General features: G+C 75.0%; 48 protein-coding genes and 4 tRNA genes (2 of these 52 cut by a window edge). 20 read left to right on the top strand and 32 right to left on the bottom strand.

The features are described 5' to 3' along the window. Positions 1-734, top strand: the 3' portion of a protein-coding gene (locus ACFU9E_RS24130) for an SDR family oxidoreductase (protein WP_355366981.1). 10 nt of this gene lie to the left of the window's left edge; the window shows 734 of its 744 coding nt (coding positions 11-744); its start codon lies beyond the left edge, outside the window; its stop codon occupies positions 732-734. A gap of 120 nt (positions 735-854) precedes the next feature. On the opposite strand, the gene ACFU9E_RS24135 is transcribed toward ACFU9E_RS24130, so the two are convergent. Then, positions 855-927, bottom strand: a tRNA-Lys gene (locus ACFU9E_RS24135). Between the two features lie 55 nt (positions 928-982). Continuing rightward, positions 983-1,729, bottom strand: a complete 747-nt coding sequence (locus tag ACFU9E_RS24140) for a DNA polymerase beta superfamily protein (protein WP_380681922.1) — start codon at positions 1,727-1,729, stop codon at positions 983-985. 117 nt (positions 1,730-1,846) lie between these two features. Here ACFU9E_RS24140 and ACFU9E_RS24145 point away from each other — a divergent pair, with 117 nt between their 5' ends. From ACFU9E_RS24145 to ACFU9E_RS24155, 3 genes are all read left to right on the top strand, one after another. Then, complete coding sequence (locus tag ACFU9E_RS24145; protein WP_380681923.1) at positions 1,847-2,617, top strand: SDR family oxidoreductase; 771 nt, start codon at positions 1,847-1,849, stop codon at positions 2,615-2,617. Positions 2,618-2,706: 89 nt separating this feature from the next. Beyond that, complete coding sequence (locus tag ACFU9E_RS24150) at positions 2,707-3,414, top strand: tyrosine-protein phosphatase (RefSeq protein WP_380681924.1); 708 nt, start codon at positions 2,707-2,709, stop codon at positions 3,412-3,414. A 26-nt stretch (positions 3,415-3,440) separates the two neighbouring features. Continuing rightward, positions 3,441-4,466, top strand: a complete 1,026-nt coding sequence (locus tag ACFU9E_RS24155) for a phosphorothioated DNA-binding restriction endonuclease (protein WP_380681925.1) — start codon at positions 3,441-3,443, stop codon at positions 4,464-4,466. On the opposite strand, the gene ACFU9E_RS24160 is transcribed toward ACFU9E_RS24155, so the two are convergent. Further along, positions 4,426-4,920: an RICIN domain-containing protein gene (locus ACFU9E_RS24160; protein WP_380681926.1), complete on the bottom strand. Its 495-nt coding sequence runs from the start codon at positions 4,918-4,920 to the stop codon at positions 4,426-4,428. The genes ACFU9E_RS24155 and ACFU9E_RS24160 overlap by 41 nt on opposite strands. 46 nt (positions 4,921-4,966) lie before the next feature. Between ACFU9E_RS24160 and ACFU9E_RS24165 the strand changes: the two genes are divergently transcribed. Both ACFU9E_RS24165 and ACFU9E_RS24170 read left to right on the top strand, forming a co-directional pair. Continuing rightward, positions 4,967-6,166, top strand: a complete 1,200-nt coding sequence (locus ACFU9E_RS24165) for a hypothetical protein (protein ID WP_380681927.1) — start codon at positions 4,967-4,969, stop codon at positions 6,164-6,166. Between the two features lie 112 nt (positions 6,167-6,278). Then, the gene (locus ACFU9E_RS24170; protein ID WP_380681928.1) at positions 6,279-6,617 is read left to right on the top strand and encodes a hypothetical protein; all 339 of its coding nucleotides are present in this window, start codon (positions 6,279-6,281) and stop codon (positions 6,615-6,617) included. 70 nt (positions 6,618-6,687) lie between these two features. Here ACFU9E_RS24170 and ACFU9E_RS24175 read toward each other — a convergent pair whose 3' ends face one another. The 6 genes from ACFU9E_RS24175 to crcB (ACFU9E_RS24200) all read right to left on the bottom strand — a co-directional run bounded on the left by ACFU9E_RS24175 (position 6,688) and on the right by crcB (ACFU9E_RS24200) (position 12,465). Then, entirely contained in the window at positions 6,688-7,509 is an 822-nt protein-coding gene (locus ACFU9E_RS24175; RefSeq protein ID WP_380681929.1) for a TIGR02452 family protein, read from the bottom strand. 180 nt (positions 7,510-7,689) lie between these two features. Further along, positions 7,690-10,005: a DEAD/DEAH box helicase gene (locus ACFU9E_RS24180; RefSeq protein WP_380682259.1), complete on the bottom strand. Its 2,316-nt coding sequence runs from the start codon at positions 10,003-10,005 to the stop codon at positions 7,690-7,692. Between the two features lie 227 nt (positions 10,006-10,232). Beyond that, positions 10,233-11,024: a hypothetical protein gene (locus ACFU9E_RS24185; RefSeq protein ID WP_380682258.1), complete on the bottom strand. Its 792-nt coding sequence runs from the start codon at positions 11,022-11,024 to the stop codon at positions 10,233-10,235. A 165-nt stretch (positions 11,025-11,189) separates the two neighbouring features. Then, positions 11,190-11,564: a fluoride efflux transporter CrcB gene (crcB, locus tag ACFU9E_RS24190; RefSeq protein ID WP_380682257.1), complete on the bottom strand. Its 375-nt coding sequence runs from the start codon at positions 11,562-11,564 to the stop codon at positions 11,190-11,192. Further along, entirely contained in the window at positions 11,561-11,971 is a 411-nt protein-coding gene (locus ACFU9E_RS24195) for a DUF190 domain-containing protein (RefSeq protein WP_380682256.1), read from the bottom strand. The genes crcB (ACFU9E_RS24190) and ACFU9E_RS24195 overlap by 4 nt, the downstream gene beginning before the upstream one ends. Positions 11,972-11,985: 14 nt before the next feature. Next, on the bottom strand, positions 11,986-12,465 hold the full coding sequence (gene crcB / locus ACFU9E_RS24200; RefSeq protein WP_380682255.1) for a fluoride efflux transporter CrcB: 480 nt from the start codon (positions 12,463-12,465) through the stop codon (positions 11,986-11,988). Positions 12,466-12,535: 70 nt separating this feature from the next. On the opposite strand from crcB (ACFU9E_RS24200), the gene ACFU9E_RS24205 reads away from it, so the two are divergent. From ACFU9E_RS24205 to ACFU9E_RS24220, 4 genes are all read left to right on the top strand, one after another. Further along, entirely contained in the window at positions 12,536-12,877 is a 342-nt protein-coding gene (locus ACFU9E_RS24205; RefSeq protein ID WP_355367122.1) for a metallopeptidase family protein, read from the top strand. Positions 12,878-12,979: 102 nt separating this feature from the next. Then, positions 12,980-13,052 (top strand) — tRNA-Glu (locus tag ACFU9E_RS24210). Positions 13,053-13,108: 56 nt separating this feature from the next. Next, positions 13,109-13,182, top strand: a tRNA-Asp gene (locus ACFU9E_RS24215). 27 nt (positions 13,183-13,209) lie between these two features. Beyond that, positions 13,210-13,283: transfer RNA gene (locus ACFU9E_RS24220), tRNA-Phe, on the top strand. A gap of 309 nt (positions 13,284-13,592) precedes the next feature. On the opposite strand, the gene ACFU9E_RS24225 is transcribed toward ACFU9E_RS24220, so the two are convergent. From ACFU9E_RS24225 to ACFU9E_RS24265, 9 genes are all read right to left on the bottom strand, one after another. Next, positions 13,593-14,573 carry an HNH endonuclease signature motif containing protein gene (locus ACFU9E_RS24225; protein WP_380682254.1) on the bottom strand — a complete coding sequence of 327 codons (981 nt, stop codon included), beginning with the start codon at positions 14,571-14,573 and terminating at the stop codon, positions 13,593-13,595. 305 nt (positions 14,574-14,878) lie between these two features. Beyond that, positions 14,879-16,525: an IS1182 family transposase gene (locus ACFU9E_RS24230; protein ID WP_380682253.1), complete on the bottom strand. Its 1,647-nt coding sequence runs from the start codon at positions 16,523-16,525 to the stop codon at positions 14,879-14,881. Between the two features lie 203 nt (positions 16,526-16,728). Further along, positions 16,729-18,942: an MMPL family transporter gene (locus ACFU9E_RS24235; protein ID WP_380682252.1), complete on the bottom strand. Its 2,214-nt coding sequence runs from the start codon at positions 18,940-18,942 to the stop codon at positions 16,729-16,731. A 59-nt stretch (positions 18,943-19,001) separates the two neighbouring features. Beyond that, entirely contained in the window at positions 19,002-20,189 is a 1,188-nt protein-coding gene (locus ACFU9E_RS24240; RefSeq protein WP_380682251.1) for an alpha/beta hydrolase, read from the bottom strand. A gap of 68 nt (positions 20,190-20,257) precedes the next feature. Then, positions 20,258-21,292: an NAD-dependent epimerase/dehydratase family protein gene (locus ACFU9E_RS24245; protein ID WP_380682250.1), complete on the bottom strand. Its 1,035-nt coding sequence runs from the start codon at positions 21,290-21,292 to the stop codon at positions 20,258-20,260. Continuing rightward, the gene (locus tag ACFU9E_RS24250) at positions 21,292-23,649 is read right to left on the bottom strand and encodes an MMPL family transporter (protein WP_380682249.1); all 2,358 of its coding nucleotides are present in this window, start codon (positions 23,647-23,649) and stop codon (positions 21,292-21,294) included. Before ACFU9E_RS24250 ends, ACFU9E_RS24245 begins: the two co-directional genes overlap by 1 nt. Before the next feature lie 8 nt (positions 23,650-23,657). Continuing rightward, a complete protein-coding gene (locus ACFU9E_RS24255) occupies positions 23,658-25,283 on the bottom strand; it encodes an FAD-dependent monooxygenase (protein ID WP_380682248.1) in 1,626 nt (541 codons plus the stop codon). After that, a complete protein-coding gene (locus tag ACFU9E_RS24260; RefSeq protein WP_380682247.1) occupies positions 25,280-26,023 on the bottom strand; it encodes an HAD family hydrolase in 744 nt (247 codons plus the stop codon). Before ACFU9E_RS24260 ends, ACFU9E_RS24255 begins: the two co-directional genes overlap by 4 nt. Continuing rightward, the gene (locus tag ACFU9E_RS24265) at positions 26,014-27,051 is read right to left on the bottom strand and encodes a ScbA/BarX family gamma-butyrolactone biosynthesis protein (protein WP_380682246.1); all 1,038 of its coding nucleotides are present in this window, start codon (positions 27,049-27,051) and stop codon (positions 26,014-26,016) included. The genes ACFU9E_RS24260 and ACFU9E_RS24265 overlap by 10 nt, the downstream gene beginning before the upstream one ends. Positions 27,052-27,438: 387 nt before the next feature. Here ACFU9E_RS24265 and ACFU9E_RS24270 point away from each other — a divergent pair, with 387 nt between their 5' ends. Continuing rightward, positions 27,439-30,630, top strand: a complete 3,192-nt coding sequence (locus tag ACFU9E_RS24270; protein ID WP_380682245.1) for a BTAD domain-containing putative transcriptional regulator — start codon at positions 27,439-27,441, stop codon at positions 30,628-30,630. 51 nt (positions 30,631-30,681) lie between these two features. Here ACFU9E_RS24270 and ACFU9E_RS24275 read toward each other — a convergent pair whose 3' ends face one another. The 4 genes from ACFU9E_RS24275 to ACFU9E_RS24290 all read right to left on the bottom strand — a co-directional run bounded on the left by ACFU9E_RS24275 (position 30,682) and on the right by ACFU9E_RS24290 (position 34,087). Beyond that, on the bottom strand, positions 30,682-31,605 hold the full coding sequence (locus tag ACFU9E_RS24275) for a hypothetical protein (RefSeq protein WP_380684774.1): 924 nt from the start codon (positions 31,603-31,605) through the stop codon (positions 30,682-30,684). Then, positions 31,602-32,123 carry a SigE family RNA polymerase sigma factor gene (locus ACFU9E_RS24280; protein ID WP_380684773.1) on the bottom strand — a complete coding sequence of 174 codons (522 nt, stop codon included), beginning with the start codon at positions 32,121-32,123 and terminating at the stop codon, positions 31,602-31,604. Before ACFU9E_RS24280 ends, ACFU9E_RS24275 begins: the two co-directional genes overlap by 4 nt. Before the next feature lie 136 nt (positions 32,124-32,259). Then, positions 32,260-33,606, bottom strand: coding sequence for an FAD-binding oxidoreductase (locus ACFU9E_RS24285; protein WP_380684772.1), 1,347 nt, complete (start codon positions 33,604-33,606; stop codon positions 32,260-32,262). 97 nt (positions 33,607-33,703) lie between these two features. Beyond that, on the bottom strand, positions 33,704-34,087 hold the full coding sequence (locus ACFU9E_RS24290) for a VOC family protein (RefSeq protein ID WP_355367086.1): 384 nt from the start codon (positions 34,085-34,087) through the stop codon (positions 33,704-33,706). 115 nt (positions 34,088-34,202) lie between these two features. Here ACFU9E_RS24290 and ACFU9E_RS24295 point away from each other — a divergent pair, with 115 nt between their 5' ends. The 7 genes from ACFU9E_RS24295 (at position 34,203) to ACFU9E_RS24325 (ending at position 42,377) form a co-directional block, all read left to right on the top strand. Continuing rightward, the gene (locus ACFU9E_RS24295; protein ID WP_380684771.1) at positions 34,203-34,892 is read left to right on the top strand and encodes a TetR/AcrR family transcriptional regulator; all 690 of its coding nucleotides are present in this window, start codon (positions 34,203-34,205) and stop codon (positions 34,890-34,892) included. Positions 34,893-34,949: 57 nt separating this feature from the next. After that, positions 34,950-35,384 carry a GNAT family N-acetyltransferase gene (locus ACFU9E_RS24300; RefSeq protein ID WP_380684770.1) on the top strand — a complete coding sequence of 145 codons (435 nt, stop codon included), beginning with the start codon at positions 34,950-34,952 and terminating at the stop codon, positions 35,382-35,384. A 93-nt stretch (positions 35,385-35,477) separates the two neighbouring features. Then, a complete protein-coding gene (locus ACFU9E_RS24305; protein WP_380684769.1) occupies positions 35,478-36,032 on the top strand; it encodes an SRPBCC family protein in 555 nt (184 codons plus the stop codon). A 90-nt stretch (positions 36,033-36,122) separates the two neighbouring features. Then, a complete protein-coding gene (locus ACFU9E_RS24310; protein ID WP_380684768.1) occupies positions 36,123-37,703 on the top strand; it encodes a class I adenylate-forming enzyme family protein in 1,581 nt (526 codons plus the stop codon). Next, positions 37,700-38,935 (top strand): FAD-dependent monooxygenase, encoded by a 1,236-nt coding sequence (locus ACFU9E_RS24315; protein WP_380684767.1) that lies wholly within the window; start codon positions 37,700-37,702, stop codon positions 38,933-38,935. Before ACFU9E_RS24310 ends, ACFU9E_RS24315 begins: the two co-directional genes overlap by 4 nt. Further along, positions 38,932-40,965, top strand: coding sequence for an FAD/NAD(P)-binding protein (locus ACFU9E_RS24320; protein WP_380684766.1), 2,034 nt, complete (start codon positions 38,932-38,934; stop codon positions 40,963-40,965). Before ACFU9E_RS24315 ends, ACFU9E_RS24320 begins: the two co-directional genes overlap by 4 nt. Then, positions 40,962-42,377, top strand: coding sequence for a lyase family protein (locus ACFU9E_RS24325; protein WP_380684765.1), 1,416 nt, complete (start codon positions 40,962-40,964; stop codon positions 42,375-42,377). Before ACFU9E_RS24320 ends, ACFU9E_RS24325 begins: the two co-directional genes overlap by 4 nt. Before the next feature lie 58 nt (positions 42,378-42,435). Here the strand turns inward: ACFU9E_RS24325 and ACFU9E_RS24330 are convergent, their stop codons facing one another. The 8 genes from ACFU9E_RS24330 to ACFU9E_RS24365 all read right to left on the bottom strand — a co-directional run bounded on the left by ACFU9E_RS24330 (position 42,436) and on the right by ACFU9E_RS24365 (position 51,012). Continuing rightward, complete coding sequence (locus tag ACFU9E_RS24330; protein ID WP_380685089.1) at positions 42,436-43,830, bottom strand: aldehyde dehydrogenase family protein; 1,395 nt, start codon at positions 43,828-43,830, stop codon at positions 42,436-42,438. Then, entirely contained in the window at positions 43,830-44,966 is a 1,137-nt protein-coding gene (locus tag ACFU9E_RS24335; RefSeq protein ID WP_380685090.1) for a phenazine antibiotic biosynthesis protein, read from the bottom strand. Before ACFU9E_RS24335 ends, ACFU9E_RS24330 begins: the two co-directional genes overlap by 1 nt. Further along, entirely contained in the window at positions 44,963-45,370 is a 408-nt protein-coding gene (locus ACFU9E_RS24340; protein ID WP_355362129.1) for a DUF4440 domain-containing protein, read from the bottom strand. The genes ACFU9E_RS24335 and ACFU9E_RS24340 overlap by 4 nt, the downstream gene beginning before the upstream one ends. A gap of 8 nt (positions 45,371-45,378) precedes the next feature. Beyond that, on the bottom strand, positions 45,379-46,182 hold the full coding sequence (locus tag ACFU9E_RS24345; protein ID WP_380685091.1) for an arylamine N-acetyltransferase: 804 nt from the start codon (positions 46,180-46,182) through the stop codon (positions 45,379-45,381). 107 nt (positions 46,183-46,289) lie between these two features. Further along, positions 46,290-48,269 (bottom strand): anthranilate synthase family protein, encoded by a 1,980-nt coding sequence (locus ACFU9E_RS24350; RefSeq protein ID WP_380685092.1) that lies wholly within the window; start codon positions 48,267-48,269, stop codon positions 46,290-46,292. Then, positions 48,262-49,035: a 2,3-dihydro-2,3-dihydroxybenzoate dehydrogenase gene (locus tag ACFU9E_RS24355; protein ID WP_380685093.1), complete on the bottom strand. Its 774-nt coding sequence runs from the start codon at positions 49,033-49,035 to the stop codon at positions 48,262-48,264. The genes ACFU9E_RS24350 and ACFU9E_RS24355 overlap by 8 nt, the downstream gene beginning before the upstream one ends. A gap of 148 nt (positions 49,036-49,183) precedes the next feature. Then, on the bottom strand, positions 49,184-50,359 hold the full coding sequence (locus tag ACFU9E_RS24360; protein ID WP_380685094.1) for a 3-deoxy-7-phosphoheptulonate synthase: 1,176 nt from the start codon (positions 50,357-50,359) through the stop codon (positions 49,184-49,186). A 38-nt stretch (positions 50,360-50,397) separates the two neighbouring features. Further along, positions 50,398-51,012 (bottom strand): NAD(P)H-dependent oxidoreductase, encoded by a 615-nt coding sequence (locus ACFU9E_RS24365; protein ID WP_355362139.1) that lies wholly within the window; start codon positions 51,010-51,012, stop codon positions 50,398-50,400. A gap of 250 nt (positions 51,013-51,262) precedes the next feature. Between ACFU9E_RS24365 and ACFU9E_RS24370 the strand changes: the two genes are divergently transcribed. Then, positions 51,263-52,420, top strand: a complete 1,158-nt coding sequence (locus ACFU9E_RS24370; protein WP_380685095.1) for a transaldolase family protein — start codon at positions 51,263-51,265, stop codon at positions 52,418-52,420. Between the two features lie 156 nt (positions 52,421-52,576). Continuing rightward, entirely contained in the window at positions 52,577-54,760 is a 2,184-nt protein-coding gene (locus ACFU9E_RS24375) for a helix-turn-helix domain-containing protein (protein ID WP_380715338.1), read from the top strand. Between the two features lie 14 nt (positions 54,761-54,774). Here the strand turns inward: ACFU9E_RS24375 and ACFU9E_RS24380 are convergent, their stop codons facing one another. Next, positions 54,775-55,974: an IS701 family transposase gene (locus ACFU9E_RS24380; protein WP_380686563.1), complete on the bottom strand. Its 1,200-nt coding sequence runs from the start codon at positions 55,972-55,974 to the stop codon at positions 54,775-54,777. 225 nt (positions 55,975-56,199) lie between these two features. After that, positions 56,200-56,899, bottom strand: the 3' portion of a protein-coding gene (locus ACFU9E_RS24385; protein WP_380686561.1) for an NAD(P)H-binding protein. The gene runs 149 nt beyond the window's last position; 700 of the gene's 849 nt are visible here — the last part of the coding sequence; its start codon lies off the right edge, out of view; it ends in the stop codon at positions 56,200-56,202.

The following is a 56,899-nucleotide window of genomic DNA, read 5'->3' on the forward strand; positions in this document are numbered from 1 at the left end:
CCAAGAAGCTCGCCGGCAAGACCGCCCTCGTCACCGCCTCCTCGCGCGGCATCGGCCGGGCGACCGCCCTGCGCCTGGCCGCCGACGGCGCCCAGGTCGCGGTCAACTACCACAGCGACGCCGAGTCCGCCCAGGCCGTCGTCACCGCGATCGAGTCGGCCGGCGGCCGGGCCATCGCGATCCAGGGCGACATCGGCGTCCCGGCCGACGTCGAGCGGGTCTTCAAGGAGACCGTCGCGGCCTTCGGCTCGCTGGACATCCTGGTCAACAACGCCGGCATCGGCGCCATCGGCGCGCTCGCCGAGGTCGGCTCGGACCTCCTCGACCGGGTCATCGACGTCAACTTCAAGGGCACGTTCTACGCGATCCAGCAGGCCGCCCGGCTGCTGAACGACGGCGGCCGGATCATCAACATCTCCACCGGCTACACCAAGCAGCCGTTCCCCGGCTTCGGCGTCTACTCCGCCACCAAGGCCGCCGTCGAGGCGCTCGGCCTGGCCGCGTCGAAGGAGCTCGGCGCCCGCCAGATCACCGTCAACTCGGTGCTGCCGGGCCTGGTCAACACCGACCAGACCGCCCCGATCCGCGACCAGTTCCCGGCCGTCGCCGGCATGACCCCGCTGGGCCGGGTCGGCGAGCCCGAGGACATCGCCGACGTCATCGCCTTCCTCGCCTCCGAGGACGCCCGCTGGATCACCGGCCAGGTCATCGCCGCCGCCGGCGGCCTCGCCTGACCGCTCCCCGCAGCACCGGCACGCACCGCGGCCCGGTCCCCCGGAACTTCCGGGAGACGGGCCGGTCGCATGCCTGGGGCGAGGGCAGGGGAACGCCGATCGTTCCGGCCTACGCCCGAGTGGGCCGCCAGGGGCTCGAACCCTGAACCTACGGATTAAAAGTCCGCAGCTCTGCCAATTGAGCTAGCGGCCCGTGGCCCGGCCGGGGTGGTGGCGGGCCGCCGTGATCCTACCCGGTGGGGTCGGGCTCACGCGTGGCTGTCCGGTGGGTGGTTCGTGCGGTGGGCGGTCGGTGGGCGGTCGGTCCAGTGGGCGGTGCGGACACGGCGGAGCCAGGCCTCGGCGGGGCGGTCGTCGGGGCGGTCGGGCAGGACGCCGGGGCGGTCGAGGCGCTCGGTGGCGGCGGCGAGCAGGCCCTCGGCGCGGGCCGGGTCGTCGGCGATGCGCTCGCCGAGGTCGCGGACGCGTTCGGGGTCGGGCAGCCGGACCAGGTTGTGGCCGGCCCCGTGCAGATGGACGGCTTGTTCGAGCAGGCGGACCAGGTGGCGGGCGTGCTTGGCGGCGCGGGCGCGGGTGGCCGGATCGGTGGTGTCCCGGGTCCGCAGCTTGCGCAATTGCTGGGTGGCGTAGCCGAGGTAGGCGGTGCGCACGGCCCCGGCGCTCAGGAAGGAGCGGCGGATCGCGATCAGCTCCTCGCCGAGCGGGGTGCGCACCTCGTAGAGGTCGTCGGGCAGCCAGACCAGTTCGGAGGCGGTGGGGTTGCAGCGCAGGGCCAGCCGGCACCACTTGGCGGCCTCGTGCAGGGTGCGGTCCGGGGCGGTGGTGACCTGGGACTCGACCGGGGGCCGCAGGCCGTGGAAGTCCTCGGTCGGGGCGGCGAACAGGCCGAGCCGGTCGAGGTCGGAGCCGGCGTGCGCCAGGCCGTAGGCGGTGGAGCCGACGATGCCGGAGAGCAGCACGGTGCCGGGGGTCGGCGCGGTCGGCGGGGTGGACATGGCGGGACTCCTCTCGTCGGCCGGTCCGGAGGAACGAGTCTGCCGGGCGGGGCCGCGCCGGGCGAGCGATTTCCCGGGGCCCGGGCCGGGGCGCGGCGGGCGGGTAGGGTGCGGAGCATGTCGACAACGAACGGTTCCGCGCAGCCCGACGTCGTTCTGATCACCGGTGCCGGGCGCGGCATCGGCGCCGCCACCGCGCTGCTGGCCGGGCGGCGCGGCTACCGGGTGTGCGTCAACTACCGGGCGGACGAGGCCGCCGCCGCCTCCGTGGTGGACGCGATCCGGGCCGACGGCGGCACCGCGCTCGCCGTCCGGGCGGACGTCACCCGCAGCGCCGAGGTGGCCCGGCTGTTCGACACCGTCGACGCCGAGCTCGGCCCGCTCACCGCCCTGGTGAACAACGCCGGCACGCTGGAGCGGCAGAGCCGGCTGGAGGACATCGACGAGGAGCGGCTGAACCGGATCTGGGCCGCCAACATCACCGGCCCGTTCCTGTGCGCCGCGCAGGCCGTCCGCCGGATGTCCACCCGGCACGGCGGGCGCGGCGGCGCCATCGTCAACGTCTCGTCCGCGGCCTCCCGGCTCGGCTCGCCCAACGAGTACGTGGACTACGCGGCGGCGAAGGGGGCCGTCGACTCGATGACCCGCGGGCTGGCCCTGGAGGTCGCGGCCGAGGGCATCCGGGTCAACGCCGTGCGTCCGGGCCTGATCCACACCGACATCCACGCCCTGGGCGGCGAGCCCGGCCGGGTCGACCGGGTCGCACCCGCTCTGCCGATGCGCCGCGGCGGTCGGCCCGAGGAGGTCGCGGAGGCGATCCTCTTCCTGCTGTCGCCGGCCTCCTCGTACTCCACGGGCGCGTTCCTGGACGTCTCCGGCGGCCGCTGAGCAACACGGGGAACAGGACCTCCGGCGAAGATCGAAAGGACCGGCCTCTTCCTTCCCCTGGCCCGGTCCGCGACCGTACGGTGGTGGCCATGACCGACGACGTGCAGTCCGCCTTCATCGACATCCCCGGCGTGCGCAACTTCCGTGACGCCGGGGGCGTCGGTGCGCTCCGCCGGGGCGTGCTGTTCCGCTCCGGCTCCTTCCACACCCTCACCCCCGAGGGCGCCCTGCGGCTCAAGGCCCTCGGCCTGCGCACCGTCATAGACCTGCGCAGCTGGCACGAGCTGGACGCCTTCCCGGACCTGCGGCACGACCTCGACCACGAGGCGCTGCACCTGCCGACCCTGCCCGCCAAGCCGGAGGAGGCCGCTCGCCCCTGGCCGGAGGACCAGGTCGAGCTCTACCCCTTCATGGCCTCCACCGCCGGCCCGTCGCTGGTCGCCGCGATCCGCCGGCTCGGCGCCCCCGGCACCCTGTCGGCCGTCGTCCACTGCGCCGTCGGCAAGGACCGCACCGGCCTGACCATCGCCGTCGTCCAGTCCCTGCTGGGCGCTTCCGAGGCCGACATCACCGCCGACTACCTGCTCTCCAACACCGGCCTGGGCCTGCTGGACGGCCCCGCCCCGTACCTCGACGAGACCGGCGCCGAGCGGCTCTCCCGCCCGGTCTCGGCGGAGCTGCTCGCCTCCTCCTTCGCCTGGATCCACGACGAGCACGGCTCCCTCCCCGCCTACCTGCACGCCCACGGCGCCACCGAGGCCGACCTCGACGCCCTCCGCACCAACCTGTCGGCGTAGCGCGGGAGCCGGGCGCGGGTGAAGCGATGAAGCGGGGGGAACTGCTCACCGCCCTGGGGCGGCTCCGGCAGGCGAACACCGGCGGGGTCCGGGCCCCGCACAAGCCACTGCTGCTGCTCTGGCTGCTCGGCCGGCACGCCCGGCTGGGCAGCAGCCTGGTCGGCTACGCGGAGGCCGAGGAGCCGGTCAGCCGGCTGATCAACGACTTCGGGCCGGCCGTCGGCCGCGCGACGGCCGTGCAGCGGGCGGCGATGCCGTTCGTCCACCTGGAGCGGAGCCTCTGGTCGCTCTGCGACGCGGCCGGGCGCGAACTCGACGCCAAGGACGTCCGGGAGAGCGGCGCGGCACTGCGCGGGGCAGGCGCGGTGGGGCGGCTGCGGCCCGAGGTCGAGCGGCTGCTCACCGAGGACCCGTCGGCCGGGCCGATCGCCGTCCGGCTGCTGCTCGACCGGCACTTCACGCCCACCCTGGAGGCGGCGATCTGCGAGCAGGCGGACGTCGGGCTGCCGGACCTGGACATCGCCGACCTCGGCGTCACCGGCCTCGGCGTCACCGGCCTCGGCGTCGGCGATCCGGGCGTCGGCGATCCGGACGCCGGTGCGGCCCCCGACCCGGTGTTCCGGCTGGTCCGACGGCGGGTGCGGGCCGCCGGGTTCGCCGCCGACGTGCTGCGGGCGTTCGACCACGCCTGCGCGTTCTGCGGGTACGACGGCCGGCTCGGCCGCCACCCGGTCGGCGTCGAGGCCGCGCACATCCGGTGGCACAGCCAGGGCGGCCCGGACGTCCTGGCCAACGCCTTCGCGCTCTGCTCGCTGCACCACGCGCTGTTCGACTTCGGCGTGCTCGGGGTGACCGAGGACCGCACCGTACGGATCTCCCCGCACTTCCGGACCGACTCGCCCGCCGGCGAGGCGGTCCGGGCGCTGCACGACCGACCGGTGCCGCACCCGCACGGCCGACCGGCCGCACCGCGCGCCCACGACTTCCTGCGCTGGCACGACCGCTCGGTCTTCAAGCACGACGGGTACCGGCTGGACCGACCGGTCGACTGAGCCAGGGCCGCCGTTCCAGGCGCCACCACTGGGTCGGGGAGTCGACGTCCTCCCACTGGTGGACGGGGGTGGTGGGGTCGTCGGTCGGGGCGGTGAGGGGCTTGCCGCTGATGAAGCTGGTGAGGGTGCAGGTGCCGGGGTCGTCGACGTGGTGCTCGACCAGCCACTCCTGGGCGCCGAAGGCGTTGGCGGACCACTGCTGGACCGGGACGCCGTCGTCGGTCGCGGCGCCGGTGACGTCCAGCCGCTTGCCGCCGGCGACGTTCTCGACGTGGAACAGCGCGCCGCCCGGGTGGACGGCGGTCAGCCGCCAGAGCTGGGCGTCCGAGCCGTCCTCGGCGGCGAGCAGCACCTTCACGCCGCTGCGCCGGCTGCCGCCGGGGACCTCCAGCAGCAGGCCGGTGGCGACGTTCCGGATCCGGTAGAGGCCGTCGGTGATCTCGTGCTCGGTCACCGGGCGAGTCTCTCACCCGGCACTGACAGCCCCTATGCTGCGGCGAATGGTGTTCGACCCTCACTCCTCGCAGGACGGCCGCCCCGGCGGGCCGTCGGACAGTCAGCAGTCCGCACTCGACCGGGCGGTGGGCGCTCTGGAGGCGGCCGTGGCCGGTCCGGCGGACGGCCCCGACGGGGGTGAGCGCTTCGATGCGGCGCTGCGCCGGCTGGGCGGGCTGCTCGGGCCGGCCGGGGAGGCGGAGTCGGCGGCGGTCGGGCCCCGGCTGGCGGCACTGCTCACGGACACCCCGGCGTTCCCCCGCGCGCACCTGGCGATGATGGTCGGCGCCTGCGTGGAGCGCGGCGCCGACCCGGTGGCCTGCGCCGACCGGGTGCTCGCCGGGCTGCGCGAGGCGCTGACCGGGGCGCTGCTGCTGATCGACCGGTGGGCCGACAGCGACGACAGCGACGAGGAGGACCTGCCGGACCCCGACCGGGACGACCCGGGCCGGGCCCACGCCCGGCTCCTCGGGGAAGGGCGGACGGACGCGCGCACGGACGGGCACGGACACGGGCACGGGCACGGGCGGGTGGCCGGGTGGCACGCCCACCGGGCCGTGGCCGGCTGGTGGACCCTCGATCTGTGGCAGCGGGCCGCGTTCGCGCTCTGCACGCACGCCGCCGTGCGCCGGGCGGCCCGGGCCGACGGCGTGACCGACGTGCTCGCCGAGCTGATCGACCGCTACCGCGAGCGGTCCGAGCGGCACGACCTCAAGGGCCTGCGGTACCTGGCCGCCGCCCTGGACGACGAACCGCTGCTGGTGCTGCACCGCCCGAGCGGCACCGGCTACCTGCTGCGGATGGACGGTCTGACCGACAACTTCCAGTTGCACACGCTGCTCGCCGAGGCGCTGATCGGCGGCGGTCACCTGCCCGGCACCCGCCCCGACCCGGAGGTGGTCGCGCTCAGCCGCACCCGGTGGCTGGACGGGCGCCGGTTCATCGCGACGGGCGCGTTCAACCTGGTGGCGCCGGACGGCGGTTGGATCTGGAACGAGGGCATGCCGGAGGACATCCCGGTGGTGGACGGCGTGCGGACCCTCGTCCTGGACCCGCAGCCGTACGAACGGAGCTGGGCGGCCGGGCGGTTCGTCGAGCAGGTGCCCGGCGACCTGCGGCTGGAACGGGTCCTGGCGCCGGAGGAGGCCGCGGCCCGGCTGGCGGCCGTCGCGCCCGCGCTGCCCTTCGAGCGGGCGGTGCGGTAGGGCCGGGGGCCGGGGCGGGCCGGGGAAGGCGGCGGGTTATCGTCGGAAGCCCGGGGAATCCCGAGAACCCGCCGCGGATCCGCACCGGATCCGCCGAGGAGTGGAGTCGACGATGGCGAGGATCCCGAACGCGCTCGCGAGCACCGCACCGGCCGCGCTGACCGCGGCGAGCGGTCTGGTCGGCGGCTACGGCGTCGCCCGGTGGACCGGGAAGCGACAGCTCGGCGGTGCGGTGCTGGCCGTGGCCGGCGCGGGTGCCGCCGCCCAGTGGTACCGGCGCTCGGGAGCACCCGCCGCGGCGGCGCTGACCGGGCTGTACGTGGCGGCCTTCGGCGGCTCGCACCCGCTGGCGAAGAAGATGGGCGCCTGGCCGTCCGTCTTCGCCGTCACCGGAGTGGTGACCTCCGCCTCGGTGCTCACCTCGGCCCTGGTGACCCGAAAGCACGGGTGACCCGAAAGAACAGGTGACCTGCGGGCACCGGTGACCCGAAGGGCCCGGTGCCCCGCGATCACCCGGGACGTCAACCGCCGAACCGCTGCTCGAAGGCGGCCCGGTTCGGCGAGACCGGCGTCCGGTCCCAGACCGCGAAGACCACCCGGTCGAAGGCCGCGCCGTAGCGGGCCAGCGCGTACTCGAAGGCCTCCGCGACCTCGGCCGGGTCGTTGCGGAACACCCCGCAGCCCCACGCCCCGAGCACCAGCGCGCGCACCTCGTGCCGGGCCGCCGCCGCGAGCACCCGCTCGGCCCGCTCGGCGAGCACGCCCCGCACGTTCACGCCCCCCGGGGTCCGCAGCGCCAGTTGGCCCGCGTTCGGCGCCGGCGAGGTCAGGAACGTGACGCCGTACGGCCGCGCCAGCAGCCCGCCGTCCTCGCCCCGGACCACCGGCACGTCGGGCGAGACGATCACCCGATGGCTGTACCGGAGGTCGGTCGAGGCCCGGTGCGCCTCGTAGTAGTCCGGCGCCTCCAGCAGGCAGGTGTACAGCAGGGCGCTGCGGCAGAGGTCCTCCTCCTGGGCGCGGGCACCGCGCAGGTAGCCACCGCCGGGGTTCCGCGCGGAGGCGAAGTTGAGCACCCCGACCGGGCCCGCGCCCGCCGCGACCAGCCGGTGGGCCGCCTGGACGCTGCCCTCGGCCGTCACCTCGACGGCGCCCGCCGCCATCGGACCGGGGCCGCCCGCCGCGACCAGGGCGTCCAGCCCGGCCGGGCCGTACGACACCGTGCCGGCCCGCGCCGCCGCCAACTGCTCCGTCAACTCGACGAGTTCGCCCCCGGTCGCACGGTAGCTCCCCCGTTCGGCGATGCCCTCGTTCACCACCGCCACCTGCGTTCTGCTGCTCATGGCGCCGACGGTAGGCCACGGCGGGCACACCGCGCCACTGGTTATTCTCGGCCACAGAACAACCGGCCGGGCGGGCCGGCGAACGGCGGCGCGCGAACGGCGACGGGCCCGCCCCACCGAAGTGGAGCGGGCCCGTCGCGGGTGCGTCAGGGGCTACCCGACGTGAGGTGCTGCGCGGTGTCAGTTCTTCCAGCGCGGCTTGCGGTCGTCGCGGTTGAAGCCGGAGTTGAAGCCACCGGAGCGGCCACCGCGGTCGTCGCGCTCACCACGGTTGAAGCCACCGGACTGCGGACGGCCGCCGGAGCGGTGGTCGTCGCGGCGGGCGAACGGACGGTTGTTGCTGCCGCCGCGCTCGTCGCGGTCGCGGTTGAACGAGCGGTCACGGTCACCGAAGGAACGGGCCGGACGGTCGCCGAAGGAGCGGCCACCGCGGTCGTCGCGGTCACGGTTGAACGAGCGGTCACGGTCACCGAAGGAACGGCCACCGCGGTCGTCGCGGTCACCACGGTTGAAGCCACGGTCACGGTCGCCGAAGGAACGGCCACCGCGGTCGTCGCGGTCACCACGGTTGAAGCCACGGTCGCGGTCACCGAACGAGCGGGCCGGACGGTCGTCGCGGTCACGGTTGAACGAGCGGTCACGGTCACCGAACGAGCGGGCCGGACGGTCGTCGCGGTCACGGTTGAACGAGCGGTCACGGTCACCGAACGAGCGGCCACCACGGTCGCGGTCGCCGAAGGAGCGGCCACCACGCTCGTCACGGTCACGGCCGAAGGAACGGCCACCGCGGTCGTCACGGTCACGGTTGAACGCCGGACGCTCGGTGCGCGCCTCGCGGTACGACGGCGTGCGCTCCTCGGTCACCGCGGCGGCCGGCTCGGCGGCGGCCGGGGCGGCGGTCTCGTCGGCGGCGGTCGCACCCTCGGTCTCGGCCTCGGCGGCCGGGGCCTCGTCCTCGATGCCCAGCTCGGCCCGCTCGCGCGCGGCCCGCGCCGACAGGCGGTCGGCCTCGTCGCGCAGCTCGGCGGCGCGGCGCTGCGCGCGCTCCAGCTGGCGGGTCATGTCGGCGACCTCGCGCTCGGCGGCACCGGCGATGTTGGCCGCGCTCTCCGCCTGGACCTCGACCAGCGAGCGGGCACCGGTGATCCGGGCCACCTCGACGTCGAAGGCGTGGTCGAGGATGTGGCGGCTGGCGTCGACGCCCGCGTCCTCCATCAGGCGGAAGACGCCGCGGCGCTGGTGCGGCAGCACCAGGGTGACGACGGTGCCGGAGCGGCCGGCACGGGCGGTGCGGCCGGAGCGGTGCAGGTAGTCCTTGTGGTCGCCGGCCGGGTCGACGTTGAGCACCAGGTCGATGCCGTCGACGTGGATGCCGCGCGCGGCGACGTCGGTGGCGACGACGACGTTGACGTAGCCGTCCTTGAAGTCGCCGAGCACCCGGGTGCGGGCGCCCTGGGTCATGCCGCCGTGCAGCGCGTCGGCCTTCACGCCGGCCTCGACCAGCTGCTCGGCGACGCGGTCGGCGCCCATCTGGGTGCGGACGAAGATGATCGTGCGGCCCTTGCGGGCGGCGATCGCGTTGGTGATCGGCGCCTTGTCCTTGGGCTTCACCACGAGGATGTGGTGGGTCATGGTGGTGACGGCGCCGGCCGACGGGTCGACCTCATGGGTGACCGGGCTGTTCAGGTAGCGCTTCACCAGGGTGTCGATCTCGTTCTCCAGGGTGGCGGAGAACAGCAGGCGCTGGCCGCCGGCCGGCACCTTGTCGAGGATCTCGGTGACCTCGGGCAGGAAGCCCATGTCGGCCATCTGGTCGGCCTCGTCGAGGACGGCGACCTGGACGTCGTCGAGCTTGGCCGAGCCGCGGTTGATCAGGTCGCGCAGGCGGCCCGGGGTGGCGACCAGGACGTCGACGCCGCGCTCCAGCGCGTAGATCTGGTTCGACATCGAGGTACCGCCGCAGACGACCTTGAGGCGCAGGCCGAGCACCGAGCCGAACGGCTCCAGGGCGTCGGCGACCTGCATGGCCAGCTCGCGGGTCGGGACGAGGATCAGGCCGCGCGGGTGCTTGGCGCGGGTGCGCTCGCCGTCGGCGAGGCGAGTCAGCAGCGGCAGGCCGAAGCTGAGGGTCTTGCCGGAGCCGGTGCGGCCACGGCCCAGCACGTCCTTGCCGGCCAGGGCGTCCGGAATGGTCGCGGCCTGGATCGGGAACGGGGTGGTGACGCCGCGCTTGGCGAGGGCGCGGACGACCTCGTCCGGCAGGCCCAGGTCGCCGAAGGTGATGGTCGGCTCGGCGTCGGCGGCCTCGTCGGCCTCCTCGGCCTCGACAGCCTCGTCGGCTGCGGTGTCGGCAGCGTCGGTGTCGGTGTCGGTGTCCTCGACGGCGTCGACGGCGGCGATCAGCTCGGCGTCGGCCTCGGCGGGGGCGGTGGTGGTGGCATCGGCGGCGGACTCGCTCGCGGGCATGGCGAAGCGGGCGTCGTCAATGAGAGACATGCAAAACCTTCCGGAAGTGGCACGCGCCAAAGTCCGGGGTTCTGTTTCACAACCGCCTCTATGCGGTCAGCCACGGATCGCCGGAACGCGCCAAGGGCGCCAGATGGGAGTAGGGCGCCAGTCAAATGGATCAAACGAACGATCTACCACCATAGAGGAGCCTGGGGATCTGAGGCAAATGCGCTGGCCAGGCTGCGGATCGGGGGTAGTCCGAAGACACCCCCTCGCTAGTGGCCGCCCGGCGCACCCGAACTGGTGGGCGCGGTGACGCTCGGGGCGGAGGTCGGTTCCGGGGCCGTGGTGGCGGTCGGGGCGGGGGGCGTGGTGTGGCCGGGCTCCGGGGAGGACGAGTGCCCGGTCGGGCTGGCCGCCGGGGCGGGCGCCGTCGAGCCGCCGGAGCCGCCGGTTCCGCCGCCCGCGGTGCTCCCGGCCCCGCCGGAGGGGTGACCGCTGCCGCCCGCGCCGCCGCTGCCCGCCGCACCCCCGGCCGCTCCGCCCGTGCTGGTACCGCCGGCGCCCGGACGGGGCGCGGGGCTGGCGCTCGCGCCCCCCGTGGTGCCGGTCGCGCCGGGCGCGGCCTCACCGGGGGCCGCCGCTGGCACCGGCTCCACGCCGGCGGGCGCGCCCATCGCACCGCCCCCGCCGTTGCCGCCGCCCGCACCCGCCGCACCGACCGCACCGCCGGCCGACTCACCGGGCGCCGCGTTCATCCCCCCGGTCGGCGCGCTCTGGGCCTGCGCGCCCACCGCACGCTCCGACCGCCCCACCGCACCCCCCGGGTGTCCGCCGCCGCTCGGCGAGGCCGACGGGGTCGCCCCCGGCCTGGTCGGCGTTCCGACCTGGCCGACCGGCACCACACCGCGCTTCTCCTCCGCACCCGGCCCGACCGACATGCAGCCGGTCAGCCCCAGCCCGGCCACCGCCAGCACCGCCGCGCCGCGCACCACGGCGCTCCGGACCACCGCCGTTTCCCGCTCCGTCACCGCACGCACCACCCGCACCGCACGCATCGCCGCCACCGAGTCCCTCTCCTGCACCCGCCCCGCCCGGACCGCCCACCCACCGCGCACGGCCACCCTTGCGGGTGTCCAACGCGTCTGCCGGGCGCCCGGACACGGGTGGGCCCCCGGAAGCACCCGGACGGGCCCGGAGCGCCGCGCCCGGCCCCACGGCCCTGCGTGTGCTCAGCCCCAGAGCGCCGAGGCCAGCCCCGCCCCCGCGTACGCCGCCGCCAGACCCGCCGCGATGCTGCCCGCCACATTGGCCAGCGCGTACCGCCCGGCCCCGCTCCCGGTCAGCCGCAGCGTCTCGTACGAGAAGGTCGAGTACGTGGTCAGCGCCCCGCACAGCCCGGTCCCGAGCAGCAGCTGGACGTGCGAGGACGCGGCGCCGACCGCCACCGCCCCGGTCACCAGCCCGAGGATCAGACAGCCGGACACGTTCACCACGAAGGTCCCCCACGGGAACACCGAGTCGTGCCGGGACTGCACCGCCCGGTCGGTCAGGTACCGCAGCGGCGCGCCGACCATCGCGCCCGCCACCACCAGCAGCCAGTTCACGCCCCGGCCTCCCCCGGCCCCGGTCCCGGTCCCGGCCCCGTCGCCGGCCCGCCGGTCCGCCCGGCGTACCGGAGCACCTCGCACCGTTCCAGGGTCGCCAGCCCCTCCACCTCCAGCTCCGCCAGCTCGGGCAGGAACGCCCGCACCCGCTCCTCGGTGTCCACGATCACCACCGCCACCGGCAGGTCCTCGCTCAGCGACAGCAGCCGCGCGGTGTGCACCATCGAGGACGCGCCGAACCCCTCGACCCCCCGGAACACACTCGCCCCGGCCAGCCCGGCGGCCCGCGCCCGGTGCACGATCTCGCTGTACAGCGGGCGGTGGTGACACCGTTCGTTCTCGCCGACCAGCACCGTCAGCCGCAGCGCCGGCCCGCCCAGCCGGGGGGACTCCGTCGCACCCGTCACACCCGTCTCCCCGCTCACGCCCGCCTCCCGGCCCCGCGCAGCAGCAGACGGCGCGTCACCGCGGCCGCCGCCCAGACCGCCGCCATCGCCGCCACCAGGGTCAGCCCCAGGTACGCCAGGGCCGGTCCCGGCCGCCCCTCCTCCAGCAGCCGGCGGGTGTCCACCGCGTACGTCGAGAAGGTGGTGAACCCGCCGAGCACGCCGGTGCCGAAGAACGGCCGCAGCAGCGGATGGGCCGGCCGGCCCTCGGTGACCACCACCAGGAAGACCCCGATCACGGCGCACCCCACCACGTTCACCAGCAGCGTCGTCCACGGGAACGCCGAGGGCCCGGTCGTCCACAGCAGCCCCGCGCCGTACCGGGCGCTCGCGCCCAGCGCCCCGCCGACGGCCACCACGGCCACCGCCGGCCCCTGCCCGCGCAGCACCGGCGGCCGCCGCCGCACCGCACCGGCCGCCGCACCGTCCGCCACCACATCCTCCGAGGTCGCCACAGCCCCATGAAACACCGGCTCCGACCGCCTGGCACACCGTCATCGCAGACCCGACAATGAACCGGTGGAGATGACCCGGGAAGAGTTCGAGGTACTGGTCGCCGACGCGCTGGACCGCATCCCGCCGCAACTCGCCGCGATGATGGACAACGTCGCCGTCTTCGTCGAGGACGAGCCCGACCCCGCCGACCCGGAGCTGCTCGGCCTCTACGAGGGAACCCCGCTCACCGAGCGCGGCGAGTGGTACGCGGGCGTCCTGCCGGACCGGATCATCGTCTACCGCGGCCCGACCCTGCGACTGTGCGACGACCGCGAGCGGGTCGTCGAGGAGGTCCGCACCACCGTCATCCACGAGGTCGCCCACCACTTCGGCTTCGACGACCACGAGCTCGACGAGCTGGGCTGGTCCTGACCCCCGCCGCCCGCCCGGCCGAAACCCGTTTTGGCGTTCGGCCCGACATCCCATATGCTTCTCGACGTCCCCGAACGCTGGAAACAGCCGGACAGGCCGCAAGCCCTCATCGTCTAGTGGCCCAGGACGCCGCCCTTTCAAGGCGGTAGCACGGGTTCGAATCCCGTTGGGGGCACGCAGTACCGTAGTAAAGTGTTGTGCCGCAAGACCTGAAGTGGTTCGCCACTCCTAGGTCCCGTGGAGCAGTTGGTTAGCTCGCCACCCTGTCAAGGTGGAGGTCGCGGGTTCAAGTCCCGTCGGGATCGCTCGTCTCGCAAGAGACGGTGCAGTACGGCCAGGTAGCTCAGTTGGTACGAGCGTCCGCCTGAAAAGCGGAAGGTCGCCGGTTCGACCCCGGCCCTGGCCACAACCGCCTGAAAAGGCAGAACGGCCCCGGAGAGATCAATCTCCGGGGCCGTTTGCATGCCCTGGTACGCCTACCCGTACGCCAACGGCTCAGGCAAGCCGACCAATAAGCGGGTACGGGCTACGCCAGGAGGTCGGCCAGTCCGATCAGCGCCCTGACCTGCCAGAACACTGGCCCCGTCTCCTTCAACCGCTCGCTGGCCGCACCGGCCCCTGAGCCTCCAGCCCCCAGTCGGCCCGCAGGGCCTCCGGGACGACCGGTGGGCCGACGAGATCACTTCTCGCCAGCCACGGTCGCTGCGCACTGGCCTCAGGAACGGGAGAGCCTCAGCATGGCCACGTGGTAGGCCCAGGCATGGGTGGCAACCTTCCGCTCGACACCGAAATGCCGCCCAGTCGCACGGTCCAGCACGTGGTGATACTCCTCCAGGAAGGCCCAGGACACCTTGGCGAAGTCCTCGTCAGACCACCTGTAGAGGTGACGGAGCTCGAACTCCACAGCGGCCAGGAAAGCCGTCTCTCCGCGATCGACGGGCTCGACCCGGCCACCGCCAGCCTTCACCCAGCGCTTCACCTCCTCGGGCGCCCGCTGCCACTTGCTACCCGAATCGCGTAGCTCGGCGTAGTCGACCCACGCCCAAAAAGCCTCAGCGTCGGCGATGTCCGGAGCCTGGCGGTGGTGCTCTACGCAGAGCAGGGCGAAGTTCCGGACATCCATCGAGCCGCCCAGGGCAGCGGGAACCACGTGCGCCCGCTCGACCGGTGAGCCCCAACAGATCAGGCACTCCTCGGCGATCCCGAGGTACTTCATGATCGACTGTTTGGACGGGTAGGTCCTACGATTGCTCTCCTCGGTTTCCCGGGTGCGCAGGGGCAGGGAGTCGATGTCGTACCAGAACGACTTCTCTTCCCCTTCCGGGTAGCCCACGAGCAGTTGCTCCGGGACCATGTCGTTCTGCCTACGCGGGTTCTTCGCCACGTACAACGGGGTGCGGAGTTCGGTCAGGTAGGGGAGCACCTTTTCGGGCAGGAAGTCCTTAAGCATCTCCCAGGCGTCGTGGTCGTAGCCGCCTTCGTTGTTCCGATGGCCCTGCACATCGAAGTACATCAGCCGGGGCGCCCCTGGCTTGGCCTGCTGCGCCTTGTAAAGGACCTCGAATATGCGCGGAGCGCAACGCTCAAAGTTCTCGTACACGGCCATGTCGTGGTACAGCGCCACGGGTTTGACCTTGGGCGAGACCTTCCGCCTGACCTTCTGTTCGGCCTTCCTGCGAACCTTGCTCTTCGGCAACGCCGTACTCCCTCCCCACCGATGCACACAGGCTCGCACGGACCACCGACACCAGCGCCGGCTCCTCCGGTGGTGGCCAAAGGGATCGCCGCTGTTCCCGGGGTGAGCAGTTGCCACCGCAGGAGACCGTCGAGGCGGTCGCCGGACGGTCCGGGACGTCCCCGGGTGCGCAAGCTCGACAATCACGGTGACGGCGCTGAGGGCGATACCGGCAACAAGCCAGACCCTGGCCCCGGCCACAACAGCCCGAAAGACAAAAGGCCCCGGCCGGTGATCCGATGCTGTTGGTGAATTCGGGGTCCTGATCACTTCGCCCCGTCGAGCTGTTGCTCGACGGGGCGAAGTGCTGCGAGGTGGCTGGTGCGGGTGCGGGCCCGGCGTGTGCGGGCGAGGTTGATCGCGGCGCCGGTGAGCTGGTGTTGGAGGCTGGTCTTCGCGAGGCCCCGGTAGCGGGATCTGCGCAGGCCGCAGCGCTGGACGCCCTGTGAAATGGTGCCTTCGATCCCGGCGCGGATCTTGTAACGGTCCTTCCAGGCGTCGGTCCGCTGCTCGGCGCGGGCAGCGTGGACGGCTTCGTACTCGTCCCGGTGCCGCAGGTTGAGTTCACGTCGTTCGGCCTTGGGCGAGTCGACGCATTCCCTCAGGTGAGGGCAGGGGCGGCAGTCGCCGGGGCTGAAGCGGACCCGGATCACCGGCAGGCCCTGCTGCGAGTGCCGGTGATGCCACTGGGTGCTGGTGATCCCGTTCGGGCAGGTGACCTGCCGCCGGTCCCAGTCGATGGTGAACGCGTCCTGCCCGAAGGGCCCGCCGGCCGAAGCGGCGGTGCTGGCGGCCACCGGTCCTTGCAGGTCGACGCCGTGCTCGGTGCGGGCGGTCACGATCTGGGCGGCGGTGGGGTATCCGGCATCGACCCAGTGCTCACCGGGCAGGCAGCCACGGGCGGCGAGACCGGTGTGGATCGTCGTGGCCATCACGTTGTCGGGGACGGTGGCCTCGGTGGTGACCGTGTTCGTCACCAGGTTCGGCGTGTCGGGCTCGCAGGTCTCGGTGACATGGACCTTGTAGCCGTCCCGGACGACGTCGCGTTTCACACCACCACGCGCCTCGATGTCATAGGGGGTGACCAGGCGCATCGCGCCCGGCGGCCGGTCTTTTGGGTCCCGGCGCCTCACCTCGTCCCCGACCAGGTGGAAGTGCTGGACCCAGATCTGCCGCAGCACCTGGACCTGCGGCACATCCCGTAGTCCCGCGGGCGCGTCGGGGGAGGTCACGGCCTCGAACAAGCGCACTCCGTCAGCGCCGATCCGCCGCCCGACCTCCTCCCGTCTGGCGCGGCTCTTGGGGAAGCGGGACTCCTCGACCCGGGTCGCGTAGTGCCGGAACCAGTCCGGATCGGCGACGTCCGCCAACCAGCCCGGGGCGGCCTCGGCGAGCGCGTTCAACGCGGACCGCAGCGTCTCGGCCACCATCTCCAGCCAGCCGAGCTCACGGGCCGCGGACAACACATGGGTGGAGTCGGTCCGGGCCCGGCCCGCCGCCTTCAACAGGCCCTCGCCCCGGGCCGCGTCCAGGATGTCGTCCAGCACCCGCCGCCCCGCGTCCGCCTCGACGAGCCGGTCCCGGAACTCCGACAGCACCGAGAAGTCGAAACCCCGATCGCCGAGTTCCAACCCGAGCGCGTACTTGAAGTCGATCCTCGCCCTCACCGCCTCCGCGGCCTGCCGATCGGTCAGCCCCTCGACGAACTGCAGCACCAGGACCAGCGCCAGTCGGCCCGGCGACCACGCCGGCCTGCCCCGCACCGGGAACAGGTCGGCGAAACGCTCATCCGTGAACAGCACTCCCAGCTCGTCCCGGATCCGGATCGCCAGACTGCCCTTCGGGAACGCCGCCCGCGCCACCCGCACCGTCTCCATCGGGACCTCACCCGGCCCGTCCGCACGCATCGACACCACACACCCCCACAACAACGAAATGTCGGTCTCCGAGACAAGTCTCGGAGACCGACATCACTCACCGCAGCCGATCAGACACAATTCACCAACAGCATCAGATTCTCTCCGGGGCCTTTCGCGTTCTGGGCTCCGCCCGTTCCGGGTCTGGTGGGTGTCCCGGGGCGGCGGGGGCCGCCCCGGGACCGGGGGGGGTGAGTGGGTCAGTCGGTGAGGCCGAAGCGGGCGTGGAGGCGGCGGAGGGGGGCGGGGGCCCACCAGTTGGCGGGGCCGGCCAGGCGCATCACGGCGGGCAGCAGGATCGCCCGGACGAGTACGGCGTCGACCAGGACGGCGAGGGCGAGGCCGACGCCGAGTTCCTTGAGGAAGACGACCGACCCGGTGGCGTAGACCGCGAAGGTCAGGGCCAGGATGCCCGCGGCGGCCGTGATCAGCGGGGCGCTGCGCTGGATGCCGGTGGCGACGGCGGTCTCGGTGTCCACGCCGCGGTCGTGCTCCTCCTTGATCCTGGAGACGATGAAGACCTCGTAGTCCATCGACAGCCCGTAGGCGATGCAGAACATCAGGATCGGGATGCTGGGCTCCATCGACCCGGCCGAGGTGAAGTCGAGCAGGCCGGCCAGGTGGCCGTCCTGGAAGCCCCAGACCAGGGCGCCGAACATCACGGTGAGGCTGAGCAGGTTGGAGACGGTGGCCTTGGCCGGGATCAGCAGGCTGCCGGTCATCAGGAAGAGCAGGATGAAGGTCGGCACCAGGATCAGTCCCGCCACCAGGGGCAGCGCGCCGAGCAGGCGGGAGCGGAAGTCGGTCATGTCGGCCGGGAAGCCGCCGACCTGCACCTGGTAGGGCGCGGCCTCGTCCCTGACCTTGCCGACCAGCCCGGGCATGTCCCCGGCCAGCGCGGCCTCCTCGGGGATCACGGTGAGCCAGACGCCGGAGCCGGTGGCGAAGCGCGCGGAGTCGGCGGTCGGCGGGGTGCGCAGCTTTCCGCCGGCGTAGGAGCCGGTGAAGGTGTCCACCTGGAAGACGCCGGGCAGGGCGGAGAGCTTCGCCGCGTAGGCCCCGGTCTGTCCGGCGGTGCCCTTCGGGTCGGCGACGCCGGTGGCGACGACCTGGAGGGCGTCGGTCTCGCGGGCCGGGAAGGCGTCGCGGACCTGCTGCTGGACGACCCGGCTGGTGGCGTCGGCCGGCAGCACCCGTTCGTCGGGCAGGCCGAACTTCACGCCGAGGAACGGCGCCCCGACGAGCAGCAGCAGGGCGACCACGGCGGTGCCCCAGACCAGCGGGCGGGCCATCACCCGGCGGGTGAGCCGGTACCAGCGGCCGTCCTCGACCGGGCGGGCGGCTCCGGCGGCGCCCGGCCGCAGCACCCGGTGCCCGACGGCGGCGAGCGCGGCGGGCAGCAGGACGACGGCGCCGACGATCGCGGTGAGCACCACGAAGACGCCCGCGTACGCGAAGGACCGCAGGAAGGGGAACGGGAAGGCGAACAGGGCGAGCAGCGAGATGGCCACGGTGATGCCGCTGAAGATCACCGTGCGGCCGGCCCGCTCGACGGCGCGGACCACGGCGGTGTGCTTGTCGTGGCCGGCCGCGGACTCCTCGCGGAAGCGGGAGATCATGAACAGGCTGTAGTCGATGCCCAGCCCCAGGCCCATCACCAGGGCCAGGTTGGCGGCGAAGGTGGAGACCTCGGTGAAGGCGGTGACCCCGCGCAGCAGCGTCAGCGTGCCGAGCACCGAGAAGAGGCCGACGCCGATGGTCAGCCCGGCGGCCGACCAGCGGCGGTAGACGGCGAGCAGGAGCAGCAGGACGATCGGCAGCACGATCGCCTCGGCGCCGAGGAAGTCCTTGCGGGCCTGGGCGCCCACCTGCCGGAAGACCTCGTCCTGGCCGCCGACCTCGACCTTGATGTCGGCGGTCTCGCGGGTGAACTTCGGCGAGAGGTCGGCGAGCCGCTCCCGGGACTCGGTGGCGGTGCCGTCCAGCCAGGCGGTGACCAGGGCCTTGCCGCGGTCGGTGGCGGCCAGCGCGGGGCTGTTGCCCTGCGCCCAGTAGGAGCCGGTGGTCCGGACGCCGGCCGAGGCGCCGAGCTCCTCGGCCAGCGCCCGGCCGGCGGCGGCGACGGCGGGGTCGTCGACGGTGCCGTGCTTGGCGGTGACCAGCAGGATCATGTTGGGGCTGCCGTGGCCGAACTCACGGTGCAGCAGCTGCTCCGCCCGGTTCGACTGCGAGCCGGGCGCCTCGAAGCGCGACAGCGAGAGCGCCTTCTGCGCGCCGGCGCCCAGCGCGGCGGCGATGACCAGCACGACGGTGCCGGCGATCAGCACCGCGCGCCGCCGGTCGACCAGCAGTCGGCCCAGCCTCCGCAGCAGCGGCACCCGCTGGTCGACCCCGGGTTCGAGGGTGAGCGTCATGACAACTGGTCTCCAGACATGAGGTGGGGGGACGGTGCCGCCCCCGGCCGGCGTTCGGTTCAGCGCAACTGGTGCTTGGTCAGCCAGTCGGCGAGGGAGGCGTGGACCTGGGGGGCGTTGCGCGCCATGCCCATGTAGTGGCCGGCCCCGGGGATCTCGATCAGCTGGGTGTCGGTGGTGCCGGTGAACAGCGCGCGGTGCTCGGCGCCGCCCTGGACGCGGGCGTCCTTCTCCCCGTAGAGGAAGAGCACCGGCACCTTGATGTCCTTGAGGTGCCGCAGGTCGACCAGGACCGAGCCGAGCTGGGAGGCCATGTCGCCGCAGGGGTGGCGGTTCTGGTGCGGGGCGGAGAGGGCGACCACGCCGGGCTCGGTGTCGTGGAAGTTGCCGGCCTTGAACTCCTCGCTGCCGAGGTCGTAGTAGGCGTAGCCGCCGGGGCCGCCCGCGCCGTCCGCGGCCGAGCCGCCGCGCAGGCAGGTCTGCAGGGAGGAGAAGAAGCGCGCGTTGGCCTGCGGGGTGAGGCCGAGGTCGGTCCAGTCCATCAGGACCAGGCCGTCGACGTCCTGGAAGGAGTAGGCCTCGATCTGGGAGACCTGGCCGCCGTTGGACTGGCCGGCCAGGACGACCTTGTCGAACGGGACGGCGGCGCGGCCCTCCTGCTCGGTCCGGTAGCCGCCGGCCCGCAGCTGCTCCACGATCTGGTGGGCGATGTCCGCCTGGCCGCCGATGCAGCTGCCGAAGCCGTCGGGCTTGTCGCTGCCGCCGTAGCCGATCCGGTCGATGGTGAGCGAGGCGTGGCCCTTCTTGGCCAGTTCCTCGGTGTGGTGGTAGCCGGGGGCGTCGAGGCGCCAGTACCACTCGCCGGCCGCGATGCCGTGCTCGTAGAGGGTGACGGCGCGCGGGCCCGCACCGCCGTCGAGGACCGCCTTGGGCGCGGTGAGATGACCGGTGACCTGGTAGGTCCTGCCGTCCACCGGGCAGGCGGCCAGGGTGCGGTTGACGTTCTGGACGGTGAAGCGGACCGGGACGTCGACGATGGACTCGGCGGCCAGCCGGGCCTTGGTGTCGGCGGCGGCCTGTTCGGCGCCGGAGGCCGGGGCGGGGGCGGCCGCTCCGGTGGCGGCGGCGGTCGGGGCGCCGGGCTTCGGGGAGTCGTCGGCGCGGACCGCGACGGCGGCCACCGCGGGCGTCAGGGCGATCAGTGCGGCCGCGACGGTCAGCAGGGCGGTCTTCCTGGAACGGGGCACGGTCGCGGCCCTTTCGTCGAACGGGGTGGGAGCGGGGTCCGGGGACGGGGACGGGGGCGTGGGAGGGGTCATGACGGCAGCCGCCCCTGCTCGCGGTACCAGCGCGCCTCGTCGGACAGGGTCTGCGCCAGCGGGCGGAAGGTGACGCCGAGTTCACGCTCCGCGCGGGCGGAGGAGAGCCGGGTGCGGGTGCCGTCGAGCAGCACCCGGACACCTTCGCGGGTGGCCACCGGCGGTCGGCCGCGCAGCCTGGCGCCGTACTCCAGCGCGGTCGCGAAGCCGAGCGCCGCGGCGGCCGGGATCTGCCGGGGCGCGGTGGCGCCGGTGGCGGCGGCGATGCCGGTGACCAGGTCGTGCAGGCCGTACCAGGAGCCGGCGACGATGTAGCGGCGCAGCCCGGCGCCGTGGGTCAGCGCGCGGACGCAGGCGGCGGCGACGTCGCGGGCGTCCACCACGTGGTTGCCGGCCCGGGGGACGGCGCGCAGGTCCCCGCGGGCGACGGCGAGGAAGAGCCGGCCCGCCGAGGTGGGTCCGGCGTCGCCCGGTCCCCACATCCAGCCGGGCAGCACCAGCGGGACGGTGATCCCCTCGCGGGCGCAGAACTCGGCGACGGCCTGTTCGGCGCGGACCTTGCTGGCCCGGTAGCCGTTGCGCCGCCAGTCGGCGGGCGGCGGGGTGTCCTCGTCGGCGGGGAACCCGGTGGTGCCCCGGCCGATGGTGTTGATCGAGCTGGTGTGCACCACCCGGGGCACCCCGGCGTCGACCGCCTCGCGGAGCAGGGTGGTCACCGCGTCGACGTTCACGGCGTGCAGCCGGCCCAGGTCGGGCTGCGGCTGGTAGTACTCCCGGAAGTAGGCGGCGGTGTGGACGACGCCGCTCGCGCCGGGCAGGGCCGGCCGGTAGCCGGCCGGGTCGGTGATGTCGCCGGCCAGGACGGTGAGCCGTTCGTCGGCGGGCAGCAGCCGCCCGGCCTTCTCCCGGTCGCGGACCAGGGCGGTCACCTCGTGGCCCGCGGCCAGCAGCTCGCGGACCACGGCGGTGCCGAGCAGTCCGGTGGCGCCGGTGACCACGACGCGGCCCGGCGGGGTGCGCTGGTCGGTCATCAGGACTCCTTCGCGGCGAGGACGGGCCCCGGGCCGGGGTCGGGATCGGGGTCGGGGTCGGGCCGGCCGTCGGGACCGGAACCGGCGTCCGGGCGGTCCGCACCGTCCGGGCCGCCCGCCGGGGCGAGCGGCTCCTCGCGCAGCCCGAAGCGCTCCTGGAACCGCTTGAGCGGCGCCGGGGCCCACCAGGTGGCGTGGCCGCCGAGGGCCATCACGGCGGGGACGAGCAGGCAGCGCACCACGGTCGCGTCGACCAGCACGGCGAGCGCGACGCCGAGGCCGAGCATCTTGGTGTTGGTGATCCGGGAGGTCCCGATCGCCACCAGCACCACCGAGAGGATCAGCGCGGCGGCGGTGATCAGCCCGCCGGTGTGCCGGATGCCGTCGGCGACGGCCTTGCGCGGGTCGCGCCCGCGGCCGTACTCCTCCTTGACCCGGGAGAGCAGGAAGACCCCGTAGTCCATGGAGAGGCCGAAGGCGACGCAGAACATCAGCACCGGCAGGGTGGTCTCGACGGCGCCGGTCGGGGTGAAGCCGAGCAGGCCGGACAGGTGGCCGTCCTGGAACACCCAGACGACGACGCCGAACATCGCGGTCAGGCTGAGCGCGTTCAGCAGCACCGCCTGGAGCGGGATCAGCAGGCTGCCGGTGAGCAGGAAGACCAGCAGCAGGGTGGCGCCGACGATCAGCGCGCCGGCCGGCAGCAGGCGCACCGCGATGGCGTGCTTGCTGTCGACCAGGGTGGCCGCCTGGCCGCCGACCACCGGCCGCAGGGCGGGGAAGCCGGCGCCGGCCCGGCGGATCTCGCCGACCAGGTCCTGGTTCGCCTGGGAGACGTCGCCCCCGCCGGCGGCGGGCACCACCGAGAGGTGGCCGAGGCCGTCGGCGGACCGGACGCTGTCGGCCGGACCGGACTCGCCGGAGGGGGCGCCGGAGCGGTAGTCGCCGAGCGGGGTGGAGACCTCGGTGACGCCGGGCAGCGCGGAGAGCCCGGCGGCGAACCGGCCGAGCTCCTCGCGGTCCGGGCTGCCGGCGCCGGTGTTGCCGGTGGCCCCGCTGTGCACCACCACGTCGATGACGCCGGTGGCGCTGGCGGTGAAGCCGTCCCGGATGGTCTGCTGGACCACCCGCGCCTCGGAGCCGGTGGGCAGCTGGCGGTCGTCGGCGGCGGCGAACTGGACGCGCAGGAAGGGCAGTCCGGCGACCAGCAGCAGGGCGGTGATGCCGAGCGCGAACAGCGGGGCGCGCCGCATCACCAGGGTGGCGGTGCGGTGCCAGCCCGCGCCGGGCTCCCGGCCGGGGCGCGCCGCGCCGCCGGGCAGCCGGATCTTGAGCGCGTCGATCCGGCCGCCGAGCAGGGTGAGCAGGGCGGGCAGCAGGACCAGCGCGGCGGCGGCGGCGATCAGCACCACCGAGATGCCGGCGTAGGCGAAGGAGCGCAGGAAGTAGAGCGGGAAGACGAGCATCGCGGAGAGCGAGACGGCGACGGTCAGCGCCGAGAACAGCACCGCGCGGCCGGCCGTGTCCAGCGTCGTGGCGACGGCCTCGCGGACCTCCAGCCCTCGTTCGCGTTCCTCGCGGAAGCGCCGCACGATGAGCAGCGCGTAGTCGATGGCGAGGCCCAGGCCCAGCGCGGTGGTGAGGTTCTGGGCGAACACCGAGACCTCGGTGAAGCCGGTGATCACCCGCAGCGCCGCGTTGGTGCCGAGGATCGCGCAGATCCCGACGGCGAGCGGCAGCAGGGCGGCGATCAGGCCGCGGAAGACCAGCACCAGGATCAGCAGGGTGATCGGCAGCGCGATCAGCTCGGCCCGGACCAGGTCGTCGGCGATGGTGGACTGCATCTCCTCGCGGACCGCGACGGTGCCGCCGAGCCGGACGTCCAGCTGTTCCAGGCCGGCCGGGCTGCCCCGGTAGCGCGGGGCCAGCCGGTCGAAGACGTCCTTGGCGTGGTTCTCGTCGCCCTCGATGCGGGCGACGATCAGTGCCGTGCCGCGGTCGGCGGAACGCAGGCCCTCGACGCCGGTCTGCCAGTACGAGGTGACCCCGACGACGTCCGGTTCGAAGGCGAGCCGCTCGCCGAGGCGGGCACCGGCCCGGGCCGCCTCGGGGTCGTCCACCGAGCCGCCGGCCTTCGCCGAGACCTCCAGGACGAGGTTGGGCGAGCTGGCCGGGAAGGAGTGCTCCAGCAGCACGGCGGCGCGCGCCGATTCGGAGCCCGGGTCGGAGGTGCCGCCGTTGTGCAGGCGGTCGGTGACGCCGGTGCCCACGACCAGCGCGTTGACCAGGAAGACCACCACGAAGAGGAGGGCGGACCAGGGCCGGGCGGTGACCGCCCGGCCGAGTCGCTTGAGCATCGGGAACCTCACGGAGCGGGGGTGGCGGAGCGCTGCCCGGTCGGCAGCGCGGAGAGCAGCTCGCCCACCCGGCCGGGCCGGTCCAGGGTCACGACCCGGGCCACCACCCCGTCCGGGCGCAGGTGGCAGGCCAGGGCCGCCGCCCCGGCCTGCCCGCCCGGCAGCCGGCCGGCCGCGAGGTCGTGGCCGGACGGCCCCGCCGGTACGGGCACGGGCCCGTCCGGCGGCAGCAGCAGCAGGACGTCGGCGAGATCGCGCACGCCGCGCCGGGTCAGCTCGGTGGCGGCCTCCTCGGCCGCCGTCGCGGCCTCCTGCCCGGACCCGGCGACCAGCACGGTGTGCCGTCCGGTCGCGAGGTAGCCGTGCAGGGAGGTGGCAGCGGTCCCGCCCACCGGGCGGAGCGGGGCGTCACCGAGCCGTCGGCCGGGGGTCGGACCGCCCGGCGCGGGCGTGCGCCCGACGGCCGGACTGGCCGTCAGATCGAGGTCGAGCTGGGCGAGTTCCGGAACGATGCGGCGCTCCAGGGCGCCGCTGCGGGAGAGCACGCCGAGCAGCAGGTCGCGCAGGGCGCGGGCCGGGCGCGGCTTGAGCAGCCAGAGCCTGGTCTGCCGTTCGGAGTTGCGCACCGCCCGGGCGGAGGTGGGACGGCGCTCCGGGTCGTAGCTGTCGAGCAGCGCCGGGTCGCCGCCGCGCAGCACGGCCGCCAGCTTCCAGCCGAGGTCGAACCCGTCCTGGACACCGGTGTTGAGGCCCTGGCCGCCGGCCGGGCTGTGGGCGTGCGCGGCGTCCCCGGCGAGGAACACCGGGCCCTGCCGGAACGTGGCGGCCACCTTGGTGTGCACCCGGAAGCGGCTGGTCCACCAGGTCTCCTCGACGGTCCAGCGGCCGCGGCCGCGGGCGTCCAGGAGCTGCTGGAGCTCGGCGTCGTCCGGCGGTCCGGTCCGGCTGCCCGGGGGCAGGTCGAAGAAGATCCGGTGGCCGCCCTCGGGCAGGGCGACCAGGACGAGCACGCCGTCCGGGCTCAGGTGGTACTGCGCCTCGGCGGGCGGCAGGTCGCCGGCGATCCGGCCGTCGCCGAGCACGAACTCCCGGTCGTAGCTGCTGCCCTCGTAGGGGATCCCGAGCGCCTCGCGGACGGTGCTGCGGACGCCGTCGGCTCCGATCAGCCAGGGGACGGCCACGGTCTCGACCGCGCCGCCGGCCGACTCCAGCCGGACCACCGCCCGATCGCCGGCCACCTCGACCGAGGTGGCCCGGGTGGCCCACTCGACCCGGCCGCCGAGGCCGAGCAGCCGCTCGTAGAGCAGTTCCTCGGTGACCGGTTGGGGCACGCAGAGCGGCCCGGGGAAGCGGGTGCCGGTCAGCGTGCCGAAGGAGACGCCGGCCAGCCGGCGACCGTTCGACCAGTACGAGGCGCCGGTGAGCGGCAGGGCCCGCTCGGCGACGGCGTCGGCCACGCCCAGGCGGTGCAGCGCCTCCAGGGCGCCGCTCCACATCACCAGGGCCTTGGGCTCGGCGGCGAAGCACTCCCGGCGGTCCACCAGGCGCACCGGCACCCCGTGCTGGAGCAGGGCGCAGGCCGCGGTCAGGCCGGTGGGGCCGGCCCCGACCACGAGGACCTGCGGCGCCGTCATCGGAGCGCCCCGTCGGCCGGGCGGCCGAGGTCCTCCGCCAGGGGGTGCCCGAGCCGGCTGGAGACCTCGCGCAGGGCCTGGGCGGTCAGCCGCTCGGAGACGTCGCGCACGGTCTGCGCGGTGTTCTCGAACAGCACCGTGTGGAAGCCCAGCCGCTGGGCGGCGTCGAGGTTCTCGGCCGTGTCGTCGATGAACAGACAGCGCCGGGCCTGGGTGTCGAGCCGCTCCAGCAGCCGCAGGTACAGCTCCGGGTCCGGCTTGCGGACGCGCTCGGCCGAGGAGTCGACGACCACGTCGAACAGCTCCTCCACCGGGAGGGTGGCCCGCCAGCGGGGGCTCCACTCCACCACGTTGTTGGTGAGCAGCGCGATCCGGTAGCCGCCGGACTTCAACTGCCGGGCGAAGTCCACGAGCTGGGCATTGGCCCGGCGGCCCTGGAACCACAGCTCACCGAACGGCCGGCCGCCCAGGGCGGCGGCGGAGCCGGGCGGCAGCTCGGCCAGCAGGCGCTCGGTGAACTCCTGCTCGGTGATCGCCGCGACCTCCAGCTCCGCCATCGGGCTGACGCCGTGGCGTGCGGTGGCGGCCGCGAAGGCGGTGCCGATGGCCTGCAGGTCCAGGCCGGTGCGCACCCCGAACTCGGTGAAGGTCTCGGCGAGCGGGTTGGTCAGCACGCCGCCGTAGTCGAGGACCACGGTGTCGATGCCGTCGGCCGACGGGACGAGGTGGTTCAGCTCCACTGGGTCACCTCGATGGCGAGGGTGGCGACGGTGTTGCCCTCCTGGGAGACGGTGATCCGGACCGGGACGGTCACGGCGCCGAGCGCGCCGTCGAAGCTGGCGTCGCCGACCTCGGCGACCGCCTTGGTCACCAGGTCCAGCTCGGCGAAGTCGGTGAAGTCGGCCTTCGCCGCGGTGACCACCAGGCTCTCGGCGGGCAGGCCGTGCAGCTTGGCGACGGCCGCCACGGACAGCTGGCGGGCGGCCTCCAGCTGGAGGTTGCCGGGCACGTGGTCCAGCTTGTGGTCGAACAGGTGGGGGTGGTCGGTGTCCACCACCAGCAGCGCCGAGGCGGTGCCGGACTCGCTGACGGCGGGCTCGGTGAGCACGATGTTGGACGCGTCCCGCCGGCCGACCAGGGAGGGCGCGGAGCGCAGCAGCTGCGGGTGGCGCGGCGAACGCCCTTCCAGCTTCTTGCGGTTGCCGGCCCGCAGCATCTGGAAGGCCCGGTTGGTGACGAAGGTCAGCGCGCCGGAGCCGACGATGGCCTGCACGCCGTCCAGCCAGAAGACGCCGGTGAAGTCGAAGCCGAGCACCCGGCCGGCCGGGTTGCGCTTGGGACGGACGGTGGTGGAGAGCACGGCGTGCGCCGGGCGCGGCCCGATCCGTAGGGCCTCCAGGCCGGAGATGGTGAGGTTCAGCGAGCTGAAGATGAAGGCGCGGTCCAGCGGCACGTCCAGGTACCGGTGCGCGACCAGGACGCCGGACTGGCGCAGGACCTCGACCAGCAGCAGGAAGTCGTAGCTCCCGCCGCGCTCGCCGACGACGTGGGCGCGCGGCAGCTGGGCGGCGACCTCGAAGGTGTGCTCGTCGCGTTCCGGGTCCGGATCGCCGACCCGGGCCGAGTCGGTGACGAACACCTCGGCGATGGCGGCGCGGTGCACCAGGTCGCGCGGCACGGTGGAGGCGAAGCTCAACTCGGTGGTGGGCGCGTGGTTCCGGGACTCCTCGGAGTCCGGCAGTCTCAGCAGCTCGGGTGTGGCGTTCATGCAGATCCCCCCGTTGGCAACATCGGTTTCCCGGATAAACGGCTCGACAGGACGGTCCGACCGCGGGACGGCCTCGGTGCGACGGACCGGTCCTCTCACCGGCTACGGCCGGGGTCCTCGCGGCTCCCGGCCTGCGGCAACTGTCCGGGGCCGCGCTGACCGTCCGCTGAAGGCGCCGGGAAGGGCCCGGGAAGCGGCGGGAAGCGGCGGGAGGGGACGCGGGAGGGGGATCCGCCGGGAGGGCGGCGGCACACCGGCGTCGGTCATGTCCCTGCCCAGGAGCGGCGGAGCCTACACAAACGATGCGGTAACGATCCGGGGCCCCTCCGCCGGCCGGTGGTAACGTCCGCGTGGGGGCGAGACGTCACAACTGCTTTGGGGGGAGCGTTGGCTGACGACGTGTGGTTCGAGGTTCTCGGACCGGTACGGGTCAGACGGGGACAATTCGCGGCGGACCTCGGACCGCCCCGGCAGCGGGCGGTGCTCGCGGTCCTGCTGCTCAACAGCGGGCGTCCGGTGCACACCGAGCGGATCGTCCAGCTGGTCTGGGGCGCCGACGCTCCCGGGCGCAGCGTCAACCTGGTGCAGAAGTACGTCTCCGGCCTGCGCCGGGCGCTCGCCGGACTGGCCACCCTGGCCTGGACGGATGCCGGCTACGTGCTGGCCGCGCCCGGCACGGTGGACGTCGAGCGGTTCGAGGAACTGCTCGTCGACGGGCGGGCGCGCCGGACGAACGGCGACGCGGCCGGCGGCGCGGAGGCGTTCACCGAGGCGGTGGCGCTCTGGCGCGGGCCGCTCGCCCAGGGCGTGGACGGGCCGGGCATCGAGCCGCTGCGGCTGCGGCTGGCCGAGGCCAGGCTCGGCGCGCTGGAGGACCTCTTCGACCTGGAGCTGGAGCTGGGCCGGCTGGCCGGCCGGATCCCGGAACTGCGCCGGCTGGCGGCCGAGCACCCGCTGCGCGAGCGGTTCCACGCCCAGCTGGTGCTGGCGCTGGCCCAGTCCGGGCGGCAGGCGGAGTCGCTGGAGGTGTACGAGCGGGTCCGCCGCCTGCTCGCCGACGAGCACGGCCTCGATCCGGGGCCGCACCTGCGCGCCGCCCAGGAGCGGGTCCTGCGGCTGACCCCGGCCGATCCGCCCGCGCCCGCCGAGGTCCGGGACCGGCCGTCGGTGCCGGTGCCGACGGCCGGAGCGGTGGGACCGGCGGGACCGGCCGCCCCGCCGGCGCCCCGGGCGATCGCGCCCGACGTTCCCCGGCCGGCCCAACTGCCGCCCGGCCCGAGGGGGTTCACCGGGCGCCGGGAGCACATCGACCGGCTCGCCGAGCTGCTGCGGCCCGCCGACGGCACGCTGTCGCTGGTCTGCCTGGAGGGCACCGCCGGGGTCGGCAAGACCGCGCTCGCCCTGCACGTCGCCCACCGGGCCGCGCCGCTGTTCGCCGACGGCCAGCTCTTCGCCGACCTGCACGGCCACGGCCGGGCCGCGCCGGCCGGCCCCGCCGAGGTCCTGGGCGGCTTCCTGCGGGCCCTCGGGGTGCCCGCCGAGCGGGTGCCGCAGGGCGTCAACGAGCGGATCGGCCTCTACCGCTCGCTGCTGGCCGGCCGCAGCGTGCTGGTGGTGCTGGACAACGCCCGGGACGCCGACCAGGTCCGGCCGCTACTGCCCGGGGGCGGCGGCAGCACGGTGCTGGTCACCAGCCGCCGCCGGCTGGTGAGCCTGACCGTCCGGGAGGGCGCCCACCGGCTCGTCGTCCCGGTGCTGCCGGCCGCCGAGGCGCACCGTCTGGTGAACGCGCTGCTGCAGCCCGGGCAGGGTGACGACACGGCCGCCGTGGACGAGATCGTCCGGCTCTGCGCCGGCCTGCCGCTGGCGCTGCGGATCGTCGCCGCCAACGCGGCCTACCGCTCCGACGTGCCGCTCGGCCGGATCGCCCGGGAGCTCACCGTCGACCGGGTGGCCGCGCTCTCCGCGCCGGACGAGGCGCAGACCGCGCTGGCCGGCTCGCTCGGCCTCTCCTACGACCTGCTGCGCACCAACGTCCGCACCTTCTTCTGCCTGCTCGGGCTCGTCCCCGGGCCGGACTTCACCGTGGACGCCGCCGCCACGATGGCCGGTTCGCCACCGGCCACGGCCGAGCGGCAGCTGCGCGAGCTGGAGGTCGCCAACCTGCTGGAGCGGGTGGAGGACCGCTACCGGTTCCCGCACGAGCTGTTGCAGCTCTTCGCCCACGAGCGCGCCCACCAGCGGCTGACGGCCGGTGAACGGACCACCGCGCTGGGCCGGTTGTTCGGCTGGTACGTGGCGACCGCCGCCGCGGCGGGCAGCGGCGGCCCGGCCCCGCGCCGCAGCGTCGACCAGGCGGGCGTGGTCACCCCCGAGACGGGGCGCGCCGCCCGGGACGGCGGGGACCTGTGCGCGGAGTTCGCCAACCTGACCGCCGCCGTCCGGTACGCCGCCGAGCACGGGCCGCTCCCGGTCGCCTGGCAGCTCGCCGACGCGCTGCGGCCGTTCTGCAAGCAGCACGCCCGGCTCGCCCAGTGGTCCGGGCTGGCCGAGTCCGGCCTGGCCGCGGCCCGGCAGGCCGGGGACCGCGGGGCCGAGGCGGTCATGCTGATCAACCTCAGCGACGCCAACCACAACTCCGGCCGGATCACGGCCGGTGAGGACTACGCCCGGCAGGCCCTGGCGCTCGCCGGCGAACTGGGCCGGCCGCAGATCGCGGCGGCCGCGCTCGACCAGCTCGGCCGCGCCGCCTGGATCCGCGGCACCCTGGCCGAGGCCCGGACGCTGCTCACCGAGGCCGTCGAACTGCACACCCGCAACGGCGACCCGCTCGGCCTCGCCGTCTCGCTCGCCGCGCTCGCCCGCACCGAGTTCGACTCGGGCAACCGGCCCGACGCCTACCGCCACTACACCCGCTGCCTGCGGCTGGCCCGCACCATCGGCTCGGACGCCCTGGAGACCATGGCGCTGGCCGAACTCGGCATGGCCCACGCCGCGCTGGGCCGGCCCGGGAACGCCGTCCAGTCGCTGCGGGCGGCGCTCTCGCTCGGCCGCACCGGCAGCCACCGCCGGGCCGAGGCGCTGGTGCTGGCCGTCCTCAGCCGGCTGCATGCCGAGGCCGGGCGCACCGAGGAGGCGCACACCGCGGCCCGCGAGGCCCTGCACGCGGCCGAGTCGCACGGCGACAGCTGGACGGAGGCCGAGTGCCTCAACGCCACCGGCGCCGCCGCGCTGGCCACGGACTGTCCGGCCACCGCCGCCGCCCGGTACGGCGCCGCGCTCGCCCTGGCCGGCCGGCTCGGCTACCGGCGGGCCGAGCTGCACGCGCTGGTCGGGCTCGCCGAGGCCGCCCTCCAGCAGGGCGAGGCCGAGCGGGCCGCCGAACTCGCCGACCGGGCGCACGCCTCGGCCTCGGCGCTCGGCTACCGGCCGCTGGCGCTCACCGCCCAGGGCGTCCGGCGCCGGCTGCCGGCCGCACCGGACCGCGCCGCACCGGACCGCGCCGAGCCCGACGACGCGGAGCCGAACGACGCCGAGCCGGACAGCGCCGCGCGGCCGAGCCCGCTCGGCGCGCACTGACGGCCGCGCCGGAGCCGCGCGCCCGGGGTGGCACGCGGCTCCGGCGGTCGGTCAGCTGTCCAGCCAGTTCTTCTCGGTGGCGATCAGCTTGCCGTCGGCGGCGAAGAGCCGCAGCTCGGCCGGGATGCCGCGCTTGGCGACGGCGATCCAGCGGGCCTCGGAGTCGCCGAGGCCGAGGATGGCCGGCTCGGCGGTGACGCCGTCGGTCCACCGCACCTCGGCGCGGGCGACGCCCGGACGGATCAGCCCGGCCTGGGCCTTCGGGACGTGGAACAGCGGGTCGGCCTCGCCGTTCTTGGCCTGGCGGCCCAGCCAGACCTTGCCGGAGGAGTCCGGATCGCCGTAGAGGAGACCCACCGGGGAGCCCGGCGGTGCGACGAGGGCCTCCGCGGGGGTCGCCAGGCGCTTGCCGTCCAGGACGTAGTAGAAGACCACGTGGTCGGCGTCCGGGGTGCCGTACTCGTTGACGTACGCCTCGGTCGGCGCGGGCCACGGGTAGCCGGCGGCGGCGTCCTCCTCCCAGATCCGCCGGGCCTGCTCGTGGATCCGCTCCTTGCCCGGCGCCGGCCACAGGGCCGCCCAGACGCTCCACGGCCTGCCCTCCTCGGTGCCCGCGAGCACCTGGATCCGGGTCGGGACGAGCGGGTCCCGGGAGCCCTGCGCCCCGGCCGGGGCGGCGCCCGGGAGGACGGCCGCGACGTCGGCGGACGAGACCGCCACCGTCGCGCTGCCGGCCGCCGGACCGCCCACCCCGCCGCTCACCGCGGCGACACCGCCCGCCGTCGCGAGCAGGGCCAGCGCCAGCACGCCGCCCAGCGACGCCCGCCGCCGGACCGCCCGCCGCCGGCCGCCGGCCAGCACCGCCGCGTACGGCGCCGGACCCGCCTCCACCGTTCCCGCCAGCCCGGACAGCGCCCGGGCCACCTCCTCGTCGCCCTCGGCCGCCGTGTCCACGGGCGTCCCGTCGCGGTTCATGCCGCACCTCCGATGCTCGTCATGGTGATGAGTGAGGAGAGCTCGCGCAGCTTGGCGATGCCCTTCGACGCCTGGCTCTTGACCGTGCCCACCGAGCAGCCCATGGCGGCGGCGGCCTGGGACTCGCTGAGGTCCTCCCAGTACCGCAGCACCACCGCCTGGCGCTGCCCGGGCGGCAGCGTGCCGAGCGCGGCCAGCAGCGCGGCCCGGTCGTCCAGCCGCTCGAAGCCGTCCGGGCCGGTCCGCTCCGGCACGGCGGTGACCAGCTGTTCCGGCACCCGGCGCCGGAAGCGGCGGGCGTGCTCGTTCACCACGATCCGGCGCACGTAGGCGTACGGCTCGTCGGCCCGGGTGACCCTCCCCCAGGCGGCGTAGGTCCGTTCCAGTGCGGTCTGGACGACGTCCTCCGCCAGGTAGCGGTCCCCGGTCAGCAGGAACGCGGTGCGCAGCAGACGCGGCCAGGCACCGGTCACGAACGCGTTGAACTCCGCGTCCCGCTCGGCCTTCTTGGCTCTCATGAGTACCTCCTCACCCGACCAGAGCCCGGACCGGCCCCGAACCGTTGCCGGGCACGCCGACGGCCGGCCCCGGAGGACCGGCCGAACGGGCAGAACACCAGGTCAGGAGGACAGCGTGGCAGAGATCGGGAGGGGATCAGGAGGCGGGCGGGATGTTGAAGTTGAGCCGGAACAGGTTCCCCGGGTCGTACACCGCCTTGAGCTCGGTGAGCCGCCGGTGGACCGGCTCGGGGTAGGCGGTGCGCACGGTGGCCGGGTCGGCGTCGTCCATCCCGAAGAAGTTGGCCAGCGCCCCGCCGGTGGACCACGGCCGCAGGCTCCCGTGCAGGGCGGCGTGCGCGGCGCGCAGCTCCTCCAGGGCGAACGGGCCGATCACTCCGGTGGAGAAGGCGAGGTACTCGGCGTCCCGGCCGCCGACCGCGTTCGGCACGGCCGGCTCGCGCGAGTACGCGCCGCCCTGCAGCCGGATCTCGACGATCAGCGGGCTGCCGGCGTCCGGCCCGGCGAGGTCCAGCACCGCGTCCGCGGTGGCGGCGGTGAACGCGCGCAGCGTGCTGTTGCGGTCGCTCGCGGGGTGCGCGAACGGCGGCTCGTGGTGGATCGTGCCGGCCTCGGTGAAGGGCAGCTCGCGCACGGTGTCCAGCAGCGGGGTGCCGAACGCCCGCAGCGGCCGCACCCACTCCTCTCCCTGCCCGGCCGGGCCGCTCCAGGCGACCCGCAGCACGGCGGCGTACCGGCCGCGGAGCGGCTCGGGGACGGCCTCCAGGTCGGGGTAGCGGATCAGCTGGGCGGAGGTGGCCAGCTGCTCGGGGACGGTCCGGCTCCAGGCGGCCCAGCCGTGCAGCGCGGCGGCCGCGGACTCGGCCGGGAAGTAGAGGCCGCCGCCGTACAGGCCGGTGCACGGGACGAGGCCGATCTCCATCTCGGTGACGATCCCGAAGTTGTCCTTGCCGCCGAGCAGCGCCCAGAACAGCTCGGGCTCGGCGGCCGGTGTGGCGGTGCGGTGCCGGCCGTCGGCGGTGACCACCTCAAGGCGGCGCACGTGGTCCGCGGCGAAGCCGTGGTGGCGGCCGAGCAGTCCGATGCCGCCGCCGAGGGTGTAACCGACCGCGCCGACGTCCGGGTTGGAGCCGCTGAGCGGGGCGAGGCCGTGCGGAGCGGCGGCGGCTATCACCTCGCGCCAGCGGACGCCGGCCGCGACGGTGGCGGTGCGCGCGGCCGGGTCGACGGTGACGCCGTCCAGCCCGGCGGTGTCGATCACCAGCTCGCCGTCGGTGGGCACCGAGATGCCGTGGCCGGTGGCCCGGACGGCGACCGCGAGGCCGTTCGCGGCGGCGTACCGGACGGCGGTGGACACGTCCTGCGGGTCGGCGGCGACCACCACCAGGCCCGGGCGGTGGTCCAGCGCGAGGTTGTAGCCGGTCCGGTGGGCGTCGTACTCGGCGTCGCCGGGCCGGTACACCGGCCCCTTGGTCTCGATCATGCGGGGAGGCTAACCCGCCCGGGGGCGGAGCAATCCCGTCCGCATCCGATCTCTGTCAGGTTTCCGGCCAAGGGAGTTGACGAACCGTCGGACCGGTTCACCGGCTGTCGCCGGAGGCCCGGGTCATGATCTCCAGGTTGTGGCCGCTCGGGTCCTCGAAGTAGGCGCCACGACCGCCGAACCAGTCGTTGACCCGGCCCGCGTGGCGGTGGAAGGGGTCGGCCCAGTAGGTGAGCCCGCGCTCCCGGACCCGGTCGAGGATGGCGTCGAACTCCTCGTCGCCGACCAGGAAGGCGTAGTGCCCGGTGGGGACCGGTCCGCCGACCCGCATCACGTCCAGGGCGACGTCGTTGGCGAGCCGGACGACCAGGAAGGGCTCGCTGCGCACCGGGGCGGCGACGCCCAGGACCTCGCTGAGGAAGCGGGCGGTCTCCTCGTCGTCCCGCGCCGGGACGATCGTGTGGTTCAGCTGAACGGCCATGGAACCCTTCCCTCCTGGGGCTTCCGGACGTCTGTCGAGCGTAGGACTTCAAGTCCGCTTCACGTCAAGTGTGTCGTAAACTACACGATGTAGTGCACCGCAAGGAGGGTTTCCCGTGACCGACCAGACCGCCCCGCAGGCCACGACCGCCCCCACGCCCCCGGCCACCGGCCCGGGCGGCGACCGCCGAGGCATGCCGGAGAAGCGGGTGGCGATCGCCCGCGCCGCGCGCACGGTGTTCGGCCGCGAGGGCTTCACCCGGACCAGCGTGGACGCCATCGCCGCCGAGGCGGGCGTCTCCAAGCGCACCATCTACAACCACTTCGCCGACAAGGAGCAGCTGTTCCAGTCGGTGGTCCTGGAGGGCGCCACCGCGGTGGCCGCCACCCAGGCCAGGATCGCCGACCGCCATCTGCGCAAGATCGTCGACCTGCGCACCGACCTGATCGACTTCGGCCTGGAGCGGGTCGACTCGCTCACCACCTTCGCCGAGCACTGGGCGCTGGTGCGCACCATCGAGGCCGAGGCGCTGCACATCCGCCCGGCGCTGCTGGAGGCCTGGCAGGAGGCCGGCCCGCGGGAGACCCACCGGGTGCTGACGCACTGGATGACGGAGTTCGCCGAGCGCGGGCTGCTGGTGGTGCCGGACCCGGAGGAGGCCGCCCGGATGCTCAACCTGCTGACCTTCCTCGCCGTCGCCCAGCCCACCTTCTACGGCGCGCTCCCGATGCCGCCCGAGCGGATCGACGAGGTCGTCGCGAACGGGGTCACGGCGTTCCTCGCGGTGTACGGCGCCGGGCAGTAGCCTCCCGGGGGAGCGCCCGGGCACCCGGGCCGCCACGACCCGCGGGGGGAACGGGACATGGAACTGACCGTGGTGGACATCGGGCCGGGCACGCCCGAGCTGCACCGGGACGTCGCGCCGCTGATCCGGGCGCTGCGTCCGGCGCTCGGGGCCGACGGCTTCGCCGCCTTCGCCGCCGAGGCGCACGCCCAGGGGCTGGTCTTCACCGCCGCCTACGACGAGCGGGGGCGCTGCCTGGCGGTGGCCACCCACCGAGTGCTGGCCACCAGCCGGGGCCGGCTGCTCTTCGTCGAGGACCTGGTGACCGCGCCGGCGGCCCGCTCGGCGGGGATCGGCGGGCGGCTCTTCACGGTGCTCGGGGAGCGGGCCCGGACGGCCGGCTGCGTGCGGATCGAGCTGGACTCGGGGACGGCCAACCACGGCGCGCACCGCTTCTACCACGCCCACCGGATGGCGGTCACCGCCCTGCACTTCGGCCTGGAACTGAAGTGACCGGACGCTGATCTGTCAGGTCCACGGCCGGACTTGACGGACCCGGCGGCACGCCTTTGACCCTCCCGCGCGCCGCCGCCCAGGATTCCGGCCATGGGAGACATCACAGAAAGCAGCGCGGAAACCGCGCCCCTTTTCCTTTCCCGCTCCGAGATCCGGATCTCCGCCGCCCCGGACGAGGTCTATTCCGTGATCAGCGACCTCCCGCGCTGCGGCGAGTGGAGCCCGGAGTGCCAGGGCGGCAGCTGGGTGTCCGGCGAGCCGTCCGCGGTCGGCTCGGTGTTCCGCGGCGAGAACCTGCGCAGTCCGGACGTCGTCGCCTGGGCGCCGGTGGTGCGCGGCACCTGGTTCACCCACGCCGAGGTGGTCGCCGCCGAGCCCGGCCGGACCTTCCGCTGGGCCATGCGGGACAGCGCTGGCCGGGCCCAGGACAGCGTCTGGGCCTTCGACGTCGCGGCCGCGGAGGACGGCGGCAGCATGCTGGTGCACCACTTCCGGATGGGCGGCGCCACCGAGGGGATCCGCGGGATCACCGCGGAGATGGACGAGGACGGCAAGCGCCGGTTCTTCGCCGAGTGGGGCGAGAAGGTCGCGGCCGACCTGGGGGCGACCCTGGAGCGGATCAAGCAGGTCATCGAAAAGGGCTGAAAAAGCCGATCCCCCCCTGAAGCGATTCCGACAACCCCTGCACGTCCCTGAAAGCACAGCGACCCGCAACCCCACCGAGAGGGCGGAACGGTGCTCCTTCAGCGCATAGCCAACCGGGGAATCCGACTGGGCACGCTCTTCGAGCGGGCCGCCGTCCGGAACGGCGCGAACGTGGTGATCCTCGACCACGACCTCGACATCGCTCCCGAGCTGGGCCGGCGGGCCACCGTCGCCGAGCTCGCCGACCTGGTCGACGACCACGCCTCCCGGCTGTGGGCGGCCGGGGTCCGCCCGGGCCGCCGGGTGGTGGTCCACAAGTCGAACAGCTTCGACATCACCCTGCTCGCCTGCGCCGCGGCCCGGATCGGCGCCGTCCCGGTGCTGCTCTCGCCCCAGCTGGACGGCGCGACCGTCACCGAGCTGGTGCGCCGCACCGGCGAACCGTTCCTGCTCACCGACGCGGCCAAGCTCGTCGAGGAGCTGCCGGCCGAGGTCTTCGACCTGGCCTCCGGCGTCCTGCTGGCCTCCGGCGAGCACCCCGGCGCCGTCCCGCTGGCCACGCTGGCCGGCGCCCCGCGGGTCGCCCCGGCCACCCCGGCGCCCGACCACCCGACCCTGATCACCCACACCTCCGGCACCACCGGCACGCCCAAGCTGGCCGTGCACACCGGCCGCACCCTGGAGGCCCGCTACCGCCCGCAGGCGGCCGTGCTGCGCCCGGTCGTCCCCGGGCGGGAGACCATCGCGATCCACGTCTCCTTCGTGCACTCCCGGCTGGTCACCGCCCTGGCGATCTCGCTGTTCCGCGGCTTCCCGATCCTGGTGCTGGCGCACTCGGAGCCCGCGCACGTCGGCGCGCTGTTCGCCCGGCTGCGCCCGGGGATCCTGGAGGCGCACCCCAACTCCTTCATGGAGTGGGAGGAGCTGGCGAAGGACCCGCGCCGCCCGCTGGCCAACGTCAAGCTGTTCTCGTCCACCTTCGACGCGATCCACCCGCGCACCGTGCGCACCATGCTGGCCGCCTCCGCGCGGCGCGCACCGGTCTTCGGCCAGCTGTACGGGCAGAGCGAGGTCGGCCCGGCGGTGGTGCGCTCGTTCTCCCGGCGGCGCGGCGCGGACGCCGACGGCCGCTGCGTGGGCATGCCGTTCCCCGGCTTCACCGACGTCCGGGTGGTGAGCCGCAACGGCGCGCCCCCGTCGGAGGACAACCCGGGGTTCATCGAGGTCCGCAGCGACGGCCGGATCGTCACCTACCTCGGCGAGCAGGCCCGCTACGAGCAGCAGGTGCAGGACGGCTGGTGGCGGATGGGCGACGTCGGCTACCGCACCCGGTGGGGCTGCGTGCACCTGCTGGACCGCGAGGTGGACCTGATCGAGGGCTTCGGCTCCACGCTGGCCGCCGAGGACACCCTGTTCGCCCGGCTCGCCGAGCTCGCCGAGGTGGTGATCGTGCCGGGCCCGGACGGCCGGCCGGTCCCGGTCGTCTGCACCAAGGGCGACCGCCCGCTCGACCCGGCCGCCTGGCGGGCCGCCGCGGCGGGCCTGCCGCCGATGGCCGACCCGGTGCACTGGCGGCTCGGCGAACTCCCGGCCACCGCCACCACCAAGATCAAACGGCTGGAGCTGGCCCGCCGGCTGGCGTCCGCCGAGAGCGACGGGCCGCTCCGATGAGCGGGGACCGCGACACCGCCGCGACCGTGCTGGTGGCCGGCGGCGGGATCGGCGGGCTGGCCGCCGCACTGGCCCTGGCCCGGGCCGGCCACCGGGCGGTGGTCCTGGAGCGGGCGGCGGAGTTCGCCGAGATCGGTGCGGGCATCCAGATCGCGCCGAACGGCATCCTCGCGCTGGAACGGCTCGGCCTCGGCGACGCCGTCCGGGCTGCCGGGGTGCACATGGCCGAGCTGCGCTTCATGGACGGCGTCACCGGCGAGCACGTCACCAGCCTGACCCTCACCGAGCGCTACCGGCAGCGGTTCGGCAACCCGTACGTGGTGGTGCACCGGGCCGAGCTGCACGGGCTGCTGCTGCGTGCCTGCCGGGCCGATGAGCGGATCGAGCTGCGCGCCGCCACCGCCGTCACCGGCTACCGGCAGGACGCCGCGGGCGTGACCGCGCTGCTGGCCGGCGGCGGCGCGGTGCACGGCGACGCGCTCGTCGGCGCGGACGGCATCCACTCGGCGGTCCGTGCCCAACTGGTCGGCGACGGCGAGCCGCGGATCTCCGGCATCACCGTGTACCGGGCGGTGATCCCGATGGAGCTGGTCCCCGAGGAGCTGCGGCTGCTCACCTCGGTGACCTGGTGGACCGGCCCGCACTGCCACTTCGTCCACTACCCGATCGCCGGCGGGTCCTTCCTCAACCTGGCCGCCTCCCGGGACAACGGCGCCACCGAGGCGCTCGCCAACGTACCGGTCCCCGAGGAGACGGTCGCGGAGCAGCTGGCGGGCCTGGCCGCGCCGGCCGCCCGGCGGCTGCTGGCGCTCGGCGAGGGCTGGCGCTCCTGGGTGCTGGTGGACCGCGACCCGGTGGAGCGCTGGACCGACGACCGGGTGGCGCTGCTCGGCGACGCCGCGCACCCGATGCTGCACTACGCGGCCCAGGGCGCCTGCCAGGCCCTGGAGGACGCCGTGCTGCTGGGCGAGTTGGCCGACGGCACCGACGCCCTCGCACGGGCCTTCGCCTCGTTCGCCGCCGAACGGCGCGCCCGCACCGCGGCCGTGCAGCGCGCCGCGCGGGAGTCGATCCGGCTCTGGCACCCGGCGGGCGAGGCCGCCGAGGCCCGCAACCGGCTACTGCGCGGCTTCTCCGAGGGCGAGCTGCACGAGCGGGTGGCCTGGATGCACGGAGTCAAGACCTTTTCATCATCTGATCACCACAACTACGATGGCGAGCCGTGGGCATGATCGACCGTCACCTCCAGATCTGTGTCATCGGCGCGGGTCCGCGCGGCCTGTCAGTACTGGAACGGCTCTGCGCCAACGAACGAACCCGGCCCGCCGGGTCCACCGTCACCGTGCACGTGGTGGACCCGGCGCCCCCCGGCGCGGGCCGGGTCTGGCGCACCGACCAGTCCCGGCACCTCCTGATGAACACGGTGGCCTCGCAGATCACCGTGTACACCGACGACAGCGTACGGATCGAGGGCCCGGTCGAACCCGGCCCGAGCCTGTACGAATGGGCAAAGTCCATTGCCCGGGAGGGCGGTTCCGCCGGCCGTCCGGCCCGCCACGACGACCAGACCCTGGCCGAGGCCGCCGACCTGGGTCCGAACACCTACCCGACCCGCGCCTTCTACGGCCAGTACCTGCACGACGCCTTCCGCGCCGTGGTCGCCGCCGCCCCGCCCACCGTGACCGTCCGGGTGCACCGCTCCCGGGCGGTCGCGATGGCCGACGCGCACGGCTTCCCCGGCGGCCCGCAGGGCGTCCGGCTGGAGGACGGCACCCGGCTGAACCGGCTGGACGCCATCGTGCTCGCCCAGGGCCACGTCCCCGCCCGGCCCACCCCGCGCGAGGCGCGCACCGCCAGCCTGGCCCGGATCCACCACCTCGACTACGTCGCCCCCGCCAACCCCGCCGACGTCCACGTCACCACCCGGCCCGGCCAGAGCGTCCTGCTGCGCGGCCTCGGTCTCAACTTCTTCGACCACATGGCGCTCTTCACGCTCGGCCGCGGCGGCCACTTCGAGCGGGTCGACGGCACCCTGGTCTACCGCCCCTCCGGCACCGAGCCCAGGCTCTACGCCACCTCCCGGCGCGGCATCCCGTACCACGCGCGCGGCGAGAACGAGAAGGGCGCCCACGGACGCCACCTGCCCCGGCTGCTCACCACCGAGGTGGTCGCCGGGCTGCGCGAACGCGCCCGCCGGGGCGAGCCGGTGCGCTTCGCCACCGACCTGTGGCCGCTGGTCTCCCGCGAGGTGGAGGCCGTCTACTACGGCGCGCTGCTCACCGCCAGGGCCCGCGGCGCCGAGCGCGCGGACTTCACCGACCGCTACCTGACCGCCGACGACCCGGCCGCGGTGCTCGACGCCCACGGCCTCCCGGCGACCGAGCGGTGGAGCTGGGACCGGCTCTCCCGCCCGTACGCCGGGCGGGAGTTCACCGACCGCGCGGACTTCCGCGGCTGGCTGCTCGACCACCTGCGCCAGGACGTCGCCGAGGCCCGGGCCGGAAACCTCAGCGGCCCGCTGAAGGCCGCCCTGGACGTGCTGCGCGACCTGCGCAACGAGATCCGGCTGGCGGTCGACCACAGCGGCATCGAGGGCGACTCCTACCGGGACGACCTGGACGGCTGGTACACCCCGCTGAACGCCTTCCTGTCCATCGGCCCGCCGACCGAGCGGATCGAGCAGCTGATCGCGCTCGTCGAGGCCGGGGTGCTGGAACTGCTCGGCCCCGGCACCGAGATCCGGATCGACCCGGTCGACCCGGCGTTCACCGCGCACTCCACCGCCGTCCCCGGCCCACCGGTCCGGGCCTCGGTGCTGATCGAGGCCCGGCTGCCCGAACCCGACCTGCGCCGTACCGACGACCCCCTGCTGCGCCATCTGCTGGACACCGAGCAGTGCGCCCCCTACCGGATCCCCGACGGACACGGCGGCGGCTACCAGACCGGCGGCCTCGCCGTCACCGAGCGGCCCTACCGGCTGCTGGACGCGCGCGGCCGGGCGCACCCGCGCCGCTTCGCGTACGGCGTGCCGACCGAGGCCGTGCACTGGGTGACCGCCGCCGGCATCCGCCCCGGCGTCGACTCGGTGACCCTGGGTGACTCCGACGCCATCGCCCGCGCGGTGCTGGCGCTCTCCCCCGCCCCCGAGTGGCCCGCCGCGCCGCTGCCGCCCCAGGCCCGCGCCGACGGCACCGACGGCACCGACGGCACGTTCCGGGTGAGCGAGACCGAGGAGATCCGACCGAGAGGCGTCGTCGTATGACCGACCAGCACCCCGCCCCGACCGGGGCCGACACCGACTCCGGGCTGCTCTCGCCCGTCCGGGCCGGCACCCCGGTCGAGGCGGCCGTGGCCGACCGGTCCTGGCTGCAGGCCATGCTGGACGCCGAGGCCGCGCTGGCCCGCGCCCAGGCCGGACTCGGCACGGTGCCCCCCGCCGCGGCCGCCGCGATCACCCGGGCCGCCCGCGCCGAGCACTTCGACGCCCGCGAGCTCGCGCTCGCCTCCCGGGAGACCGCCAACCCGGTGGTCGGCCTGGTCCAGGCACTGGCCCGGGTGGTGGCCGCCGAGGACCCGGCCGCCGCCGAGTACGTGCACCGCGGCTCAACCAGCCAGGACATCCTGGACACCGGCGCGATGCTCGTCGCCGCCCGGGCCCTGCGGCTGATCCGCGCCGACCTGGAGCGCACCGCCGGCGCGCTCGCCGCGCTGGCCGCCGAGCACCGGGACACCGTGCTGGCCGGCCGCACCCTGGCCCTGCAGGCGGTGCCCACCGCCTTCGGCCTCAAGGCGGCCGGCTGGCGGCAGCTGGTGCTGGACGCCGACCGCCGGCTCGCCGCCGTCCTGGCGGACGGGCTGCCGGTCGCCCTCGGCGGCGCCGCCGGAACCCTGGCCGGCTACCTGGAGTACGCCCGGCTGGACGGCCCGGACCCGGACGTCGACGCCGGCGCCTACCTGGACCGGCTGGTGGACGCCTTCGCGGCGGAGACCGGACTGGCCCGCCCGGCGCTGCCCTGGCACGCGCTGCGCACCCCGATGGCCGACCTGGCCGCCGCGCTGGCCTTCACCGCCGGGGCGCTCGGCAAGATCGCGGTGGACGTGCAGTCGATGACCCGCACCGAGGTCGGCGAGGTGGTCGAGCCGGCCGCCGCCGGGCGCGGCGCCTCCTCCGCGATGCCGCACAAGCGCAACCCGGTGCTGTCCACCCTGCTGCGCAGCGCCGCGCTCCAGGTGCCGGTGCTGGCCGCCGGACTGACCCAGTGCCTGGTCACCGAGGACGAGCGCTCCGGCGGCGCCTGGCACGCCGAGTGGCTGCTGCTGCGCGAGTGCCTGCGGCTGGCCGGCGGAGCCGCGTTCACCTCGGTGGAGCTGGCCGAGGGGCTGCTGGTCCGCCCGGAGCGGATGCGGGCCAACTTGGAGCTCACCGGCGGACAGCTGGTCTCCGAGCGGATCGCCGCCCGGCTGGCACCCGGGCTCGGCAAGGCTGAGGCCAAGCGGCTGCTGACCGAGGTCTCGCTGACCGCCGACCGGGAGGGCCGCCCGCTGGCCGAGGTGCTGGGCGGACGGCCGGAACTGGCCGGGCACTTCACCCCGGCCGAGATCGCCGAGCTGTGCGACCCGGCCGGGTACACCGGCGCGGCCGGCGCCCTGGTCGACCGGGCCCTGCGGGCCTGAACGCGCGGCCGGGCGGCCGGGGTCCCGGGGGCGGTGAGCCCCCGGGACCCCGGTCCGCTCAGCGGATGACGGTCTTGGTCCGCATCAGGAACTCCCCGAGGTAGCCGTCGTGCGGCACACCCGGCCGGATCCAGTACGTCGGGTGGTCGCCCCGGTAGACGTTGGCGATGCTCGGCTCGCGCAGCAGCCGGTCGAACAGCTCGTCGTCCCCGGTGAGCGCGGTCAGCACCAGCGAGTCGCGCAGCGGCGCGACCCCGGCCTCCGGGCTCCACGGCGCCACCCAGACGCAGGGGAAGGCGAGTTCGATCCCGGCCTGCTCGGCGTCCGGCCGGTCCAGCTGGTGCACCGCCGGGCGCAGCACCGCGCTGCCGTCGCCGAGTTCGGCCACCACGCCGTCACCGCCGAGCCAGGCCCGGGTGCCGGCCGCCCGGCGCAGCAGGTACGCCTCGATCGCCCGGGCCTCGGCGACCGGCTGGACGGAGAGCACCGCCTTCTCGTCCTCCGGCGGCAGGGTGGGCAGCGCGGAGAGCCGTTCGGCGATCGCCGCCGCCAGCGGCGCCGGGTCGCCCTCGACCAGCACGGCGGTGGCGTTGATGCAGGCCACCCCGCCCTGGTGGGCGATCGAGTCGACGACGGTGTCCAGGTGCTCCCGCCAGTCGGTGTCCCGGGTGATCAGGATCTTGGAGCGCCCCGGGCCCTGCGGCAGCACGGTGCTGCCGGCGTACTTGCGGACCACGTCGTCGCCGCCGTAGACCATGCCGAGGTCGGCGCCGGCCAGCAGTTCGTCGGCGACATCGTGGTCGGTGGGCAGCAGCACCACCTGGTCGGAGCCGAAGCCGGCCAGCCGCAGCGCGGTGACCAGCCGGTGCGGGGTGAGCGGTTCGCGCCGCGAGGGCCGGACGGCGACCCGGTAGCCGAGCGCCAGCGCCTCCAGCCAGAGGCCGTGCGGGCCCGGGTGGTTGCCGGCCGCGTGGACGGCGAACACCTCGCCGCGCCTGGTCCACACCGCGCTGCCGCGGCGCGTCGCGCTGTCCCGCCAGTCGGCCACCGCCCCGGCCGGGCGGGCCTGCTGGGCGGCCCAGCCGGCCTTCTCGGCGGAGTCGGCGATGGCCCGGACGGCCTCCCGGACCACCCCGATCGGCACCCCGGAGACCCGGGCCACGGCGCGCTGGTAGCCGTCGAGGTCCAGGCCGTCGATGCGCTCGGTGAGGAAGATCCGCCCGGCCCGGGCGAGCGCGGCGGACCGCTCCTCGGCCGGCAGCGGCTCGGCGGCGTGCAGGGCGCGCATCGCGCGGCTGACGAACAGCCGTGGCACCAGGCTGAGTTCGGCGAACGGCGCGCCGGTGACGTCGCCCACCACGGTCCGCTTGCGGGCCCGGTACGGCTCGCCGGGGCCGAGCGCGTCCAGCTGCAGCAGGGGGGACGGCTGCGAGGGCCGGGACTGCTCCGTCATCAGTACACCCCCTCGACGACCGTCTCGTCCTCGAACTCCCGGACCGGCGCGATGTCCGCGACCGAGTCCCCGGGCTGTCCGGGCGGCGCGGGGATCCGGGTGGCGAGGTCGCGCTCCAGGTTGTTGGGCACCAGCAGCCCCTTGGAGACGTGGTGCATCACCACCTGGCCGCGCTCGCCGTACTCCACCGTCCGCCCGGTCTCCGGGTCGACCACGCCGAAGCTCATGTACGGCGCGAAGGGGTCGTAGACGCAGGGGTCGTCGTCGGTCAGCCCGGGACGCTCGCTGGCGTTGCCGAGGATCATGGTCGAGCCGTAGCCGCTGTAGAGCACGGCCTTCGGGAAGACCTCGGTGCGGTAGAGGTGGCGGGTGTCCGGGTCCAGCTGGGTGCCGACCCAGTTGATCGCCCGGACCTTCTCGTCCACCAGCCGGGCCAGGTCGTCCCGGCGGGCGATCCGCTCCAGCACCGGCGGGGTGCAGAGCAGCACGCCGACGTCCTGGGTCTCCAGCACGAAGGCGACCTGGTCGACGATGTGCTCGGCGTAGGCGGCGGCCTCCTCGCCGCGGCCCGCCGAGATCAGCTTCTTGACCCAGCGCGGGTCGAGGTCGACGGTGAAGGCGAGGCCGCCGCGCAGCGCGGTCTGCGCCTTGATGACGTCGCCGACCATGTGCGGGCCGGTGGGCCCGACGACCAGCCAGTTGACGTCCTGCGGCACGCCGTGCAGGTCGAGCTGGGCGCTGGACCAGCCGAGCAGCCGGTCCAGCCAGTCGCGCAGCAGCAGGATCCGCTTGGGCGCGCCGGTGGTGCCGCCGCTCTCGTAGACGCCGACCACCTCGGCGCGCCCGCCGTAGCCGCGCGGCAGGAGGTCCTCGACCCGGGCGGTGCGCAGTTCGTTGGCGAGGTTGGGGAACTTCGCGAGGTCGGCGTGGGTGGTGACGTCGGTGAGCGGGTCGAAGCCGAGCGAGCCGGCCCGGGCGAGCCAGAACGGGGAGCCGGTCTCCGGGGAGAAGTGCCAGCGCATCGCGGCGCGCAGGTAGGCGTCCGGGTCGGGGCCGGCGTCGAAGGGCAGGTCGAGCAGGGGGTCGGGCAGCGGGCCGGGCCCTTCCAGGACAGGGCTTTCCGGAACAGGGGTCACTGGGGTCCCTCCTCGGGGAGGCGGTCGGTGCCGGGCGGGTTGTCGATGGCGTAGCGCCAGCGGCCGTCGGCGCCGCGCCGGGCGACGTCGGTGGCGGTGCCCGCGGAGCGGAACGGGTTGCCGTCCGGGTCCTCGCCCTCGATCAGGTAGTCGCCGATCAGCAGGGCGAGGTCGCCGGTGGTGTAGCAGTGCCGGAGTTCGATGCGGATCGGCAGGCCGAGGGCCAGGAAGCCGGCGACGGCGGCGCGCCGGTCGTCGCCGGTGAGCACCGTGCCGGGACGGTCGACGAAGGCGGCGCCTGGTTCGAAGAGCGGCTCGACGGCGGCCGGGTCGCCGGTGTTGAAGGCCTCGGCGAAGACGGCGGGCAGCCGGGCCGGGTCGGTCGGCGGGGTCGCGGAGGTCATGGCGGAGGTCATCCCGTCTGGACGCCGGCGGTCACGCCGCCGGCGGGCTGGGCGGGCAGCCGGTCGAGGCTGAAGCCGAAGTGGGTCTTGTAGGCCTCCAGCACGGCGGCGTCGCCGGCGAACTCCTGGGTGCTGCGCTCCCCGCCGGCCAGCGTGGAGAGCTGGTTGCCCTTGAGGGTGATCCGGCCGTCCTCGGTCCGCAGGGTGCAGAACACGTCCTGCAGGAAGGGCGATTCGGGCGCGGTGCGGTACCACCAGAGGGTCGGGCGGAAGTCCTCGATCCGCACCGGGCGGTCGTCCAGCCGGTACAGCGGCCTGCCGTTCAGCAGCACGTCGAAGCCGCCGCCCTCGACGTCGACCAGCTGGAACTCGCCGTCCGGGTCGTGCTGGACCTCGCGGGAGGCCAGCCGCAGCGGGTGGCGGCTGTTGCGGCCGAAGCCGGTGTCGACCAGCCACTGCTCGCCGTCCACGGTGACCCGCAGGGCGAGGTGGCACAGGGCTGCGCCGAGCGTGCCGCCGGGGCGGTGGACCCGGCCGGGGAGGATCTCCACCGGGTAGCCGAGGGCGGTGAGCAGGAACGAGAAGGCCGGGTTCACCTCGTAGCAGCCGCCGCCGCGGTGCTGGCGGACGATCTTGTCGAGGACCTGCTCGTCCATGTGGACGGGCTCGTCGAGGTGGTAGCCGAGGTTCTCGAACGGCACGGACAGCACGTGCCGCTCCTGGAGGCGGGTGAGCGCGGCGAGGTCGGCCCGCTCGGGCCGTTCGGCGCCGATCCGGGCGAGATACGCGTCCACCAAGGCGTCGTCCAGCACGGTGATCTCCTTGTCGGTGATTGCGGTGGTTGCGGTGGTTCCGCCGGGGTTTTCCGGCTCCGGTAATGCTTTTCCAGGTGGAACGGTTGGGGGACGTGTACGACTCGTCAGGGGAATTCCGGCCCTTCCGGCGCTTTCCGCTCGGCGGACGGTAATACCAACGCGTGTTCGATCAGATCACCGGTGATCCGCACGCCGTCGCGGGTGAGCACCGACTCGGCGTGGAACTGCACCGAGGCGAAGCCCGGTCCGCGCAGCGCGTGCACCTCGCCGGTCGTGGCATCCCGGGCGATCCACACCGGGCCGACCCCGGGCGCCTCGAACCACGCCGCCGCAGCGCCCGCGTCGGCTTCCCAGGAGGCGGCGAAGGTGTTGTAGAAGCCGACCCGCTCGGCGGCACCGAACAGGTCGATCGCGCGCTGCACGCCCTGGTTGGGCACCGCGCGGCGGACCAGCGGCAGCCCCAGCTCGGCGCTGAGCACCTGGTGGCTCAGGCAGACCGCCAGGAAGGGCCGCCGCGCGGCCAGCAACTCCCGGACCGCCGCGCGGAGATGGGCGATCTTCGGGTGCGCGGTGTCGCGCGGGTCGCCGGGCCCCGGCCCGAGCACCACCAGGTCCGTCCCGGCGAGCGCGTACGGCTCGTCGAACCGGCGGACCTCGACCTCCAGGCCGAGCGCCCGCAGCTGGTGGCCGATCATCGCGGTGAAGGTGTCCTCGGCGTCCACCACCAGCACCCGCCGCCCGACCAGCCCGGGGCGCGGCCTGGCCCGCTCCGCGTCCCCGGCCAGCCAGAAGTCCGCCAGACCCCCGTTGCGACCGGCCAGCGCCGCCCGCACCCGCGGGTGCGCGGCGAACCGGTCCCGGCCGCCCTCGGTCAGCGCGGCCAGCAGGCCGGCCGCCTTGGCCCTGGTCTCGGCCACCTCGGAGAGCGGGTCGGAGTGCCGCACCAGGGTCGCCCCGACGCCGATCCGCAGCCGGCCGCCGGGCGCGATCTCGGCGGTGCGGATCAGGATGCCGGAGTCCAGGGTCCGCCCGCCGGCCGCGTCCCGGCCGATCAGCGCGGCCACCCCGCTGTAGTAACCCCGGCCGCCGGGCTCGTACTTGGCGATCACCCGGGCGGCGGACTCCAACGGGCTGCCGGTCACCGTCGGCGCGAACAGCGTCTCGCGCAGCACCTCGCGCGGGTCCCGGCCGGTGCGGCCCTCGATGAAGTACTCGGTGTGCGCGAGCCGGGCCATCTCCTTGAGGTACGGGCCGACCACCCGGCCGCCGCCCGGGCAGATCCGGGCCATCATCTTGAGCTCCTCGTCGAGCACCATGGAGAGCTCCTCGCTCTCCTTGCGGTCGGCCAGGAAGTCCATCAGCCCGTCGAGGTCCGGGCCGCGCTCCGGATAGCGGTAGGTGCCGCTGATCGGGTTCATCACCGCCCGTCCGCCGTGCACGCTGATGTGCCGCTCGGGGGTGGCGCCGACCAGCGTCCGCTCCCCGGTGTGCACCAGGAAGGTCCAGTAGGCACCGCTCTCCCGCCGCAGCAGCCGGCCGAACAGGGTGAGCGCGGCGGACGCGGCGTCCCCGCCGACGCCGGCCAGGTAGGAGCGCTTGAGCACGAAGTTGGCGCCGGTGCCCTCGCCGATCTCCTCCGCGACCACCCGGCGGACGGTCTGCGCGTACTCCTCGTCGCCGAGGTCGAAGCCGCCGCCGGTCAGCTCGATCGGCCCGTCCGGGAGCCGGGCGAGCAGGTCGGCGAGCGGCAGCACGGCCTGTTCGGTGACGGTCAGCGCGAGCAGCGGGGCGCCGTCGTCCGGGGCCTCGAAGCCGCGCTCGGCGATCTGCCGGTAGGGGACCAGGGCGAGCAGCTCGTGCCGCTCGCCGGCCGGTTCCCCGGGCGGCCCCGGCTCCCCGGACTCCTCGGGCTCCTCGGGCTCCTCGGACAGCGGCAGGTCGGCCAGCACCGCCGGGGCGGACACCTCGCCGATCAGCAGCTCCACCAGGCCGGGGCCGGTGGCCTCCGGCCGGTGCAGCAGCGCGAACGCGGGCGGCCGGTCGGCCAGCACCCGGTCCAGCGGGGACGGTCGGTCGCTACGCACCGAGCCCGGCACCCCCGTCCACCGTGAGCGCGTGCAGGGTGACGTGGCCGGCCTCGTCGGAGAGCAGGAAGGCCACCGCGTGCGCGACGTCCTCGGGGCGGCCCAGCTTGCCGAGCGGGATGCCGACCTTGTAGGCGGACGGCAGCCCGGCGACGGTAGCGGCCCGCCCGGCCTCGCCGTCCGACCACATGGCGCTGAGCATCGGGGTGTCGGTGGAGCCGGGCGCGACCACGTTGCAGCGGATGCCGTACCGGGCCACCTCCAGGCCCAGGCTGCGGGTGAAGTGGGTGGCCGCCGCCTTGGAGGCCGCGTAGGCCGCCATCTCGGTGCGCGGGACGAGGCCCGCGTTGGAGGCCACCGTGACGATCGCGCCGTGCCCGCGCGGGATCATCCGGCGGACCACCGCCCGGGAGACCCGGAAGACACCCTCGGCGTTGATCGCGAAGGTGGTCCGCCAGTCCTCGTCGCTGAGGTCGCGGATCGCGCCGAGCCGCAGCACCCCGGCGTTGTTGACCAGGTGGTCGAGCGGTCCCAGCCGCTGCTCGGCGGCCTCGACGGCCGCCTCGACGGAGGCGCTGTCGGTGACGTCGGCGGGGATCGCGGCCACCGTGCGGCCCTCGGCGGTCAGCTTGCCGGCGAGCTCGGCGAGGCGCTCGGCGTCCCGGTCCACGGCCGCGACGAGCGCACCGCGCTCGGCCAGCAGCCGGACCACGGCGGCGCCGATGCCGCCCGCCGCGCCGGTGACGAATGCCACCTTGTTTCTCATGTGCGGACCTCCCTGGGGGACGCGGCCCGGGGGCGTGGGCCGCGGGTGGGTTGGGGTGGTGCACGGGACGGAACGGGGTGGTGCGGTGCCCGGGCCCGGACTCGGGTGCGGGCCGGGACCGGACCCGGACTCCGGCCGGGACCGGGCCTCAGGGGCGCCAGGCGGACACCACGGCGAGCGCCTGGCCCGGGTTGAGCCTCGGGTCGCACAGGCTCGTGTACTTGTCGCCGACCCGGGCCAGTCCCGACCCGTCGTCGGCGCACTCGGTGACGTCGTCCGGGGTGGTCTCCAGGTGCAGTCCCCCGTCGACGCCGCCCTCGGCGCGGACGGCCTGCTGGAAGGCCTCGACCTCCCGCACCAGTGCCGGCACCAGCCGGGTCTTCAGCCCGTCCGGCCCGGGGACGGTGTTGCCGTGCATCGGGTCGCTGAGCCAGACCACCGGGTGCCCGGCCGTGCGGACGGCGCGGACCAGCCCGGGCAGGACCTCGGCGACCCGGTCCGCGCCGAGCCGGGCGATCAGGGTGAGCCGGCCGGGCTCGCGGCCCGGGTCGAGCAGGGCGCACAGCCGCAGCAGCTCCTCGGCGGTGGTGGCCGGGCCGACCTTGCAGCCGACCGGGTTCACCACCCGGGCGAGCAGCGCGACATGGGCGCCGTCGGGGTCGCGGGTCCGCTCGCCGATCCACGGGAAGTGGGTGGAGGCGAGCAGCGGCCGGCCCCGCTCGTCCCGGCGCAGCAGCGGCAGTTCGTAGTCCAGCAGCAGCGCCTCGTGGCTGGTCCACGGCGGCGGCCCGACGGCGGCCGGTTCGCCGGGGGCGAGCCGGCCGAGGTGGTCCATCACCCGCCGGGCCGCCTCGTAGCCGGCCGTCAGCCGGCGCGGGTCCGGGGTGCGCCGGGCCCGGTCGGGTTCCGGGCCGTTGACCAGATGGCCTCGGTAGACCGGGAGTTCGACGCCGTCGCACAGCTCGGTGGGGCGCGAACGGGGCTTGGCGTACTGGCCGCCGATCCGGCCGATCCGCACCACCGGGCGGTGCGTGGTGAGCTTCAGCCGGCCGGCCAGCAGGTCGAGCAGCGCGGCTTTGCGGGCGACGTCCCCGGAGCTGCTCTCCTGGGGGTCCTCGGCGCAGTCGCCGGCCTGCAGGACGTGCGCGCGGCCCAACGCGACCCGGGCGAGCAGGGCGCGCAGCCGGTGCACCCCGGCGGCTTCCACCAGGGCCGGTCGGTCGGCCAACTCTTTTCGGACGGCGGCGAGTTCGACCGGATCCGGCCAATCGGGCTGCTGCCCGGCGGGGCGGCCGGCGAGGGCGGCCGCGAGCGGGTCGTGCACTGTGCTCTCCCTCCCGGGTGGGCGGACCCGTCCGGTCGCTAGTCGGCGAGGCCGCGGACCAGTCCGGCCACCCGGACCACCCGGCGGGCCTGGAACTCGACGGCGGCGATGTTCTCCTCGTGCACCTGACCTGGCACGTTGCGGGAGACCGCGCTGGCCCCGTACGGGTTGCCGTTGTTGGGGCGGAACAGCACCGGGTCGGTGGAGCCGGTGGCCAGGATCAGCGAGCCCCAGTGGCAGAAGGCGTTGTGCAGCGCGAGGATCGTCGTCTCGTGGCCGCCGCGCGGCGCCGAGCCCGAGGTGAACGCGGAGACCGCCTTGTCGGCCAGCCCGCCGGGGATCGACAGCGGCGCCGTCGAGTCGACGAACCGCAGCACCGGCGCGGCCGGCAGGCCGAACCGCACCGGGGTGCCGATCAGGATGCCGTCCGCCCAGGCCAGGTCGTCGAGGGTGGCCTCGGGCACGTCCGCGGTACGGACCCGCAGCTCCCGGGCGGCCTCCTCGGTGCCCGGCACGTAGGTGTCGTCCGGCAGGTCCGCGATCCGGCGCAGCCGCACCTCGGCGCCCGCCTTCCCGGCGGCGTCGGCCGCCGCCTCGGCCAGCCTGGCGACATTTCCGGTCGACGAGTAATAGATGACGGCAATGGTGGTCACGGCGGTGAACTCCTCGGGGGCGACGGCGCGGCGTTCCCCTGATCGTTGACCGTGGACCGGCGAGCGGCCAACGGAGTTCCCGGCACTTCGTCAGGTGGCGGCGGACTCCATCAAATACTCGCCGATCACTTCACCGGTCCCGACCTGACATTGACCGGAGGACTCGCTTTTCCGGGCACGAATTGCTCCCTATCCTCGGTCCACGGCCCGTTTGCGGTCCGTCGCAGAGCCGAGGAGCAGTGATCCCGCAGTGAAGAAGCCGCCGGCCGCCTCGCCCCGCACCGGAGACCTGCGGCCGCTGATCTCCGAGGGCGTCTCACCCTGGCTGGACGGGATCCACCGCGGTCTGGCCGCCTCGGGCCTGCTCGGCCGGCTGATCGAGCGCAGGGGTCTGCGCGGCGCCACCACCAACCCCGCCCTGCTGGCCGGCCCGCTGCGGCACGATCCGGCCTACGCCGACCAGTTGGCCCGGCTGGCCGGCCACCACGTCTCCCCCGAGGGCTCGGTCTGGGCCGCCACCGTGCACGACCTGCGGCTGGTCTGCGAGGAGTTCCTCGGCGTCTTCCGCACCACCCACGGCCACGACGGCCTGGTCTCCGCCGACCTGGACCCGCGGCTGGCCCACGATCCGGCCGCGACCGTCGCGGAGGCCGTCGAACTGGCCCGCGCGGTGGACCGGCCCAACCTGCTGGTGAAGATTCCGGCCACCCCCGCCGGGCTGACCGCGATCCGCGACTGCCTGGGCCTGGGGCTCGGCGTGCACGCCACCGGCCTCTACTCGGTGCGGCGCTACGGGCAGGTGGTGGACGCCTACTTCGACGGTCTGGAGCAGGCGCTGGCGGCCGGCCACCGGCTGGCCGGCATCGCCTCGGTGGCCTCGCTGCCGGTCGGCCGGGTCGACCGGGAGATCGACCGGCGGCTCGCCGCGATCCCCGGGCCGGACGCCGCGGCGCTGCGCGGCCTCACCGCGCAGGCCGCGGCCCGGCTGATGTACCGGGCCTACGAGGACCGGCTCGGCGACGGCCGCTGGCGCACCCTGCGCGCCTCGGGGGCGCGCCCGCAGCGGCTGCTGTGGACCGACTCGGCGCTCGGCGGGGCCGCCGCGCAGGCCCGGTACGTGGCCGGGCTGGTGTCCTGGGGCACCGCGCACGCGATGACCCGGCCGGTGCTGGAGGAGGCGGTCCGCAAGCTCCGGCTGGAGGGCGACACCCTGCTCGGCCGGCACGAGGCGGCCCGCGCGGTGCTCGACCGGCTGGGCCGGCTCGGCATCGACTACGGCGCGGTGGCCCGGCGGCTGGAGGAGGAGAGCGTCCCCGGGCTGGTCGAGCACTGGCGGCGGCTGCACACCGCCGTCGAGGGCCGCCCGGCCGGCCTGTCCGGCGATCCGGAACCGGCCCGACTGAGCTGATCGCGCCGGAGGGCTGACTGGCCGTCACCGCCTTGGCATGTGCCCCCGGCGGGCGCCCGGACCCGTTCTTGACGGGACCAACCGCCCCCGCATACCTTCCGATCAGCAGGCCGTCACGCACTCCTTCGTCCAGGAGGGCCTGGGGGAGGGAAGGTCATGACGCGACGGTCGGCCGACTCAATCGCGTTCAACGTCCTGGAACTGCTGGCCAGCGAGGCGCCGGCCGCCGAGGTGGCGGAGCTGGTCGAGCAGGCCCGGCGGGGTTGCGAGTCCGCCCGGGAACGGGCGGCGCTCTGCCGGATCGAGCAGCTCGGTCTGTCCATCCGCTCCCAGTCCCAGCGCCGCCGCCGGCGCGAGGCCGGGCTGACCGCGCTCGCCGACACCGCCCGCGACCTGGCCCTGCCCTACGAACTGGACAGCCTGCTGCGGGTGATCACCCGCCGGGCCCGGCTGCTGCTGGGCGCCGACCTGTCCTGCCTGACCACCACCGAACCGCCCGGCGGCGAGCCGGGGCCGGAGCCGGTGCGGATCCGCACCACCGACGGCACCTGCGGGTCGCTGCGGGCCGGCCTGGCCGTGCCCGACGGCTTCGGCCTGGGCGGCGGCGTACCGGCCGACCCGGGGCCGTTCTGGACCCCGGACTACCTCGCCGACGAGCGGATCCGGCGCAGCCCGGTGGTCGACGCGACGATCCGCGCCGAGGGGCTGCGGGCCGTGATGGCCGTCCCGCTGGGCCACCGCGGCCGGCCGTTCGGCACGCTGTACGTCGCCGAGCGCGCGGTGCGCTACTTCACCACCGACGAGATCTCGCTGATGGCCGCGCTCGGCGACCTCGCCGGGGTGGCGATCGAGAAGGCCCGGCTGCTGGAGCGGGCCTCCCGGGCGCCCGCCGGTCCGCCGGGCCGGCCGGTCGCCCCGGCGGACCGTTCGGACGAGGCGGGCCGTCCGGGCGGCACGGACGGTTCGGGCGGTTCGGGCGGCACGGACGGTTCGGGCGGCACGGACCGGGCGGACCCGGCCGGTGAACTCGCCGAGGTGCACCGGAGCCTGGTCGACCTGGCGCTCTCCGGCCGCGACCCGCACGCCCTGGTCCGGGACGCCGGCCGCCGGCTCGACCTGGGCCTGCGGGTGTACGCCAGCGACGGCACCGTGCTCGCCTCGGCCGGCGAGCTGCCCGAGCTCGACGAGCCGACCGTGCTGGCCACCGCCGTCGACACCCACGCGGCCGGGCGTCCGGTCCGGCTGGCCGGACCGCTCTGGGCCACCCCGGTGCGCGCCGGTTCGACCGACCTCGGCACCCTGCTCGCCCGCCCGTCCGGCCAACGTGCCGAACGGGCCGCGGAGTTCTGCCAGAGCGTCGCGCAGGCCCTCGCGGTCGCCCTGCTGCTGGAGGGCGAGCGGTCGGCCGCCCCGGCCCGCCCGGTCCGCGACGAGCTGCTCGACGAACTGCTCAGCAACCCGCAGCGCCCGCCCCAGCAACTGGCCGCGCGGGCCCGCCGGCTGGGCATCGACCTGTCCGCCGAGCACGTCCTGGTGGTCGCCCGGCCCGAGGGCGAGGCCCAGGGGCGGACGGCGACCTGGGCCGGCCTGTACGCCCACCGGATGGGCGGCCTCAAACGGGTGCACAACGGCCGGGCGGTACTGCTGCTGCCCGGCGCCGATCCGGGCCGGGCCGCCAGGGCGGTCGCCGAGGAGCTCACCCCGCTGCTCGGCCTGCCGGTGACGGTCGGCGCGGCCGGGCCGGTCTGCGACCCGACCTCGGTCCTGCACGGCTACCGCGAGGCGCTGCGCTGCCTGGACGCGATGACCTCGCTGGGCGCCGTCGGCCGTGCCGCCTCCGCGCGCGAACTCGGGTTCGTGGGCGTTCTGTTGGCGGACAACCATGACATCGACGGGTTCATCGAGTCGGCCGTCGGGCCGGTCCTCGACTACGACCGGCAGCGGCTCACCGAGCTGACCCGCACCCTGCAGGCCTGGTTCGAGACCGGCAACAGCCCGACCCACGCGGCGCAGCGGCTGCACGTGCACCCCAACACGGTGGCCCGGCGGCTGGAGCGGATCGGCGAACTGCTCGGCCCGGACTGGCTGAAGCCCGAGCGCTCCTTCGAGATCCAGCTGGCGCTCAAGCTCTGCCGGGTGCGCCGGGTACTGCTCGACCGCAACACCCGGAACACCCGGGACGGTCGCGAGGGGCGCGAGGGCCGGGACGGCCGCGACTCCCGCGACGGGTCGGACAGCCCCGACGCCCTCGACAGCCAGAACACCCGGGACACCCAGAACACCCGCGACGCCCGGGGCCCGAGCGACAGCCGCAACGGCCACCCCGGCCCGGGCGGCTGACGCCCGCCCGGGGCTCACGGCCGGTCGTCGCCGCGGGCCAGCACCGCCACCGCGTGCGCCGCCGAGGCCAGCGTGATGTGCCGGTGCCAGCCGCCGAACGAGCGCCCGGCGAAGTCCCGCACCCCGACCCGGTCGGCGGTCCGGGTGAAGTCCCGGTCCACCCGCTCGGCCAGCCGGGCCAGCCGCACCAGCCCGGCCGGTGGCAGGTCCACCAGGTCGGTGAGCCACAGCTCGGCCGGCCAGCGCCCGCCGACCGTGCCCACCCCGAGCAACAGCAGGTCCGCGCCGCCGCGCCGCCCCCGGTCCGCCCGGGCGGGCCCCGGCCAGGCCGGACGCACCCGCACCGCGGCCACCAGCCCGGCGCGCAGCGCGCCCGCCGCGTCCGACCAGACCACCGGCCGGCGCAGCTCCCGGGCGGCGGTGAGCAGTTGGCAGGCCGGCCCGGGCCCGGCCGGGTGGCCGGGCAGCGGCGCCACCGGCCGCAGCGGGAAGGAGCCGTTCACCCGGACCAGCATCGGCACCCGCTCGGCCCGCATCCGGCGCACCATCCGCAGCCCGTCGGCGTCCCGGGCGTCCGCGACCACCGGGCGGGCCGGCAGGCCCCAGCGGGCGGGCAGGCCGAGCACCGCCTCCAGCGCGCAGTCGCCGAGGCTCTCCGCGTCCACCTCGTCCGGGATCAGGGCCTGGCTGCGCCGCGGCGCGTCCTCCAGCCAGGTGCGCGGCAGGTGCAGCCGCCAGTTGACCGGCCCGCTGAAGCTCTCCGAGGCGGCCCAGACGCCCACCGCCTGCTGGGCGTTGAGCACCTGGCCGAGGGCCGGGATGAAGCGGCGGTCCACGCCCACCGAGTGGTCGCCGGCCTTCGGGACGACCATCGGCCGCAGCACGTAGGCCTGCGGCGGGGCGATCCGGGCGAGGTGCTGGGCAAGCGCCTGGCGGACCGGGCCCCAGTCCCAGGTGGAGCTGGTGATGAAGTGGTGCAGGCTCTGCTCGGCGGCCGGACCGCCGACCATGGTGGCGATGTTGCGGATCGACTTGCGTCCGCTCGCGCCGAGCAGTCCGCGCAGGTACTGCGCGCCCTTGCGGCGCTGGTCGCTGCGCGGGAGCGAGGCGAACAGCACCCCGCACAGCTCCTTGAGCAGCACCTCGTGCGAGGCGTCGAGCAACCGGCCGTCCTCCGGCGGGGCCTGCGGCTCCACCGGCAGCGGTCGGGTCATGGCTGTTCCGCTCATCGGTCCCCCCTCGAATCGCGGTGTGGCTGCGCCGTACTCACGGCCGGGGTCCGTGTCCAGACCCTAGGCTTCGCGCCCCGTCCCGCTAAGGTGCGCGGCCCACCCGTCCGGCGCGGTCGGTGGTGGCCCGGCCACCGGGGTCCCGCCGACCGGTGCGGCGGATCCGCATTCCGGTACGGCGGGCCCCGGTGGCGGGCCCGGGTCGGGCACTCAGGCGGTGAAGTCCGCGGCGTGGTCGCGGGCCCACTCGGCGAAGGTCCGGGCCGGGCGGCCGGTGAGCCGCTCCACCGTGTCGGACACCTCGGTGGGGACGCCGTCGGAGCCGGCCCAGTAGCCGACCACCGCGTCCATCACCCAGACCGGGACGATCGGGGCGAGCGCCTCGCGCGCCTCGGCCTCGGTCAGCTCCTCGAACTCCAGCGGCCGTCCGAGCGCCTCGGACAGCGCCGCCAGCTGCTCGCGCTGGGTGATCGAGACCGGGCCGCTGAGGAAGTACGCCTGCCCCTCGTGGCCCGCCCCGGTGAGCACGGCCGCCGCGACCGCGGCGATGTCCTTCTCGTGGATCGCGTCGCTGTGCGACTCCGGGTACGGGAAGCGGATCCGCCCCTCGGCCCGGATCGACTCCGGCCAGCCCCACATCAGGATGTTGGTGGCGAAGTTGTGCGGCCGCAGGAAGGTGTGCGGGATCCCGGAGGCGAGCACCGCCTCCTCGACCGCGCGGTGCATCTCGACGATCGGCTTCTGCACCGGGAAGGACTCCACCACGGTCTGCGAGGAGAGCACCACGACGTGCCGCACGCCCGCCTCCTTCGCCGCGGCGAGGAAGCCGGCCGTGCTCTGCGGAACGGCGTAGAGGAACACCTTCTCCACCCCGGCCAGCGCCGGGCCGTAGGTGTCGGGGTCGGTGAGG

Origin of the sequence: Kitasatospora sp. NPDC057595, from assembly GCF_042800875.1 — a bacterium.
In the GTDB taxonomy this organism is placed as follows: Bacteria; Actinomycetota; Actinomycetes; order Streptomycetales; family Streptomycetaceae; genus Kitasatospora.

Bases quoted from the DNA above. Each gene is read 5' to 3' on its own strand.
- ACFU9E_RS24255 (WP_380682248.1), bottom strand. From the start codon at position 25,283: ATGACGGCGCCGCAGGTCCTCGTGGTCGGGGCCGGCCCCACCGGCCTG.
- ACFU9E_RS24250 (WP_380682249.1), bottom strand. From the start codon at position 23,649: ATGCTCAAGCGACTCGGCCGGGCGGTCACCGCCCGGCCCTGGTCCGCC.
- ACFU9E_RS24300 (WP_380684770.1), top strand. From the start codon at position 34,950: ATGGAACTGACCGTGGTGGACATCGGGCCGGGCACGCCCGAGCTGCAC.
- ACFU9E_RS24315 (WP_380684767.1), top strand. From the start codon at position 37,700: ATGAGCGGGGACCGCGACACCGCCGCGACCGTGCTGGTGGCCGGCGGC.
- ACFU9E_RS24330 (WP_380685089.1), bottom strand. From the start codon at position 43,830: ATGACGGAGCAGTCCCGGCCCTCGCAGCCGTCCCCCCTGCTGCAGCTG.
- ACFU9E_RS24265 (WP_380682246.1), bottom strand. From the start codon at position 27,051: ATGAACGCCACACCCGAGCTGCTGAGACTGCCGGACTCCGAGGAGTCC.
- ACFU9E_RS24305 (WP_380684769.1), top strand. From the start codon at position 35,478: ATGGGAGACATCACAGAAAGCAGCGCGGAAACCGCGCCCCTTTTCCTT.
- ACFU9E_RS24375 (WP_380715338.1), top strand. From the start codon at position 52,577: ATGACGCGACGGTCGGCCGACTCAATCGCGTTCAACGTCCTGGAACTG.
- ACFU9E_RS24155 (WP_380681925.1), top strand. From the start codon at position 3,441: ATGAAGCGGGGGGAACTGCTCACCGCCCTGGGGCGGCTCCGGCAGGCG.
- ACFU9E_RS24340 (WP_355362129.1), bottom strand. From the start codon at position 45,370: ATGACCTCCGCGACCCCGCCGACCGACCCGGCCCGGCTGCCCGCCGTC.
- ACFU9E_RS24320 (WP_380684766.1), top strand. From the start codon at position 38,932: ATGATCGACCGTCACCTCCAGATCTGTGTCATCGGCGCGGGTCCGCGC.
- ACFU9E_RS24170 (WP_380681928.1), top strand. From the start codon at position 6,279: ATGGCGAGGATCCCGAACGCGCTCGCGAGCACCGCACCGGCCGCGCTG.
- ACFU9E_RS24235 (WP_380682252.1), bottom strand. From the start codon at position 18,942: ATGACGCTCACCCTCGAACCCGGGGTCGACCAGCGGGTGCCGCTGCTG.
- ACFU9E_RS24280 (WP_380684773.1), bottom strand. From the start codon at position 32,123: ATGAGAGCCAAGAAGGCCGAGCGGGACGCGGAGTTCAACGCGTTCGTG.
- ACFU9E_RS24355 (WP_380685093.1), bottom strand. From the start codon at position 49,035: ATGAGAAACAAGGTGGCATTCGTCACCGGCGCGGCGGGCGGCATCGGC.
- ACFU9E_RS24180 (WP_380682259.1), bottom strand. From the start codon at position 10,005: ATGTCTCTCATTGACGACGCCCGCTTCGCCATGCCCGCGAGCGAGTCC.
- ACFU9E_RS24205 (WP_355367122.1), top strand. From the start codon at position 12,536: ATGACCCGGGAAGAGTTCGAGGTACTGGTCGCCGACGCGCTGGACCGC.
- ACFU9E_RS24290 (WP_355367086.1), bottom strand. From the start codon at position 34,087: ATGGCCGTTCAGCTGAACCACACGATCGTCCCGGCGCGGGACGACGAG.
- ACFU9E_RS24380 (WP_380686563.1), bottom strand. From the start codon at position 55,974: ATGACCCGACCGCTGCCGGTGGAGCCGCAGGCCCCGCCGGAGGACGGC.
- ACFU9E_RS24140 (WP_380681922.1), bottom strand. From the start codon at position 1,729: ATGTCCACCCCGCCGACCGCGCCGACCCCCGGCACCGTGCTGCTCTCC.
- ACFU9E_RS24245 (WP_380682250.1), bottom strand. From the start codon at position 21,292: ATGACCGACCAGCGCACCCCGCCGGGCCGCGTCGTGGTCACCGGCGCC.
- ACFU9E_RS24145 (WP_380681923.1), top strand. From the start codon at position 1,847: ATGTCGACAACGAACGGTTCCGCGCAGCCCGACGTCGTTCTGATCACC.
- ACFU9E_RS24150 (WP_380681924.1), top strand. From the start codon at position 2,707: ATGACCGACGACGTGCAGTCCGCCTTCATCGACATCCCCGGCGTGCGC.
- ACFU9E_RS24275 (WP_380684774.1), bottom strand. From the start codon at position 31,605: ATGAACCGCGACGGGACGCCCGTGGACACGGCGGCCGAGGGCGACGAG.
- ACFU9E_RS24165 (WP_380681927.1), top strand. From the start codon at position 4,967: ATGGTGTTCGACCCTCACTCCTCGCAGGACGGCCGCCCCGGCGGGCCG.
- ACFU9E_RS24285 (WP_380684772.1), bottom strand. From the start codon at position 33,606: ATGATCGAGACCAAGGGGCCGGTGTACCGGCCCGGCGACGCCGAGTAC.
- ACFU9E_RS24325 (WP_380684765.1), top strand. From the start codon at position 40,962: ATGACCGACCAGCACCCCGCCCCGACCGGGGCCGACACCGACTCCGGG.
- ACFU9E_RS24175 (WP_380681929.1), bottom strand. From the start codon at position 7,509: ATGAGCAGCAGAACGCAGGTGGCGGTGGTGAACGAGGGCATCGCCGAA.